Raw genomic sequence first — 56,029 nt, 5'->3', positions numbered from 1 at the left:
GGCGCCGTCCACTCCATCATTTATGGAACTGCTGAACAGTCTCAGGCAGGAGCCCTATGGGCAAGGCGCTGACTGATCCACTCCTGAGCCATGTCGAGGTTGGAGAAGAGCGGGTGGCTTCCTCCGTCCAGGCGGCCAAAGCCGGCTTCCAGGTACCACTGCCCCGGAGCCACCTCGTTCTGGTCCGCAAGGCGAACCAGAACGGCTACAAGCCGCTGCTCCTCGTCGAGGACCATCATGCCTTCTTCGTCAAAGCCCGTCGCAACGCGCATCGGCTGTAAGGTGAGGGTCATGCGGCGGCCTGATAATCCTCCAGGTGAAGGTAGGTCGGATCAAATTCACCTACCCGTTTCAACTTCTCCCAATCGGGAATGTTCAGCCGGTCGCCTTTTAGCTCGATCAGACCGTCGGCCCGCATCTGTTGGAGAACGCGGTTAACGTGAACCGTCGTGGCGCCGAGTGCATCGGCAAACTCGCTCTGGGTGATCGGCAGGTTACAGCTATGATCCTGTGTAAGGCCGACTGCTCCCAGGCGCGTCAGCAACTCGCACAGGACATGGGCCATCCTAGTGTAAGCTTCGCGCTGTCCGACATTCAAAACCCATTCGCGGAAGATCGATGCATCGATGAGGGTCTCGCGCCAGAAGGCTGATGCGATGCGGGGATAGCGGTCGCAGATATCGCGCAGAGCCTCATGGCGGATGAACCCCACTCTGCACGGGCTGATGGTGCTGATGCCGTTGTCCAGAACCCTGAGATGAAGGCTTTGCAGATCGGGAATATCGCCCGGCAGGTTGAAGGACACGATCTGGCGCTTGCCTTGCACAGTCATCTTGTAGGTGCAGGCGAAGCCGCTCAGGACCAGGCACGAGCGGGAGGGCCGGTCGCCCGCGCGCACGAGGTCCTGGTTCTCCTTGATGGCCACGACCTGCATCGGCAGGGTTTCGAGGGCCTGCCGCTCGTCATCCGTGAGGACGAAGATGCTCTCAAGCTTGCGGATCATCGGATTGTAATCAGGCTGAAAACTGTTGGCCAAGATGGCTTTTCCCTGTTTATTTAGGCGGGAGCGCGTATATCTCTCAGGTATCAGCGCCTAATGTTATTGGCTGACAATAAAGATGCTTATATCATCTTAATCAAGATCTGTTTTTTATTTATGTATGGCCCGTGAATGAACATGGGCTCTGATCCACGTTGCACCTCCGGTGTCTTTGCGTCTGCTGGCGAAGTCATAGGATTCCATTTCGCCGAAGCCGCAGTATGGAATGCTGAGCTCCGGCCATGACAGGGGGCTGTTGCCGTTCCGCCCTCGCATCTCATAAAAGGCTCCGCTTCATGAGAGGGATTGGGGACGATGAAAACCGCAGCCGAATATAGAAAGCACGCTGAAGAATGCCGGGCGCTCGCCAAGCAGGTGCCCGAGGGCGAGCATCGCGACCAGCTTCTGGAAATGGCCAAAACCTGGGACAACCTGGCCAGGGATCGGGAAAAGTTGGTCCATAACCATCCCGAACTCGATACCTCGAAAAAGCCGCCTAAGGCTTAGGCACGATGAAGAAGCTGCTCGATAGGACGAACCCTGAGCGGCTCTCAGGCGTGGCCCAGGACATGGTAGAGCAGCACAGCAAGAACCACGGCGCCTAGGACGGTCACCAAGAGCAGCGTGAGGCGGGCCGTTCTCCCGTACTGGGCCAGTTCGGCTTGTATCGCGTCCAGCTTCTGGCTCTTGGCAAGCTGGTCACGTTCTTGGGGCTTCACGGGTTTTCTTTCAGGTGAACCCAGCCTGTACCAGCCTGCCATCTAGGAATAAACTCGGCCAGATGGACTATCACCTCGTCAGCGTCATGCGTACACGTAAAAATCGACTGATCTTTTCGCAGAGGCGCCTTTACGGAACCTCGAGGCCGCTATGCGACGGCCTCGAGGGGGCAGCCAAGGAGGAGTGGGAGAGCGGGGGCACAATGGGTCTCGGCTGCGCTCGTCATTGTAAGAACGTGCCTGCCCCCATCAATCCGGAAGACCCCCCAGTTCGACCGGGACGATACCTGAGCAGGGGCTGGTAGATACCGGGCAACATGGCCATTAGGTCGGCAGCGTGCCCAAAGGCGAGCGGGCAGACCTTTCGCTGCCTCACCCTCTCAGGGTTTTCCCATAGGGATTTAGGGTCAAACCCGAATGGCGGGAGCCTTGCGGACGTCGGAAGATGGCGCGGGAACAAGCGCCGCGTCCTACCCATCGGACCGAGGGAAGTTGTATGGGGAATGCCTTTTCCATGCTCGACAACGACGACGGCATCATGAAGATATCCCTCGGGGCGGGAAGCACGGGAACGCCGGGAAAGAGGCTACGGCAATAGCCTTGCCTCAAGGGGGACAGTGAGCCTTGATTGAGGTGACGGAGGGCACGGGCATCGTCCTGGAGCGCCTGGACCGGATTGGCATCGCGCTGGAAGCCGGCCTGCGGAACAGGCTCCGGCACGTCGATGCCATCGGGGCAGAGGCGGATGCACTCCTTCAGGGTCTCGCGGCCGACGAGCACGCCTCGGGTTGGTACATCCTCATCATCATCGGAAGCGTTCTTGCTGCGGGCGTTGCCTTCCTTGGAGTCCGACGCCTCCTCGATCGAGGGGCCGTGCGGCCCGGCCGCTCCTCCCTCGTTCTCGATGCCGCAGCCGCGATCCTGGCCTTCGTGGTCGTTGCCGTGCTTATTAGGCTTTCCATCGGCGAGGGGACCGTTCGGCATGTCGCGAGGATCTGTGCCCTCGCCACCGTTCTCGGTCTTCTCGTCAGCCGCCTCATTGGCACCTTGCTGGCGCGTGACGGTGATCGGGCCCAGCCGCACCTCGCCTCATTCGCCAGGATCCTGTCCCTTGCCTTTGCATGGGGTATGGCCGGCTTGGCGACCCTGGCGACCCTGCGGGCCTGGAACGCCGGCCCCGGGCTTCGCGACATAACGGGCACGTTCATCGTGAGCGTCCCCATCACCGTGCTTCTCATCCTTGCGTACTGGCGCCACCGCAAGGCCGTGGCTATGGCGGTGGCCGGACCGGAGCCCGTATCCCGCGGGCGCAAGCGCTTCGCCTCCACGTGGCCGGGGCTGGCAATCATGGCCATCCTCGGTACCACAGCGGTTCTTCAGGTCGCCGCGACCATGGGGCATTCCATCCCCGGTGTGGCGATGCTTGGCACACTCCTGCTGGTCCTCGTCGCGCCCCATGTCGACAGTCGGATCGAGGCCAGGACCCAGCGCAAGGCCGCCGACCCGGCAACGTCCCTGCTGTCGGACACGCTCCGCCGGATGGCGCGTTTCTCCTTCGCGACCTTGGTGCTCGGTCTTCTCGGCTACCTCTGGGCCCTACCCGCCCTGACGGCTCTCGGATTCGACGTGACCTTGATCCGCGAGAGGACGGTCGAGATCACGGTCGTGGCGCTCGTCGGTGCTCTGCTGTGGAGTGCCACGGCGGCGGGCATCGAGCGCCTCGAGCGCAGGGACCATTCCTTGCCTGTATCATCGGACGAAGAGGACGGTCACGCCCCTCGCACGCGTCTCGAGACCCTCCTGCCGCTTCTCGGCGGCACCGCGAAGGTGACGATCCTCATCCTGTCGCTCCTAACCATTCTTGTCATCCTCAACGTGAACGTCTGGCCGCTGATCACGGGACTGGGCGTGTTCGGGCTTGCCATCGGCTTCGGCTCGCAGACGCTGGTGAAGGACATCGTGTCGGGCCTGTTCTTCCTGCTTGATGACGCCTTCCGTCTCGGCGAGTACATCGAGACATCCGGCGCCAAGGGAACGGTCGAGCGCATCTCGGTCCGCTCGGTCAGCCTGCGCCATCCACGCGGGGCGGTGGCGACCATCCCCTACGGCCAGATCGGCAAGATCCAGAACTACAGCCGGGACTGGGTCATCGAGAAGCTGGTGTTTCGGGTGGCGTTCGACACCGACGTCGAGAAGGTGCGCAAGCTGTTCAAGAGGATCGGTCAGGAGATCGCTGACAATCCGGAGCTGAACGCGGACCTGCTGGAGCCGTTCAAGAGCCAGGGCATCTTCTCCGTCGAGGACGGCACGCTCGTATTGAGGGGCAAATTCAAGGCTCGCGCCGGCCGCCAGTTCGCGATCCGCAAGGCGGTGCTGGCGGCGGTGCAACGGACGTTCCGTGACAACGGCATCGTGGCCGTTCCAAGGCCCTTACCCTTGCCGACAACGGACCAAGCCCGTACAGAACCATGATCTCCATGAATGGCAGCAGGAAGCGACGGACCATGACACTGCCATACCGCCGTCTCGCGATTGCCGTTGCCCTGCTCCTCGGCCTGAACGCATGTGCAGGTCTGCGGGGCACTCTCGTGCCCGTAGCGGAGAGCGTGCCGGGCGCCAGCAAGGTCGACATGCTGGTCGCCACCACCCGCATGCGGGCTGCCGATCCCGAGGAGTTCTTCTCCGGCGACCGCGGTCCCGAGCTGTCGTTTGCCGAGTTCACGGTTTCAATCCCGCCCGATGCCAGCCGCAAGCAAGGCGAGGTGCAGTGGCCGCGCAACGTGCCCGGCAACCCCGCCACCGACTTCGTGACGCTCAAGGCCGACGTGATCGACCGGACGCAGGCTGCGGCCTGGGTGCGGGGGAGCGTTCGACAGGTGCCCCAGAGGCGCGTGCTGCTGTTCGTCCATGGCTTCAACAACCGCTTCGACGACGCCGTCTTCCGCTTCGCCCAGATCGTGCACGACGCAGGGACACCCGTCGCCCCGGTGCTGTTCACCTGGCCGTCGCGCGGCAGCGTGCTGGCCTACGGCTACGATCGTGAGAGCAATACGTATTCCCGCACAGCTCTCGAGACCACGCTGCGCATGTTGGCCCGCGATCCCTCGGTCGGCGAGATCTCGATCCTCGCCCACTCGATGGGCAACTGGGTCACCCTTGAGGCCTTGCGCCAGATGGCAATCCGCGACGGCAGGGTCGCGCCGAAGATCCGGAACGTGCTGCTTGCCGCACCGGACGTGGACGTCGACCTGTTCCGCGAGGCCATCATGGACATGGGCAGGCAGCGTCCCGGCTTCACCCTGTTCGTATCGCAGGACGACCGGGCATTGGCCGTCTCGCGCCGCCTCTGGGGCGATGCGGTCAGGCTCGGAGCCATCGATCCGGAGCAGGAACCGTACCGCGGCGAGATGGAGCAGGCCGGGATTACCGTGCTCAATCTGTCGAAGCTCCGGTCCGGCGATCCCCTGAACCACAGCAAATACGCGGAGAGTCCTGAGGTTGTTCGGATTATCGGGCGGGAGCTGGCGGAAGGGCAGACGCTGACGGATTCCCGCGTCGGCGTGGGCGACCGAATCATCCAAGTCACGGCCGGCGCGGCGGCAGCGGTCGGCACGGCGGCAGGTATCGCCGTCTCGGCCTCCGTTGCCGTTGTCGATCCCCGTACGCGCGAGAACCTCAAGAGCCACGTAGAGAATTTCGGCCAGACGGTGTCCGGTGCCGTCGAACCTTAGGGTCCTCTACCAACGAACTCGAAGCGCGGCCGTTGCGTCGGTCCCGGTCATGAGGCGAGCCTCAGCATGCGTTCCGGACCGATGCTTGCGGCCATCCTTTTCCTCGTGACCGATGCGGTCACGGCGCAGCCGATCCCGCCCCTGCCGCCGCGGCCGAGCGCTGCGCCCTCGACTGCACCTCCGCCTGCGCGGCCAGCCGAGCCACTCGGGAGGCGAGGATCCCATTAGTCTCCGCGACCATCTTGAGCGCGTTCGGGTAATGCCGCCGCGTGTGTTCCGATGGCGCCACATCACGCATTTCGGCTTCTCACCTCCAATCGAGACGCACCCCCGCACGAGTCCGTCTAAGGTCATCCTCCAATTCCGCCACTAGCATTTCTCAGAGCGGGCATGTTGCCTCGAGCTGATGCAGGGGAACGGTGATGTGCTCCGGCATCAGCGCATTCAGGACGTTCAAGTAGAAGCTTTTCGGGGAGCCCGAGGATGAACAGAGGATTGAGAGCCATACACGAAGGAGTGCATTGAGCGCTGCCGTCTCTTCAGGCCGCGGCCGTCTGGAGCGTGCATACCACCCCCGTCGAGGCGAACTCGAGCATCACATCGCCGTCGAGGTCATGGGCCAGGGCACGCTCGAGCAGCCGTGATCCGAAGCCTCTGCGGCTCGGCGGTCGCACAGCCGGGCCGCCGGTCTCCTCCCAACGCACATGAAGCCTTGGGCGGCCGTCCTGCCCGTCTGCAAGGCCCCACCCGATCCTGACTGACCCCATTCTGTTGGACAGGGAGCCGTACTTCACCGCGTTCGTCGCCAACTCCTGGAACGCCATCGCCAGGGCGAGCGCGGTCCTCGGCGAGAGCCGTACCGGCGGCCCCTCGAACCGGAGACGCCCCCCACCCGGATCGCCGAACGGCTCGAGGGCACGGGCGACGATTTCGCCCATGTCCGCCCCGTCCCAGCTCTCGCGGGTGAGCACGTCATGGGCGCGCGACAGGGCCATCAGCCTGCTCTCCAGCGCCTCATTGGCCTCGCCGACCGAGGCAGAGGTGCGCAGGGTCCGCGAGGCGATCGACTGCACCGTGGCGAGCGTGTTCTTCACGCGGTGGTTCAACTCGTTGACGAGAAGCCGACGGTGCTCCTCGGCCGCGTCGCGCGCGGCCTGACGCCGGTCGAGCTCGTCCATCAATCCGTCGATCGCGGCGCCGACCGCCTCCAGCTCTCCCGCGCCGCCGGGCATCCCCGTGCGGGCCGTCCGCTCCCCGCCGCGCCACGCCTGGATGGTGTGCATCAGCCGCGCCACGGGCGCGCGGACGAACCTGCGGCCGAGGATCCAGGCGGACAGGAGCGCCAGCACGCTGCCGATCAGGGCCAGCACCGCCCCCCGCCGCATGGCCCGGTCGATCGGGGCGAAGGCCTCGTCCCGCGAGAGGCCGGCGCTGATGTAGAGGCCTGTCGGGTTCGCGGTGGCCGGGATGTAGCCAATGACGCGTCGCGTCCCGTCCTGGCTCGTGACCTCCCGCGTTCCGGGCGACGCGCCCGTGACGAGAGTCTGGAAGGGTTCCGGGATCCGCGTGCCGATGAACCGCTCCGGGAACGGCTCGCGCGCGATGATCATCCCATTGCGGTCGGCGATGGTCAGGGCGCTGTTTCCCGCGAGGTCACGCTCGCGCAGCCGCCCGCCGAGCCATTCGAGGTCGAGGCCAGCCGCCAGCACGCCGACGATGGAGCCGTCATCTGCCTTGATGGGTGTAGCCAGGGTCAGGCCGCGCTGGCCCGAGATCCGGCTATCGGTGTACTCGCCGATCACGAACCCTCCGGTCTCGAGCGCCTGCCGGAAATACGGACGGTCGTCGAGGCGCGCGGTGGCGCCCGGCGCGCTGCGGCACTGTACGCCGCCGACGCGATCGATCACGGTGATCGCAGCAAGCTGCGGGGACTGCCGTTGGATATCGGCCAGGTAGAGGCCGCAGGCCTCGGCGTCAAACGAGCGCACCGCCGGCACCCGCGCGACGGCGCGCAGCAGCCCCTCAGCGCCGCTGATGATTCCCTGCATCTCAAGCGAGGCAAGCTGTCCGAACCGGAGGGCGAGTGCATGGATCTCGGCCTCCCGGCTGCGGCGCAGCGAGACCTCGTTGTAGCCAAGGATCGCCAGCGCCGGGGCAAGCGCCACGGCAGTCAGGATGAAGATGCGCAGCCGCAATGACAGTCTCGGACGGGTGATCGTCACTGTCGGTCCTCTCCCCCTCGCCCCTACGGGGTTCCATGGCTCCTGTATTTTGCGGAAAGCCGTGAGTACAGGGGCGGAGGGGATTCGGCCGTGAGGATGCAGCTGAAGGTCAGCGGCAGTTCCACCGCATCGAAGGCCGCTTTAGGCATGCAAGGTTTCTTTGATCCCAAACCAAGGTGCCGGACGATGATGGTTTTCGCTGTTGGGGACAGCCGGACCCATATTACGAACCCCCACCGTGCCCTTGGGAGGCGCCGTTCTCCTCGACGATCCGGTCGATCTCGCGGGCGAGATCGGCCTCGGACTGGCTCAAGGCGCGGGATCGGGCGATCTGAGCCTGTGACCCCTCGATCGCCTGGTTGGCTTGGTCAATGATTTGATGGAGGGAGAGCTCGTCGCGTTTTGGCTCGCGGTCGCAGGGATGGTGCTGATCAGGCAGGCTCATGGCGGGAAGAATCAAGGCAGGAATGCGGCAGCCCAATCCGTAACTCGGGTCACGAGCCAGACGTCAACGAAAATTTGACGCAGGTCCGGCACTCCGTCCGCCCCCTGAGGTTACAGTCTCGGCCATAGGAACGAAGACCATTGCTTCCTGTTTCATCTGACATGTCAGAGCCTCACCCCAACCTGCGCCCTCTCATTCTTGTCGTCGAGGACGAAACCCTCGTTCGGATGACGCTGGTCGACGTCCTGGAGGATGCCGGCTTCAAGGTCATCGAGGCCGTTCACGCCGATGAGGCCCTGAGGGTGCTGAAGGCCGTCTCCGGCATCGACGCCGTCGTCACCGATGTCGAGATGCCGCAAGGCAGCATCAACGGCTTCGAACTGGCCCAAAGGGTCCGCACGGATCGGCAGGAGATCGGGGTGTTGATTGCCTCAGGACGAGCCGCGCCCAAGGCAGGCGATTTGCCGGAAGGGGCCCTGTTCATTGGCAAGCCGGTCCATCCGGAGACGCTCGTGCGGTTGATCAAGAACCTTCTCGGCCCGCCCCTGGGTTGATCGGCTCTGTCATCGAGGATCGGACCCTGCGCCGGCCTGAGCTTTCGTATCTGGTCGCCTGCATGACACGTCCGCCGGGTTTCAGGCTCCATCATTCCCGTGGCGCTACCTTCCGGAGCCGTCGTCCAGTGCGGACACTTCGAGCACGAACCGGGTGCCGGGTTGCGCATCCTGCCACTCCAGCCGACCGCCAATCTGCCGGGCCAGGCTGGCGACGAGCCTCATCCCGAGGCTCCTGGACCGCGCCGGGTTGAAGTCGGGCGGCAGCCCAACTCCGGTGTCGGACACCTCCAGCCGGAGGCGTTCCGGGCTGTCCGACGTCAGCTCGAGCCGGACCTCGCCGGACGCTTCGGGGTAGGCGTACTTGAAGGCATTGGTCACAAGCTCGTTGACCAGCAGCCCTAACGGGACGGCAAGGTCAGTAGGAACGATCACCGGATCGATGCTGCATCCCACGGTGAAGTAGGGAGCCGATCCCCGCAGCTTGGTGCACAGCTCGCCGAGGAACTCCGCGAGATTGACGGAGCGCACCTCGTTGTGACGCCACAGGCGGTCATGGACCTGCGCAATGGTGTGCACGCGGGCTTCGGCATCGGACAGGGCCTGACGCAGGTCGTCGTTGCCCGACGCGCGACCCTGCATGTTCAGCAGGCCAGCCACGAGCTGGAGGCTGTTCTTGACCCGGTGGCTGATCTCCCGGGTCAGCACGTCCTGGTCCTCCAGCGCCTGCTGGAGAAGGGCCTTGTTGGCCCGCAGCTCCTCCTCGGCGCGCTGCCGCTCGATGGCAACTCCCAGGAGGTTCGCGAACCCTTGCATGAACGCGATATCGTGTTCGGTGAAGCGACCCTCGGTTGGGCTGTCCACCTCGAGAACACCAAAGGGATCGCCGTCCCCGCGGATGATGACATTGATCGCCCGCTTGACACCATGATCCGCGAGGAGCTTGGGCGTGCGGAAGCGGGTCTCCTCGGCCAGGTGGTTGGAGATCACGGGCGTGCCGGTCCTGAGGGCGAAGCCCGCCGGACTGTCGAGATCAGCGCCGGTGCGGGCGGCGCCGACCACGCCCGGCTTCCAGCCGACGCCCGCGCGGACCACGAACTCCTTGTCGGCGGGTAGGAACTCCAACACCTTGCAGAACTCGCTGTAGAGGCCGTCGGCGCAGGTGCGGGTGGCCTCCTGGAGAAGGGCATCAATGTCACGGGTCCTGAGGGCGAACAGGCCGAACTGCGCCGTGAGCTGCTGCTGGCGCAGGCGATAGGCGAGCTCGTCGGCCGCATCGCCGCCCTGCTCAGGTGCGATCGGCTGTGCTCCATCCAGGTTCGAGTTCATGGCCCCGCTTCCATTGTCCTTGACCTTGGAAGGCTTAGAGCACCTTGGCAACGAAAAGGCCAGTTCGGGAAAGTCCCTAGCCTATGGCGAGCCTGCCGGCAGCGGGCCTGCGGGCGGAAGGGGAGCGTCAACGGTGCAGATGACCCCGCCGGGAACGAACCCGATGAGGACGTCACCGTCGAGGTCCAGCGCCAGGCTGCGCTCAATGAGGCGCGTTCCGAAGCCTCTTCGCTTCGGAACCTGCACCGGAGGGCCTCCGCTCTCCTCCCATCTCAGGTGCAGGCAGGCCGGAAGCGTCGTCCGATCGACCGTCCATTGGATGCGCACCTCACCGACCTCGTTCGAGAGGGCGCCGTATTTTACCGCGTTGGTGGCCAGCTCCTGCAAGGCCATGGCGATGGCCAAGGCCATCCGGGGCGGAAGCCGCACATCAGGTCCCTCGAGGTGCAGCCGATCCTCACGGGCATTGCCGTACGGTGCGATGGCCTCTGCCACGATCTTGCGCAGGTTGGCTCCCTCCCAGTTCTCTCGGGTGAGCACGTCATGGGCACGTGAGAGCGCGAACAGTCGCGCCTCGAACGCGCCCTGCGCCTCGTCCAGCGTTCCCGCGTTGCGCAGGGTCTGCCCGACGATGGATTGCACGGTCGCCAGCGTGTTCTTCACCCGATGGTTCAGCTCGTTGATGAGAAGCCGCTGGTGCTCCTCCATCTGCTTGGTCTCGGTGATGTCACGCGAGACCAACAGGAGCTTATCAACCGAGCCGTCCGGCCGGGTGATCGGGGTGACCACCACGTCCCACCACCGCGGGTTGCCCTTCATCGTCGGCGTGTGGCCCTGGAAGCGGGCGTTGCCCCCGGCCAGAGCGGTCTGGACGGCCTCGCGGGCCTTCGCGTGGTCCGGCCCGGACCAGAAGCCGCGCCAGTCGCAGCCCTCGACCGCTCCGAAGTCGTCCACCTCCATCACGTCCATGCCGCCCGGGCTCATGAAGCGGAGACGGGCATCCGGGTCGAGAACCTTGATGCAGTCGGTCGAGCTCTCGAGGATACGGCGCGTGAACTCCTCGCTGGCCCGCAACGCCTCCTCGGCCCGCTTGCGCTCGGTGAGGTCCAGCATGGCCCCGATCATCCGGACCGCCCTTCCCCCGCCGTCACGGATGACGAAGCCGCGGTCGAAGATGTCGGCCTCGGATCCGTCCGCCCGCAGGAAGCGGTACTCTGCGCTCCAGTGCTCCTGGCTCCCTGCGATCACCGCTTCAATGCCCGTGACCACGCGCTCACGGTCATCGGGATGGATGTGATCCTTCCACCAGGCGCCATCCGTCTCCCGCTCCGTGAAGCCGAAGAGCGTGGTGAGAGCCTCGTTCCAGACAATCCGGTCGGCTGCGAGATCCCAGTCCCAGATCGCGTCGTTCGTGGCCTTGGCCGCCAGCCGGTAGCGCTCCGCAGTCTCGTGCAGCGCCACCTCGCCCCGCTTCCATTCGGTGGCGTCCCGGAAGTACACGGCCAGCCCGCCTGCGGCGGTGGGATGGATGTCGAGATCCACCCAATTGTCCCGCAGCGGCGAGACGGTCTCGAGGTGCACGGTCCGCCGCTCACGCCGGGCAAGGTGGTGCGCCTCCGCTGCCTCGCTGCCCACGGCAGCCGGGAACTCGTCCCAGCAGACCTTGCCGATCAGGTCCTCGCGCTTGCGGCCCCACCACTCCTCCGCCCTGCGGTTGACGTAGGTGAAGCGCCAGTCCCGGTCGACGGCGTAGAAAGCATCGGCGATGCTCTCGAGGATCTCCTCGTTGCGCTCGTGCGCGAGGCGCAGCCTCTCCTCGCCGCGCTTGCGCTCCAGAGCGCTCCCGAGCAGGTTGGCGAAGCCCTGCATGAAGGCGAGGTCCGCCTCGGTGAACCGCCCTTCGGCAGGGCTGTCGGCTTCCAGAACCCCGTAGCCGCCTGACTCGGTGGCGATTGGCACGTTGATGGCGCGCCGGATCCCATGGTCCACCAGGATTCGGGGCGTGCGGAAGCGGCCCTCGCTCTCGAGGTGGCTTGAGATCACGGGCTCGCCTGTGTGGAAGGCGTATCCGGTCGGGCTTTTCAGGTCGGCCCCGGTCCTGGACCCGATCGTGCCCGGCTTCCAGCCCACCCCTGCCCGGACAATGAAGGCGTCCTCTTCAACCAGGTACTCCATGGCCTTGCAGTAGCGGATGTGCAGGCCCTGCGCACAAAGCCGGGTTGCCTCCTGGAGGAGGTCCATGAACTCGGGTGTCCTGAGCGCAAGGACACCGAAGCCTGCCAGCAGCTCCTGCTGGTGCACGCGGTAGGCCAGTTCATCGGCTGAGGTGCCCCCCTGCTCGGGGGAGCGTCCAGGCGGGAGCTCCCGCTGCTCGTAGTTCATTCCTGTCTGCCTTCGGCATGCAACGTGGTGTAACGCCCAAGGCCGCCGAGGTATCCATGACGGCAATCCGTCCCGTGACCCTGGTCACTTGTTCTGGATCATGGCCTGGATGCGAGTGGTCAGCACGTGGACCGCGAACGGCTTGGTGATCTTCTCCATGCCGGGATCGAAGAAGCTCGCTGGATCGCCTGTCCCAGCGCCTCCGTGTCAAACGGCTTTTGCAGGGTCGGCCAGCCGGAGTACGCTTCTTTGAGTCCGCCGCTGCCGTAGCCCGTAGCGAAGATGAACGGGATGCCGCGCTCCACGAGCACGTCGGCAGCCGGATAGGTCAGGACACCGCCCAGGTTCAGGTCCAGGATCGCGAGATCAACGGACTCGTTCCTGGCTGCGGCGATCGCCTCCTCGAGGTGGTTCGCCACCTTGACCAGCTCATGGCCGAGATCCTCAAGCATGTCCTCGACCAGCATCGCGATCATGCCCTCGTCCTCAACGAGGAGAATGCGGCGGCTGGGTGCGTCCTGTGTCATCGTCATCCTTCGTTGGTTCAGGCTTTGTCAGTCATGGCGCCGCGGAGCGCCACAAGGCCCCGCGTTGCGCGCCGCAGCACACGGGACACGTCCTCGACGGCATAGGGCTTGTGCAGCAGCTCAAACCCGTGCCGCCCCTCCTCGGCCAGCACATGGCTGTAGCCGGAGGTCAGCACCACCGGCAGCGAAGGGTAGCGTTGCCCGATCTCCCGTGCGAGCTCGACTCCGCTCATTCCGGGCATCACCACGTCCGAGAACACCACGTCGAACCGCGTGTGGTCCTCCTCCAGCAGCTTGAGCGCCTCGTGGGCGTTCGCCGCCCACGAGGTCTCGTAGCCGAGATCCTGCAAGAGCTGTGTCGAGAACTGCCCCACCTCGATGTTGTCCTCGACCAGCCGCACACGGCAGCCGCGCCCGTGCTCGTGCGGCCCGCCTCTTCGCGCCTCGCTCCCGACCTCTTTCGTGGCAATCCCCCGCTCGACCTTCGGCAGGTAGAGCGTGAAGCTTGTGCCCCGCCCGAGTTCGCTCTCCACTGCCACGTCACCGCCCGACTGCTTAGCAAAGCCATAGACCTGGCTCAGGCCCAGGCCCGTGCCCTTGCCAACCTCCTTCGTGGTGAAGAACGGCTCAAAGATCGGTCCGAGCTGGTCGGCCGGGATGCCCGATCCCGTATCGCTGACCGACACCGCCACGAAGGAGCCCGGTCCGCCTGCATGCCCGCGGACGGACGGCATGTCGGCAAGGGCATCGACATGCACCCTCAGGGTGCCTTCCCCGTTCATGGCATCCCGGGCGTTCACCGCCATGTTCACGAGCGCCGTCTCGAACTGGATCACATCGGCTTCCACGAAGCAGGGATCACAGGCGGTATCGGCTTCGATCCGGATGCGGCTTCCCACGATGGTGCTCAGCATATCGGTGATGGCCCCGATCCGCTCGGGCACGTCGAACACCTCCGGCTTGAGTGCCTGCCGTCGGGCAAAGGCCAGCAACTGCCCCGTGAGCTTGGCGGCGCGGTCGACTGTGTCGGTGATCGCGTCGACGTACCGGCGGCGGCGCTCCTCCGGCAGGTTGGGCCAGCGCAGGAACTCCACGGATGAGCGGATGATGGTGAGCAGATTGTTGAAGTCGTGCGCTACGCCTCCGGTGAGCTGGCCCACCGCCTCCAGCTTCTGAGACTGGCGCAGGGCGGCTTCAGTCCGCTCCCGTTCCGAGACGGCATCGATCACGCGGCTTTCCAGCTCCTCGTTGAGCTGACGCAGGGCAGCTTCAGCCTCTCTGCGGTCGGTGACGTCGAGGACGAACTCGACCACCTCATCGCCAACCTTGCGCGGCGCGAACAGACCCCACCAGCGCGAGCCGTCCTTGCGGAAGTACTGCTTCTCGTACGGAGTGGCCTCGCCCAGCGTAGTCACCTGCTCCACTGCCCGCCAGGACTCGGGGTGGAACTCCTCGGGCGTGAACTCCTGCCAGGTCTTGCCGAGCGCCTCCTCGCGAGTGAAGCCGGTCATGCACAGGAAGGCTTCGTTCGCCTCCGTCAACGCCAACCCCTCACCCCAGAACAGCACCCCGACCGTGCTGATGCCCAAGGCCGTTCTGAGGCGCTCCTCGCTGTGGCGCAGCGCCTCCTCGGCCCGCATCTGCTCGCTGACGTCGCGGTAGAAGGCGGCCACTCCGCCTGGAACCGGGTAGATGCGCAATGCAAGCCAGAGATTGTGCCCCGTAACCGCATCCACATAGTGATGGTTCAGCTCGACCGGCACGCGCTCGGTCATGGCCCGGCGATAGGCAGCCTCGACAGGGGTGCCGACCGAGCCGGGGAACGCCTCCCAGTGAGTCTTGCCAATCAGCTCGCTCTCGGGCCGGCCGTCGAGCCGGAGGCCCTCGGCATTGACCTCGGTGACGCGATACTCCTCATCGAGAACGACGAAGCCCTCGCACATGGCGGCCAGCACGCTGGTGTAGCGCGCGTTGCTCCCGCCGATGGCGGTCCGGGCCAAGTGCGCCTCGGTGACGTCATGGCCCTCGCAGAAGATGCCGGTTACGTGACCAGCCTCATCCCGCACGGGCTCGTAGATGAAGTCGAGAAAGCGCTCCTCCGCAACCGCATCGGGCGAGGCCTGAAGACGGATCGGCACGTGATGGGCCACAAAGCTCTCGCCGGTGGCGTAGACTTGGTCCAGCCACTCGAAGAAGCCCTGCCCTTCGAGTTCGGGGAAGGCCTCGCGCACCGTCTTGCCGACGAATTCACGTTCGCCGAACAGGCGCCGGAATGCCTGGTTGACGAACTCGAAGCGGTGTTCCGGCTGGGTCAGGACGGTGATGAAGCCAGGCGCCTGCTCGAACAAGCGCCGCTGCCGCTCGGTCTCGGCCGCCAGCCGCCGCTCGGCCATGATCTGGCCCGTGATCTCGGTGCAGGGGCAGAAGAAGCCTGCAACGGCTCCGCTCTCGTTGCGCACGGGCGTGTAGGAGAATGAGAAGTGCGTCTCCTCCGGGTAGCCTCGCCGCTGCATAATGAGGGTGATGTCGTCCATGTGAACGGACTCACCACCGTAGGCCTTCTCGACGATCGGCAGGAGGTCGGCGCGGATCTCGTGCCAGACCTCCAGGAAGTCGCGGCCCAGGGCGGCGGGGTGCTTGCTGACGAGGATCTCGGCATAGGCATCGTTGTAGAGCAGCGTGCGCTCCGGACCCCAGGCGATGAACATCGGTTGGTTTGATCCGAGCATCACCCCGACAAGGGTCTTGAGCCCGGACGACCAGCCGTCCGGCGAGCCGAGCGATGTCGCCGCCCAGTCGTGGGCGCGGATGAGGGCGCCCGTCTGCCCGCCACCCGAGAGGAAGTCCAGTCTGCTGTTCTGTCCAAGGCTGCCGTGCATCGGGTCCGGTCTCGTTGTAGCGCCACATGACATCAGTCATGGCTCTGCCTCTAGCGGGCTGGGCATGGCATTTGACATGACTTCGAAGGAAGGAAGCGTGAGATAGGTTCCCGGTGAGCAGCCGTAAAGGCGGCGAAACCCTGTAAAGGCGATTTTTGCTATACTTCTCACGCTAGGTTCCAAGTGGCTCCGGCCAGCCTGGGTGGCGCCATCGTCATCCCAAGACCAAGCGGTCCCAAGGTCTGCATCGATGCACTGTCGATCCCGGGGACTACAGGAATGTCCGCTGTTCCTTGCCAGACAAACCCTCGGCCTACTTCAGTGAAGTGCCAGGGGCGAACAACCGCTAAACTTTCGCAGACCCGCGCTGGAGCATCAACCGCGCTGCGCCGCCTCGATCGCCGCGACGTCGATCTTCGTCATGTCCATCATCGCATCGAACGCGCGCTTGGCTTCGGCGCCGCCGGCTGCCAATGCCTCCGTCAGCACGCGCGGCGTGATCTGCCAGGATACGCCCCACCTGTCCTTGCACCAGCCGCACGCGCTCTCCTGGCCGCCGTTGCCAACGATGGCATTCCAGTAGCGGTCGGTCTCCTCCTGATCGTCGGTGGCGATCTGGAACGAGAAGGCTTCGTTATGCTTGAACACAGGACCTCCGTTGAGGCCGAGACAGGCAACGCCCGCAACGGTGAACTCGACGGTGAGCACGTCGCCCTTCTTGCCGGACGGGAAGTCGCTGGGTGCACGGTGCACGGCATGCACTGCGCTGTCGGGAAAGGTCTCGGCATAGAACCGGGCCGCAGCCTCGGCGTCCTTGTCGTACCAGAGACAGATCGTATTCTTCGGCATCGCGTGTTCCTCTCACCTTGAGCCACTGCTTGGGCCTTGTTAGGACGTGCCGCGCACCGGGATGGTCGTGCTCAAGGCCGGCAGGTCCCTGCACATCGAACCGGATCGGCGGAGCCTGTCCGTCGCCGCCCCACGGTCCCTAGCCGCCGAACAGCCCTCGGAAGCGCTCGAGCACCGAGCGTCTGTCACCCCTTGCCGCTTCGGGCGTCGGCATAGGAGCTGTTGTTGCTGTCGGAGCGGCCTGCCAGATGGGTTCGCCAGCGGCGATCTGGCCATTCCGCGGTCCTTGCGAGCTATAGGCGAGCGTCGATGATGGTCCCTGCCTCGGCTTCCCGTTCGTAGCCAAGACGACTTCCTGCGGCCCGGCGGCCAGCGCCTCGGGCCTGCTCACGTCGCCGAGGCGGTTGCGGGCGCTGGCATCGACGGCAAACGAGCCATCCTCACTGGACAACGCCTGCCGGAAGCTCTGGTGCTGCCCGCCGTCGCCGTAGACGAGCTTGATCGGCTGCACGCCCCTGGCCGCCAACCCGGCAACCTGTTGGTCATCGCTCTGCCGCTTCTGCGCAACGGCCGCCATGACCGAGGCGTCGCCGCTGAACGCATACTGTTGGTTGGCCACGGACACCTGCGGCTCCTGCTTCGCGAGTTCGAAGTAGTCCGAGCCTTCCTTCATGTTCTTCCAGAAGGCGATGTTCGGATCCATGCGGTGCCTGGCCAGGTTCTCGGCCGTCATCCGGAACGGATACGACTGGAACTGGAAGCTGCGCTGCCCGCTGGCAAAGGACTCGCGGGCGAGCGCGTAGACCTCGGAGATGGCCTCGTCCGTCATGGCGAAGCAGCCGCTCGACGAGCAGGAGCCGTGCACCATCAGGTGCGCGCCCGTCCGGCCGTGGGCGCGGTCGTACGCGTTCGGGTAGCCGAGATCGAACGAGAGATGGAAGCTGGAGTTTGGGTTCATCTGCGAGGGCGTGACCGTGTAGAAGCCTTCCGGTGCCTGGCGGTCGCCCTCGCGGGTCTTGGGGCCGAGCTGGCCCGACCAGCGGCACATCGGGTAGGTCTTGAGGAGGGCGTACCTGCCGTCGGAGCCGCGCTTCCAGACCTCGATCTCGGATTCCTTCTTGTAGGCCCGCATCAGGATGGGATCGTTCTGCGACATCCCCTTTCCGGCCATGAGCGCCATGGTAGCGGGCGGGATCGGCGCCAGGTGGCGCGTGGATCGGGTGTCACCCTGGCAGGCGGCGAGCGCGAGCACGAGGCCCGCAGCCAATGCGATACGCTTCATCGTGGTGATCCCCGCTTCCGATCCGCCCGGGCGCGAGTGCCAGGCAGTTACCCGATTTCCCTTGATGCCGGCTTCAGGTCCGCTTGCCGCAGGCCCGGCCGATCCGAAGTAGAAGTTGCCGCCAAGTCAGGCAGGATTGAGGCACTGGTCTCGGTTCACCCGTGATCCACAGGGTGGCCTTCGCTGGCGGATGCCCTGCCCGATCCGTCGGGAAGTACGATCCAGCTTGGCACGGTCGCGCGGTAGCGGTCATAGGCCGTACCGTGCATGTGCTCCAGATGCTCCTCCTCCATCCGGATCTGGACCGAGAAGGCAACCCATGCGGCCGTGAGCACGATGCCCCTGACCGCGGTCGGAGCCGTGAGGAAGGCTCCACGGCTCAACTTCATCCGCCATGCCCGCGAGCTCGGCTTCGAGGTCGAGGCCATCCGCCCGCTCCTGGGGCTCGCAGGGGATCCGGACCGCTGCTGCGGCGAGGTGCACGACATCACCAACTCCCACCTCGAGGAGGTGAAGGACAAGATCGCCCGGCTCACGGCCTTGCGCGACGAGCTGGAGACCATGGTTACCTGCGACCACCGCCGGGTTTCCGAGTGCCGGATTATCGAGGTCCTCGCGGATCATGGGAAGTGCTAGCACCCCGAGCATTGAATCGCCGAGACACGCGCCTGAGCGGTGGCCGACGTGAACCGCGCTCCGCTTGACTGCGCTCGATCATTGCGTCCCGCGGAGCCTCGATCCTGAGGCGCGCTCCTGGCTGGCCCTTGGCGCGTTGCGTGTCGGTCGCGGATTGCCCATGCAGGCTTGCGCCAGGGTGTCGCGTTCCGTCATGGGCATGGCGACATCATATTCGTCCTCGTCGTCAACCATTGCCAGGTCCAGAGATGGCCGTTCGCATTCCCCAAAGCCTATCCACGGGCCTCAATCGGGAGACCGGATGGGACGTGCTCGACTACGAGTTGCGCGAGCAGAAGGCGCGGACGCTGGGAAACCTCGGTGGCGAGGTCGAAGGGGCCCTTGCGGCACTGCGTGCCTTTGACGTGGCGGCGCATGGAATGGACGGGGAGGAACGGCGTCGTGCAATGCTGGATGATGCCGCGGACCTGGCTGGGCCTTCATGATCCAGCGTGAGCTTTGCGGGTTCCGGAACTGGGAGGCCGTGGTGAAGGATTACGGAATCCCGCGCGAGGTGTTGAACCGGGTCGGGCAGGTCCGGCGCAAGGTGGGCTAGGCACCTGACCTGACCGGCGCCACAGTCGGTGTTCCACGCGGGGCGAATGGATCGGGTGATTTCCGGCGGATGTCAACGGCGGCAAGCCTGAGTCCAGGGGCGTATCCCAAGTCCGTCAAATCGAACTGACCCTGCCAGACACCCTTCCGGTGAAAGATCCGGACCCAACCGCTCTTGGCCTCCTGCGGCAGGGCGGTCGCGATGCCGAGCGTGCCGGGCAGCACGGATCCATGCTCGGCCATTTTGTCCCGGGGTCCGTCGCCTGGCAGGTTCCCTTCACCAAGGATTTGTAGCCGACAGCCCCCCGAGTCTCAAAACCTGTCGTTTTGTTTCAGGGGGGTTGTCGTCTTGCAAAGTACAAGCCCTTCATGGAGAGCGAACTCGGGTATGATGGCGTCGAAGACGCGACCAAAGGCCCAAGGACGATCCGAGACGGCAGGCCAGGTTCCGAGACCCCGAGAGCGGGAGTGAGGTGGGACGCTCCAGATAAGTGTTATAGACCAAGCGCCAAATGCGATAGCGTATGCTTTAGGAGCCGTCCATCTAGGGTGGCGCACGGTCGGGAAAATGCCCCTAACCCATTGATACATAAAGGACCGACGAGTCCTTTGTCGGGAAAAAAGATCAGTCTTTTCAATCAATTTACGTGGACTCTGACTCCGTTAGTCTCGGTTCGAATCCAGGTCCCCCAGCCAATCAGTTCAACCCGTTAGGACCTCGTCCTAACGGGTTTTTTCATGGCCCGACGCTATCGGGAATCCTGGTTGCAGTACGCCCGGCCTGCCAAGAGAAAATGTGGCCTGTTTGGTCCTTTAACGGGGCATAGCGAAGGCGGCGCAAAAGTGGATATCCTTTTGGGACACCCCCCAAAATGGGACGATAAAGGATCGGAGCTGTTATTGTTCATGAAGTGAGCAAGCACTCACACGATGAGCACCGACCATGCGTATTTTGTCTCTATCCGTCTTCGCTGCAACGGCCCTCCTATCCTTCAACGCGTCCGCACAGCCAGGCGGATGGGCCTCGACCCCCGAGGGCAAGGCCCGCTGGGATTCTTGCTATAAAGAGACCAGATTGATCCATCGAACCCGCAACCGGTCGACAACCGACTTCAGGGTCATGATCAAAGAGGCTCGCAAGAGCCACATGCGGATATGCATGGCGCGAGCGACACCTCCTTCTCCGGTCAAAGTGGCCGTGCCAACGGACAAGAACCCGGAAAGCGCACTGGTGAGCTGGGCGGGAAGCCCCTGAGGGCCATCGCAGCTGACGCCGAGGCTGCTCTCCGCAGGGTTCTTCGCCACCCCGGAGGCAGCCGTGCCACGGCCGGTCCATGGCAGCAGCGCTGCTTCTAGAGCTGTTTCCATTGCCATGGAAACAGCTCTATTCTTGGCTGTGCCGCATTTTCAACGGTGAACCGGATCCAGTTCACCTGAGAATGCTCTAGCCAGAATGGCTCACGTGTCGATGAAAGCCGCGGCCCCTTGGGCTCGCGCGGCTTTCATCGTTTGCAGGCTGCCTCCGCTACGGACCTGAGTTCCCCAAAGCCTCGCACTCCGGATCTCCATCGAGAAACATTCCTACGGACGAATCCTCATGAGACCGTGCGGCCGATCCCTCGGTCGTGCGTGGTTTCGTCATGAGCCGCTCTGGCCCATGACCATTTGACGCGCCGGGCGCGGTCCATGCCTCAGCCGTCCATGCATGGACGGCATCAGGCCTCCACTCTGACGGGGCGGCTCTCAGGCTTCAATCCCGAGAGATAGCCATCATTTCGGAACAAGGGATGATCAGAACGGGGCGAAGATCCTCCCCGACGATCTCGATAACGATCTCGCTGCTGTAGTCGGGCGACAAGCCGGCCCAACTGCTCAGAAGCTTCTCGGCAACCTTCAGTGCTTCCGTTTTGGCAGCCGATATGTCAGGCACGTCAACGCCACTTGGATCCTCGCTAATTCCGAAGTGGCTCCTTATATCGATGTAGTAGCGGGGCACGACTCATCCGACACGGTTGGAGGATGATGGAAGACCTCTCCCACCATTGTATTGATTTATGTTAGGCGACAACCGGCGGCAGGAAAATTCACCCTGAATCCCCGCTCACTATTTTGGACAGACCGGAACCTTCACGCCTATCGTGAATGTCCGCCTCGGCACCGGATCAAAAGGTTGGATCCCGATGTTACCCCTTTGTCGACAACCTGAAGGATCCTGCATGCTGCTCCCTTGGATGAAGCTCACGACAGACACCACAATGCTCGCCCTCGAGGCGCAGATGGTGATCTGGACACGGTTGTCCCAAGCCGCCATGGGTCGCGGAACAGCGGCTGAAAATCTGCTCATGGTCACGGAGAAAATGACGGCTTTTGCCGAGGCGGCAGCCACGATCGCGTCCGGTGGATCCGCCCATAAGGTCGTGAAGGGCTATCGCAAAAAGGTCCAGGCCAATGTGAAGCGGCTAGGACGCTAGCCGATGCGCATCCGTCGGGCCAAGCTCGCCCATGTGCCTGACAATTGTTCTGGAACGCCTTATCGTCCCGTTGATGCAGGCTCCGCCTGAATTTGCTATGATCCACCGGAGAAGGAAGCGCGTCGAAAGGTGACCTCCATGCGAGACCGTCGTCAGAGCGAGCGTCTGCCTTCGATTCTGGAAGGGCGCATCACGCTCGACCGGCAGCTTCAATGCACTCTGAGAGACATCTCTGGAACCGGAGCACGAATATGGCTCCCCGACGCTGTTGATCTTCCGCGGGAGTTCCAGCTGGAGATCCCGGCCCTGGATCAATCCATGCCTGTCCGGCTCATGTGGTCGAACGGGAGAACTCACGGGATTCTGTTCCTGGAAGAACTCCGCAGCCTCGCGGACAGCGACCCCGACGGCATGCCGGAGCCCCTTTCGTCGCCACAGCCTCAACCTGATCTGCAAGGAATCTCGAAAGGTCTCGCTCCGCTCACCGAAGATGTTCTCGAAGATGCTCGCCAGCAGCTTGCCGAGATTCTGGAGTTGCCCGCCGACAAGATCAAACTGAAGCTTGAGATCGATCCTTAAGACCGCGTCCGCGCAGGCATGCGCACCGAGCTTGGCCCAATCACCGGGGCACGACGGTATCCGGGTTCGATGGGATCTGCTTCACGGTTTCCTTGCTGGCCTCCCGCCCGGGCGCACTCTCCTGGTCGGAATGCGTTTCGCGCAGGGCGAAGAAAACGGCCACAACGGCCAGTGCAATCATTGCAAGCGCCGTCCATCTGCGAGGACCCATGATGCTCTCCTAAGCGGGCTGGTAAAAGGTCTGAACTCTGCGAGGATGTGCTGGTTCCTCGCGCATCCTTCCCTTCCGGCACCAAGGCCGGGTCATGGCCGAGGCTGCTTCATCGACAGAGCAGTTCACGACGGCACCGCAAACGGCGGGCGCGACACTTTGTACCGCCTCTCGCCGATCGTTCCATTCCTGTGAGACTCCGAGGGACACACCTCGGCGTAAAAACACTTGAGAATAAGGTTTTCACTAAGTCGAGCTCAGACCTTGAACCAAGCTTAACGATGAAGATCATCGTAGTACAGATCAAGCTTAGCTTTTATGATTACGTATTTTTCCGTATTTATTCTCATCAGCAAATCGGCTTATAGGCTCATCTCATTGATGCGGGGCAATTGCACAGACAGTCACCAAAGATATATTTCAATACACTGCCGTGTTTAGGGGGGGTAAGCACGGCTCCGAGCCGTGAACCAGTTCGATAGACCGGTTCACGGCTTTTTCTTTACAGCGCACCTTAAGCTTAGCGTGCGCTCCACGTCCGCTTGAATGCAGCCAGGGCTTCGCCAAGACGCAGCCAGGACCCCTCGCCAGACGGCAGCCCGAACCGGAGAAGGCTCGGACTGTGCTGGAAGCGGCGCACCCAGATGCCGCGTTCGCCCAAATGCGAGAACAGCGCCGGACCTCTCTGGCTTTCCATCAGCCGGTAAAGGCTCGTGCCCTGGATGGGCCGGTCCGAAACGGGCTCCAGAAGAGCGTCGAGGCGGCTGGCGTCCGTTGCCCGCGAAAGCCGAGCAGCCTCCCGCCACCCATGGTCCCGCAGAGCCTGCCGCCCCACCTCGATGGCAGGGCCGGAAACAGCCCAGGGGCCGAGGGCCGTCTTCAAGCGCATCCCGATGGGCTCCATAGCTATGGCGAAGCCGAGCCTCAGGCCGGCAAGCCCATAGGTCTTGCCGAAGGAGCGCAGAATGACGGTGTTGTGCGGCAGAACGGGAACAAGCGTCTCGTCGGCATCGAAATCGGCGAACGCCTCGTCCACCACGAGCCAGCCCCCGTTCCGCTGGAGACGGCCGGCAAGCTCAAGCAGCGCTTCGCGCTGGATGCATCTGCCATCCGGGTTGTTGGGATTGACGAGGACGACCACATCCGCGCGGTCCGCCCGATCGAGGGATGAAACCTCGGACACCGCGTGCCCGGCGCTGCGCCACGCATGCGCATGCTCGGCGTAGGTGGGTCCCAGGATGGCGACCTGCGAGCGGGGCCGGAGAACCGGCAGCAGGCTGATGAGCACCTGCGTTCCCGGCGCCGCCACCACCGTCGCAGCATCCCGCGCGCCGTAAGCCTCGGCCGCAGCCGCTTCCAGGTCCCGGTGGGCCGAAGGCGATGGAAGGCGCTCGAACGAGGAGGGTGGCAAGGGGGGCACCGGATAGGGTATGGGGTTGATCCCCGTCGACAGGTCGATCCACGGCTCGGGCGCTTCCGGAAAAAGCCGCCGGGCCTCGTCCAGGTCGCCTCCGTGCCAGATCCGCGTCTTATTCATCGATCCCATCCATGGCCCTCTCCGACAGCCTGCTGATCCTAAGCACCGCCCTCGCGGTAGAGGCAGCCCTCGGCTATCCCCGACGCCTTTATACGTGGATCGGGCATCCCGTCACGTGGATCGGCAGGCTTATCAAGGGGCTTGATCGACGCCTGAACCGTGACACCCGGCCCGCCGGACAGCGCCGGGCCGCGGGCATCCTGGCCCTTCTGGTTCTCCTTGGCACCACGGCCGTCGTGGCCTGGAGCCTGGAGGCTCTCCTCCTCCCGCTGGGCTGGCCCGGAGGCCTCCTGCTGGCCATTCTCGCCAGCAGCCTGATCGCCCAGCGCAGCCTCCATGAGCACGTGGCAGCAGTCTCCGAGGGGCTGCGCGACGGCGGGATCGAGGGTGGGCGGAAGGCCGTCTCGATGATCGTCGGGCGCAATCCCAACAGCCTGGACGAGGCCGGCGTCTCCCGCGCCGCCATCGAAAGCTTGGCGGAGAATTTCTCGGATGGAATCGTCGCGCCGGCGTTCTGGCTCGGCCTCGGCGGCCTCACGGGGGCGGCCCTCTACAAGGCGGCCAACACCGCCGACAGCATGATCGGCCACCGCACGCCCCGGCACGAGGCCTTCGGCTGGGCGGCGGCAAGGTTCGACGACCTCGTCAACCTTCCCGCCTCGCGCCTGTCAGCGTTGCTGATCGTCGGAGCGGCGGCCCTGAACCGGAACGCGTCCGCCCGCGAGGCCCTGCGCGCCGTCTGGCGCGACGCCTCGTATCACCGCTCGCCCAATGCCGGCTGGCCCGAAGCTGCCATGGCCGGCGCCCTGGGCCTGCGATTGGCGGGGCCGCGCGTCTATGGGGAGGTGCGGGTCGAGGACCGGTGGATGGGCAGCGGAAGGGCCGATGCGACGGCCCAGGACATCGACCGGGCGCTCCGCCTCTACCGGACGGCCTGCGGGCTGCTCTTCGGCCTGGCCTCCGCCCTCGCCTTCCTGGCCTGGATCATCGCGCGCTGATCGCGAAGAGCCGCTCGCAATCGAGATGCGCTTCGAGGTGATCCGCGAAACGGTCGAGGATGCTGTCGACGAGAGCCTCATAGGCCAGATCGCTTGTCTCGGCTCCAAGCAGCCCGAGCCACCGCGCCCGCTGACGATCATCCGAAAACAAGCCGTGCACATAGGTGCCCGCCACCCGGCCGTCGGCCGAGACAGCGCCATCGGGCCGCTCGCCCGAAAGCTGCGCGAAGGGCCGACCGGACGCCTCCGGGCCGGTGGTTTCGCCGATGTGCATCTCGTATCCGGACAGGGGCGTCCTGTCGGGAAGGGTGGATCCGGTCACCGCCTCCAGGCGCTTCCTGGGCGTCAGGGTAGTCGTGACGTCGAGCAGTCCCAATCCCTCCACGGAACGTCCGGCTTCGCCCTCGATGCCGAAGGGATCGTCGATGCGCCGGCCCAGCATCTGATAGCCGCCGCACAGACCCAGCACCCGCCCACCCCGGCGCACATGGGCCTTGAGGTCGATGTCCCAACCCTGCTGGCGGATGAACAGGAGGTCGTCGATGGTGGTCTTGGAGCCGGGCAGCAGCACGAGCGCAGCCTGAACGGGAAGCGGCTGTCCCGGCTCGACCAGCACGACCTCCACTCCGGGCTCCTCGCGCAAGGGATCGAGGTCGTCGAAATTCGAGATCCAGGGCGTCACCGGCACGGCGACGAGGACGGAGCCTTTTGCCCGTTCGGCTCCGGCCCGCCTGAGCCCGAGACCGTCCTCCGCCGGAAGACGTGCGGCATCGGCAAAATGCGGCACGAGGCCCAAGGCAGGCCAGCCGGTGCGTTCGGCCACGAAGCGCATGCCGCTGTCGAACAGGGCCGGATCGCCCCGGAAGCGGTTGACCACGAAGCCCTTGATCATCGCCGCGTCCGCCTCGTCGATCACCGCCTTGGTGCCCACGAGGCTGGCGATGACCCCGCCCCGGTCGATGTCGCCCACGAGCACCACGGGCACGTTGGCCGCGCGAGCAAAGCCCATATTGGCGATGTCGCCCGCCCTGAGATTCACCTCCGAGGCCGAGCCTGCGCCTTCCACGAGAACGAGATCGGCCTCAGCCGAAAGCCGCCCGAAGCTGTCGAGAACCGCTTCCATGAGGCGCGGCTTCCAGGATTGATACTCGCGCGCCTTGGCCGTGCCGACCACGCGGCCCTGCACCACCACCTGCGAGCCGATCTCGCTCTGGGGCTTGAGCAGCACCGGGTTCATGTGGACGCTAGGCTGAACGCCGGCGGCGCGAGCCTGGAGCGCCTGGGCGCGGCCGATCTCGCCGCCGTCCGCGGTGACGGCCGCATTGTTGGACATGTTCTGCGGCTTGAACGGCCGGACCCTCAGTCCCTTGCGCGCAAAGACCCGGCACAGGCCCGCCACCAGGAGCGACTTGCCCACATTGGAGCCGGTGCCCTGCACCATGAGCGCGCGCATCAGAACTCGACGCCTTCCTGCGCCTTCACGCCGGCTGAGAAGTGGTGCTTCACGAGGGTCATCTCGGTCACCAGATCGGCAGCCTCGATCAGCTCCGGCTTGGCGTTGCGGCCGGTGACGACGATGTGGAGATCCGGCCTGCGCCGCCGCAGGGTTTCGACCACCTCGGAAAGCGGCAGGTACTCGTAGCGCAGGGCGATGTTGAGCTCGTCGAGCACGAGGAGGCGGATGTCCTCCCGGGCCATCAGCTCCTTCACCTTGGCCCAGGCGCGCTCGGCCGCCGCCACGTCGCGGGAGCGGTCCTGCGTTTCCCAGGTGAAGCCCTCGCCCATGGTGTGCCACTCCACCTGATCGGCAAAGCGGTCGAGGGCCATGCGCTCGCCGGTTTCCCAGGCGCCCTTGATGAACTGCACCACGCCCACCTGGAACCCGCGCCCGAGCGCCCGCAGCATCAGCCCGAAGGCCGCGGTCGACTTGCCCTTGCCGGGGCCCGTGTGGACGATGAGGAGCCCCTTCTCCACCGTCTTCGAGGCGACCTCGCGGTCCTGCACCTCCTTGCGCTTGATCATCTTGGCGCGATGGCGCGCTTCTTCGTCCGGGGTCATGTCAGCCTTCTTCATCATCAGCGGGCTGCACCATGAACAGCCCGGGACGGGATTACAAGGCCGGCGGAATCCCAATGCCTAGGCTTGAAAGATGTCTTCCGCCCCGGTAAGCATGTTGCGGACGGTGCCCCGGCAACGGGGTGAAAAGGGAATGCGGTGAGACACCGCGGCTGCCCCCGCAACTGTAAGCGGCGAGCCTTCGCTCCAAATGCCACTGGGTGCTCATCCCGGGAAGGCGGTGGCGGGCGGCATCGACCCGCGAGCCAGGAGACCTGCCGTCAGCCTTTGCTTCTATCGGGTCTGTCGGACGGGGTGTGCCGACGGTGACCGTAGTCGAACGACCTGCCGTCGTTCGGTTCCGTCCGTGGAAGCCCAACAGACCTGAAGGTCTCCCGACGGAGAGAACGATGCCCGCACAGACCCTGCCGAAGACCCGCCTGCTTGCCGCGATCCTGGGCGGCCTTGTCGCCGCAACCCCTGCCTTGGCTCACCATCCCATGGGCGGCATGACGCCGGAGACCTTCACCCAGGGGCTTCTCTCGGGTCTCGGTCACCCGGTCATCGGCCTCGACCATCTCGCCGCGCTCGTCGGCGTCGGCCTCGTCTCCTCCCGCTTCGCGCGCGGCCTTGCCCTGCCGGCGTTCTGGGTTCTGGCCATGGCCGCAGGCGTCGGCCTTCACCTCGCAAGCGCGAACCTGCCTTATGCGGAAGCCCTCGTGGCGCTCAGCGTCGTTGCCATCGGCCTTGCGGCGACCGTGCGCACCACCCTGCCCTACGCGCTGATCGCAGCGCTCTTCGCTGCCGGCGGCGCGGTGCATGGCTATGCCCTGGGCGAGTCGATCGTGGGCGCGGAATCGGCCCCGCTTGCCGCCTATCTCGCGGGCCTCGTCGCCGTTCAGGTGGCGCTGACCACGGGCATCGCCTTCGCGGCCCGTTTCGTGACCGATGGCTCGCCGGCCATGCCGGCACCCGGCCTGCGCCTTGCCGGCCTTGCGGTCGCCGTCGCCGGCGCAGCAACCCTTGTCCTGCCCGCTTTCGCCTGAGCGGATCGGCCTTAACCCATGACATCATCTCCCGAGGAGATCTGCCTGCATGTCTGCGTCACCTGCCGTCAGGCGGGTGGCCCGGACGACAAGGCGCTCCGGCCCGGCGCGGTGCTGCACCAGGCGCTGACGGAGGCGCTGGCCCAACCCGACGCGCCGAAGGTGCGCGTCGAAGCGGTCGAGTGCCTTTCCGTCTGCAAGCGCCCCTGCACCATCGCGGTCTCCGGCCCCGGACGCTGGACCTACATCTATGGCGATCTGAGCGCCGACACGTCGGTCGAGACGATTCTCGACGGGGTTCGGCGCTACGCGGCAACCGTGGACGGCCTCGTGCCCTGGCGCGAGCGGCCGGAAGCCTTCCGCAAGGGCGTCGTTGCCCGCATTCCACCTTTCAAAGCGAACAGCGCGGCTTGAGCGACAGCCGCCCGAAAGGCCTCATTTCATGAGCGATCTGAACAAGATCCCCTGCACCATCGTCACCGGCTTCCTCGGCGCCGGCAAAACCACCATGGTGCGCCACCTCCTGGAGAACGCGGGCGGGCGGCGTCTGGCCGTTCTCGTCAACGAGTTCGGCGATCTCGGCTTCGACGGCTCCTTCATCGAAGGCTGCGGCATCGAGGGCTGCACGCAGGAAGACATCGTGGAGCTTCCGAACGGCTGCCTGTGCTGCACCGTGGCGGACGATTTCGTGCCCGCCCTGAACACGCTCCTGAACCGCCCGAACCCGCCCGAGCACATTCTCATCGAGACTTCGGGCCTCGCCCTGCCGAAGCCGCTCGTTCGCGCCTTCAACTGGCCGGATATCCGCTCCCGGGTCACGGTCGATGGCGTGATCGCGGTGGTCGACGGACCGGCCGTCGCAGCGGGTGCATTCGCGGAGGATCCGGAGGCGCTGGAGGCCCAGCGCGCCGCCGACACCTCCGTCGAGCACGAGAACCCGCTGGAAGAGGTGTTCGAGGACCAGCTCCTCTGCGCCGACCTCATCATCCTCAACAAGACCGACCAGATGGATGCGGGCGAATTGCCCCGCGTGCTCGCCGAGATCAACGAGCACCTCCCCCGCGCCGTGAAGGTCATCGAGACCGCCCACGGCAAGGTGGATCCCACGGTGCTGCTCGGCCTCGGCGCTGCGGCGGAAGCCGATCTGGAATCCCGCCCCTCCCATCACGAGACCGCCGAGGATCACGACCACGACGACTTCGACAGCGTGGCGATTCCGGTCGATGCCGTCGCCACGCCGGAAGCGCTCGTCGCCCGCGTGGAACGGGCCGCGGAAGCGGAGGGCGTGCTGCGCATCAAGGGTTTCGCCCCCGTGAACGGCAAGCCCATGCGCCTCGTGGTCCAGGGCGTGGGCCGGCGCGTCGCGCACCATTTCGACCGGCCGTGGAAGGCCGACGAGGCGCGGGACGGACGTCTGGTGGTGATCGGACTCAAGGGCTTCGACGTGAAAGCCGTGGAGGCCGCCCTGCGCGGGTGACATGCATCTCCTTCCGGTCACAGCGATATCCCTCGACGACGGCGGGGAGGCCGTAGACCTCCAGCAGCCGCCGGGGGACATCGTCGTCCTCTCCTTCGCGGACAGTGACCTCGGCGCGCTGGCGGCTGCCCATCGGCTGAGAGGGGGCGGACCCTCGCTCCGTCTCGCCTCCCTGCGCCGCCTGCGCCATCCTCTCTCGGTCGATCTCTACATCGACAAGACCGCCGCAAAGGCGCGCTTCATCGTGGTCCGCTGCCTCGGCGGCCTCGATTACTGGCGCTACGGGTTGGAGCGCCTTGCCGAGACCTGTCGATCCCAGGGCATCAAGCTTGCGGTGCTGCCCGGCGACGACCGCCCCGATCCGAGGCTTTCGGCCTACGCCACCGTTCCACAAACCGTCTGCGGCGCGCTCGAGGCCTATTTCCAGGCCGGCGGCATCGACAACATGGGGCGGCTTCTCGCGTGCATCGGCGCGGAGATCGGGGAGACGGGCGCGTCCGTCGAGCCCCCGCGCGCAGTTCCACGCGCCTTCGCGTTAATGCCGCAAGGATTTGCCTGCTCCGAGGTCGAGAGCCACAGCACCTCCCCCTCCCCCTCTTCCTTGTGGGGAGGAGGGTTCGGCGGCATCGCCGAGCCGGAAGCCGTCCTCGCCGGTTCTTCCACCGAACGGCCCCTCGCCTATCTTCTCGTCTATCGCTCCGCCGTTCTGGCCGGCGACACGCAGGCCGTCGAGGCCCTGTGGGCGTCCCTTCGCGAGCGCGGCATCGATCCGCTCATCCTCGCCGTGTCGAGCCTGAAGGACCCGGAGGCGGTGGCGGTCGTGCGGCGTACGATCCAGGCTCGGCGGCCGGACGTGATCGTCACCACGACGGCGTTCTCGGCGCGCGACGATGCGGATTTCGTCCTCGACGAAGCCGGCTGCCCGATCCTGCAGGCCATCCCGGTCGGCAGCGCCAGGGACGCCTGGGAGGCCTCCCCGCGCGGGCTCTCGGCGGCGGATCTTGCCATGCAGGTGGCGCTGCCCGAATTCGACGGCCGCATCGCCGCAGGTCCCATATCGTTCAAAGCCGAGGAGCCCGCCGAGCCGGCGCTCGCCTTCTCAAGCAGGGTGCAGGCGCCCGACCCCGTCAACATCGACGCCGTTGCCGACATGGCCGCCGCCTGGGTGCGCCTTGCCCGCACGCCGCGATCCGAGCGGCGGCTGGCGCTGGTTCTTTCCGACTATCCCGCACGCGGCGGCCGTGCCGGTTTCGCCGTCGGTCTCGATACGCCCGCCAGCGCCTGTGCGATTCTCGATCTTCTGCTCGACTCGGGCTACGGATCCGGGCGGGATTTCTCCGCCGACGAGCTCATGCCTCGCCTGACCGAAGGCGATCCCTCGTTCGAGGTGCCCGTGTCCGCATACCGCGCGTGGCTCGACACGCTCCCGGCGGAACAGCGCAACGCCATCGACAGGCGCTGGGGCGGCTTCGAGAACGATCCCTGCCTGCAGGGCGGCGCATTCCGCTTCCGTGCTGCGCGCGCCGGGAACGTTCTCGTGGCGCTTCAGCCCGACCGGGGCCACGGGCTCGACCGCAAGGGCTTCTATCACGATCCCGAGTGCCCCCCGAGCCACGGCTATCTCGCCTTCTATCTCGGCCTGCGTGCCCTCGAGGGCGTCCACGCCCTCCTGCATCTGGGCACCCACGGCACCACGGAGTGGCTGCCCGGCAAGGCGGTGGCGCTGTCATCCACCTGCTGGCCGCGCCTTGCCATCGGCTCGCTGCCGGTGGTCTATCCGTTTATCGTCGACGACCCTGGGGAGGCCGCTCCCGCCAAGCGCCGCATCGGCGCCGTGACTGTCGGCCATCTCACGCCGCAGACGGCCGAGGCCGGGCTGCACGGCGAGGCAGCGGCCTTGCGCGGGCTGGTGGAGGAGTTCTCCTCCGCCCAGGTGCTTCATCCAGGCCGGGCCGACCTCGTTGCCCGGGAGATCCTGGAGCGTGCGCGGGCGAACGGGCTGGCCGCTGCCTGCGGGGTCGATGACGGCATGGCGATGGACGAGGCCCTGACCCGCCTCGACGCGCATCTGTGCGATCTCGGCGAGGTGACGATCCGTGACGGGCTTCACATCTTCGGCCAGGCTCCCGAAGGGCTCGAGGCCTGCTCCACCGGGGAACGGGAGGGTTTGCTGAAAGCCCTCGACGGCGGCTTCGTCGTTCCCGGCCCTGCGGGCTCGCCCTCGCGTGGACAAACGGAAGTTCTGCCCACCGGCCGCAACCTCGCGACCCTCGATCCAAGAGCCATTCCCACCCGCGCGGCCACCGAACTCGGCCGGCGCGCCGCCGCCGAAGTGGTGCGCCGCCATCTGCAGGAGGAAGGCGACTGGCCACGCCGGATCGTGATGGACCTGTGGGCCTCGCCTACCCTTCGCTCCGGCGGCGAGGACATCGCCCATGCGCTCGCGCTCATGGGCGTGCGCCCCACCTGGGACCATGCCTCCACCCGCGTGACCGGGTTCGAGATCGTGCCGCACCCGCTCCTCGACCGGCCCCGCGCCGACGTGACCCTGCGCGTCTCGGGCGCCTTCCGCGACACGTTCCCGGACCAGATCGCCCTTCTCGACCAAGCCGCCCGGGCAGTCGCGGCCTTGGACGAGGAGGACGAATGGAACGAGCTCGCCGCCGCGCGCAGGCGCGGAGAGACCTTGTCCCGCGTCTTCGGGGCGGCGCCCGGCGTCTACGGAGCAGGCGTATCGGCTCAGGCGCTGGACGGCGAGTGGACCACGAAAGCCGATCTCGGCAGCACCTATCTCGACGGCACCTCCCACGTCTTCCTGTCCGGCGGCGAAGCACGCCCGGACAACAGCTTTCCGCAACGCGTCGAACAGGCCGAGGCCTTCGTTCACGTAAGCGATGTGGCCGAACGGGACATCCTGGAGGGAGATTCGGCGGCCGATGCCTTTGGCGGCTTTGCGGCGGCCGCCAAGGTGCTAGGCTCCGCCCCTGCCCTCTACAGCCTCGACACCAGCCGTCCGCAGGCGCCGAAGGCGCGCACCCTCGCGGAGGATGTGGACCGCCTTGTGCGCGGACGGCTGACGAACCCGCGCTGGATCGCCGGTCAGTTGCAGCACGGCTGGCGCGGCGCGGCGGAAATCGCCCAAGGCATCGACGCGCTCTTCGCCTTCGCGGCCACCACGGATGCCGTTTCCTCAACGTCTTTCGATCTCGTGTTCACGGCTCTTCTGGCCGATGAGCCCACGTGGGAGCGGATCGCGGCTGCCAATCCTGCCGCTGCCCGGGCCATCCGCGAGCGGCTCGCCGATGCACGCAGGCGGGGCCTGTGGGCGAGCCGCCTCAATTCCGTTGCAGCCCTCTTCGACGATGGCCGGCAGGAGGCTGCCGAATGAGCGCTCAGGACATCATCGCGAGGCGCCGGGGCTGGTGCCCGGGCGTTCGCCGCCCGATGGAGACCGGCGACGGCCTGCTCGTGCGCATCCATCCGCCCGGCGGCCGGATCGCGGCAGGCCAGGCGCGCCTGATCGCACAGGCCGCCCGCGAGCACGGCAACGGCCTCCTCGACATCACGGCCCGGGGCAACCTGCAGATCCGGGGCGTGAGCGATGGCACCTATCCGGCTTTGCTGATGCGCCTTACCGAGGAAGGGTTGGTCGAGGCGGAAGGCGAAGGCCCCAGCCGCCTCACGGTGGTCTCGCCGATCGCCGGCATCGATCCCCGCGAACGCTTCGATGCTCTTGCCCTGGCGCAAGCCATCGACAGCAAGGCAGGAGCCGTTGAAGGCCTGCCTCCGAAGTTCTTCGTGGCGGTAGACGGAGGCGGCTCCATGCCCCTCCATGAAGTCGGCGCAGATCTGCACATGGCCGCAACGGGTGAAGATGCGTCCGCAGCCGTTGCGCTTGCTCTCGCCGCCCCCGGCGGACTGGCCTGGATCGGCGCCACGTCCGTCCGCGATGCACCGCAAGCCTCCTGCTCCATCATCTCGTGCTTTGCGGCCATGAGACGCGCGGGACGAACCGAGGCGCGGCGGCTCCGCGATCTTGAAACAGATCTGGCTCAGGAGCTGGCTGGGCTGGCCGCTCTCGCGCCCGTCGCGTCGCCCCCGGTACGCCCTGCAGCTTCACGAGCGGGCGTGATCGGTCTCGGGGCCGAAGTTGCCGCCCTTCTGGCGCTTCCCTTCGGCCGCTGCAGCGCTGAGCAACTCGATCGAGCAGCCGGGTGGAGCGAGCGCTTCGGCACGGGCGAGATCCGCCTCTCCTTCACCCGTGGCATCCTGCTGCCGGGGCTCTCATCCGAAGGCATCGCATGCGTGCTCGACGAGGCGGCCCGTTGCGGCTTCATTGCGGACGCGAACGACCCGCGCCTGTCGGTCATCGCCTGCCCCGGCAGGCCCGCCTGCGCGGGTGCCCTGACCCCGGCTCCCGACGATGCGCTGCAATTCGCAGGCGCGGCTGCGGGCCTTACGGCCTCGGGCGCGACCCTTCACGTCTCGGGCTGCCCGAAAGGCTGCGCCCATCCGGGCCGAGCGGACCTTACGCTGGTGGGCCGAAGCGACGGCTCCTATGACGTGGTTCTCGGCGGCTTCGCCCGCGATGCTGCCTCCCTTTACCTCTCCGTCGAAGAGATCATGACCCGATTGATGCCCGTGAAAACCTTGAACGACCTGCGCAGCGCCTTTCGGAGGACGGCCCGATGAGCGGGCGTCTCGAGTACATCCGCGAAGGCGCCGAGATCTATCGCCGGTCGTTCTCGATCATCCGCGCCGAGGCGGATCTCACGCACTTTTCCGGCACGGCCGAGCGCGTGGTCGTGCGCATGATCCACGCCTGCGGCATGACGGATCTGCCGAAGGACGTCGATCTTTCAGGCAGTTTCGCCGAAGCCGCGGAAGCCGCGCTCAAGTGGGGCGCACCGATCCTGTGCGACGCCAAGATGGTGGCGAACGGCATTACCCGCGCAAGGCTTCCGGCAGCCAACGAGGTGGTCTGCACCCTCGACGATCCGCGCGTTCCCGCCCTTGCGGCGGAGATCGGCAACACGCGCTCTGCGGCCGCCATGGAGCTGTGGCGCGAGCGTCTGGACGGTGCGCTGGTGGTGGTTGGCAATGCGCCGACCGCCCTCTTCCGCCTTCTGGAAATGCTCGATGCGGGCGCACCGAAACCTGCGGCCGTGATCGGCATACCGGTGGGCTTCATCGGGGCTGCGGAGTCCAAGGAGGCGCTTGCTCGCGATGGGCGCGTGCCGTACCTCGTCGTCCACGGCCGGCGCGGCGGCAGCGCCATGGCGGCAGCGGCGGTCAATGCCCTGGCCAACCCGGTCGAATGAGACAGGCATGATGCAGGACTCCATCCGCTTCTTCGGCTTAGGGCTCGGGCCCGGCGACCCGGACTACATGACCGTGCGCGCCCGCAAGGTGCTGGAGACGGCCGACCGGCTCGTCCATTTCTGCAAGCGCGGACGGCGCGGCAATGCCCGTACCATCGCGGATGCGGTCGTGGGCGCGAGCCCCGAGCGGGAAATCGCCCTCGTCTATCCGGTGACCACCGAGATCCCCGCCGACCACCCGGATTATGCCGCCGCCCTCAACCCGTTCTACGAGGAAGCCGCCGCGCGGCTCCAGGCGGAAGTGGAGGCCGGGCACGTCGTCGCCGTTCTGTGCGAAGGCGATCCGTTCTTCTACGGCTCCTTCATGCATCTGTGGTGGCGTTTGAAGGACCGCGTTCCGACGGAAGTGGTGCCGGCCGTCACGGCCATGTCGGGCGCCTGGACCCATGCGGGCGCGCCGATCACCTGGGGCGACGACGTGCTCACCGTCGTGCCCGGAACGCTGCCCGAGGCGGAACTCACGCGCCGTCTCTCCGGCACCGACGCCGCCGTGGTGATGAAGCTCGGGCGCAACCTGCCGAAGGTTCGCGCGGCGCTTGGCAAGGCCGGGCTTCTGGAGCGCGCGATCTTTGTGGAACGCGCGACGATGGCGCAGGAGCGGATCGTTCCTCTTCCCGATCTGCCCGAGGATATCGACGCCCCCTATTTCTCCCTCATCATCGTGCCCGGCCACGGGAGGCGCGTATGAGGGCGGCGGGTATGACGGGCGTTCTCACGGTCGTCGGCCTTGGCCCCGGAGACGCGCGCTGGCTGACGCCTGCCGCCTCCGAGGCGCTCGCCTCGGCAACGGATCTCGTGGGCTACGGCCCCTATGTGGATCGCGTGCCCGGCACGCCCGGTCAGGGCCGGCATTCCTCTGACAACCGCGTCGAGGTCGACCGGGCCCGTTTCGCGCTCGATCTCGCCGCCAGGGGCGCCCGCGTCGCCGTGGTTTCCGGCGGGGATCCCGGCGTGTTCGCCATGGCGGCGGCCGTGTTCGAGGCCGTCGAGAATGGCGATCCTGCCTGGCGCAACCTGGATATCCGCGTGGAGCCCGGCATCACCGCCATGCTCGCGGCGGCAGCGCGCGTCGGCGCTCCTCTCGGGGGCGATTTCTGCGTCATGTCGCTCTCCGACAACCTGAAGCCCTGGGAAGTGGTGGAGGCGCGGCTGCGGGCAGCGGTCGCCGCCGATTTCGTGGTGGCGCTCTACAACCCGATCTCGTCGGCGCGTCCGTGGCAGCTGGGCGCGGCGTTCAAGATCGTCAGCGAGATACGCGCTCCCGACACCCCGGTCATCCTCGCGCGCGCCGTGGGACGGCCCGACGAGCGGATCAGGACGGAGCCTCTCTCGCAGGTGGAGGCCGCCTCCGCCGACATGTCCACCATCGTCATCATCGGCGCCAGCACCACGCGGCTGATCGGACGCGCCGAGGGCGAGGCGCCCTACGTGTATACGCCGCGCTTCTACGGGGTGCGCCCGTGAACGCGCTCCAGCCATTCGAAGGCGGCCTCGGCGGTTGCAACCTCCTCGACATCGCGGGGCTTCTCTGGCCGCACCACGACGATGACCGGCAGGCCGAGAGCCCTTGCGGCCGCGATCTTCGGATAGGTCGCGGCACCGCCCGAATTCTTGGTCACCACCACGTCCACGCGCTCGTGCTCCATGAGCCTGCGCTCCGCCGTCTCGTCGAACGGTGCGCGGTCCTGGATCGCAATGACGCTCGGCCCCGGAAGGGCATCGCCGATGGGTTCGATGGTGCGGACGAGATAGGTATGCTGCGGCGCCTCAGCGAAGGGCGGGAGTTCGAGACGGCCGACCGTGAGGAACACCCGGCGGGGCGTGTCTCCCAGGGCGCGAACGGCTGCTTCCATGGACGGCACCTCGCTCCAGCAATCGCCCTCCTGCGGCGTCCAAGGCGGGCGGCGCAGGGCGAGCAGCGGAACGCCGGCTGTCGCGCAGGCTTCAGCCGCGTTGCGGGACATCACGGCGGCAAACGGATGGGTCGCGTCGACCACGGCCTCGATCCGCTCATCCTCCAGAAAGCGGGCGAGACCCTTCACGCCGCCGAAGCCGCCGATGCGGACCGGGATCGGCAGGGGACGCGGGCTGCTGGTGCGGCCCGCCATGGACAGAAGAGGTGTGAAATCAGGGTTGCCGGCAAGCCTGGACGCGAGTGCGGAGGCTTCGGTCGTGCCGCCCAGAACGAGGATGCGCATGAGCACCTTTTCCCCCAAATCTGAGACGGTGTCGAGGGAGGCTCCCGCCCGCCCCTGGCTGACCGTCATCGGCATCGGCGAGGATGGGCGGGCGGGCTTGTCGCCCGCGGCTACTGCCGCGTTGGAGCGCGCGGAACTGGTCGTGGGCGGGGCCCGGCATCTGGCCCTCGCCGGGCCGCTCGACGCGCGGACGCTCCCGTGGCCGAGCCCCATCGCGGACGGCTACCGGTTCATTCTCGCCCGCCGGGGCGAACCCACCTGCGTGCTCGCGACGGGCGATCCCTTCCACTACGGCGTCGGGGCCGAACTCGCCCGCCTCGTTCCGGCCGAGGAAATGGTGTGCTTCCCGCAGGCTTCCGCCTTCAGCCTCGCGGCGGCTCGCCTAGGCTGGTCCCTGCCCGAGTGCGACTGCGTCAGCCTGCACGGACGGACGCTCGAGCGGATCATCCCGCACCTTCAACCCGGCGGACGCGTTCTGGCCCTGTCATGGGACGGCTCGACGCCGGGCAAGCTCGCCGATCTGCTTGAGGCCCGTGGCCTGGGCGCCTCGGCCCTCACCGTCCTGGAATCCATGGGCGGCCCGCGCGAGCGCATAAGGCACACGGTTGCGGCCGAGTTCAGCCTGCACGAGATCGACCCGCTCAACACCGTCGCCATCAGGGTGGCCGGTGCAAAAGATGCCCGCGTGGTTTCTCTTGCGCCGGGTCTTCCCGATACCTGGTTCGAGAACGACGGCCAGCTCACGAAGGCGGAGATCCGCGCCTTGACCCTGGCCGCGCTCGCGCCACGGGCCGGCGAGCTCCTGTGGGACATCGGGGCAGGCGCGGGCTCGGTCGGGATCGAGTGGTGCCTGCGCCATCCGCGCAATCGCTGCATCGGAATCGAGGAACGCTCCGAGCGGGCCGAGCGGGCGCGCCGCAACGCGCTCGAACTCGGCGCAACCGCACTCGACATCCGGCTCGGGCAGGCGCCGGACGCACTCGCCGGCTTGCCCGCACCGGACGCGGTGTTCATCGGCGGAGGCGCGTCGGAGGCCGGCGTGTTCGAGGCCGCCTGGGGGGCGCTCAAGCCGGGCGGACGCCTCGTGGTCAACGCGGTGACCCTCGAAACCGAGACGCTGCTGGGCACGCTGTACGCTCGCCATGGCGGCACGATGCGGCGCTTGGCGCTCTCGCGTCTGGAGCGGGTCGGCGGCATGCACGGCTGGCGGGCGGCGATGCCCGTCACGCAATGGGTGGTGACGAAGCCATGATCGTGGCAGGCTTGGGATTCAGGCGCAGCGCTGCTGCCGACGAGATCGTGGCGCTCGTGGAGCAGGCGCTGACGCGTGCTTCGCTTGCGCGCGCCGGGCTGAGCAGTCTTGCAACCATCGAGCCCCTCGCCGCCCTGCCCGCTTTCACGGAAGCGGCCCGGCAGCTCGATGTCACCGTCACACGGGTTGAGGAGCCTGCCCTCGCCGCGGCCGCTCCAGGCGTCCGCACCCGATCGGCACGCTCCCTCGCCGCCCATGGGGTCGGATCCGTCGCGGAAGCCGCAGCCCTCGCAGCGGCTGGACCCGGGAGCAGACTCATTCTGGAGCGCATCGCCTCGCCCTCGGCAACCTGCGCTCTCGCGGGACTGGAGAACAGCCCATGACGGTTCACTTCATCGGCGCCGGTCCCGGCGCCGCCGACCTGATCACCGTTCGCGGACGCTCGCTGGTGGAACGCTGCCCGGTCTGCCTTTATGCCGGCTCCATCGTGCCGCCGGAAATCCTCGCCTGGTGCCCGCCCGACGCACGCCTCGTCGACACCGCTCCCTTGGATCTCGATGCGATCACGGCCGAGTTCGTGCGGGCGCATGAGCTGGGGCAGGACGTGGCGCGCCTGCATTCCGGGGATCTCTCGATCTGGAGCGCGCTCGGCGAGCAGATCCGGCGCCTCGATGCTCTGGGCATCCCCTACACGATCACCCCGGGCGTTCCCGCCTTTGCCGCTGCGGCGGCAGCCCTCGGGCGCGAGTTGACGGTGCCGGAGGTTGGGCAATCCGTGGTGCTCACCCGCACCTCGGGCCGGGCCTCGGCCATGCCGGACACGGAGCGGCTTGCCGCCTTCGCCCAAACGAAGGCGACGCTTGCCATTCACCTGTCGATCCATGTGATCGAGCAGGTTGTCGAGGAGCTTCTGCCCTCTTACGGCGGCGACTGCCCTGCCGCCGTGGTCTGGCGCGCATCCTGGCCGGACGAGCGGGTGCTGAAGGGAACGCTTGCCACGATTGCCGCCATGGTTCGCGCCGAGAAGCTGGAACGCACCGCGTTGATCCTGGTCGGCCGCACGCTTGAGGCCAAGGACTTTCGCGACAGCGCGCTCTACTCGACCGACTATGATCGGCGCTTTCGTCCGAGCGCCCGCGAAGGAAGCCGATGATGCACGTGGCTTCAGGCAACCGGATGAAACGGCACGCGTCCCACGAGAGCACCGTTGCGGTCGAACACCACGATCTCCAGGGCAGTCTCGGCGCCGCGCAGCGCCTTGGCGGCCGTGCGCCAGGCATGCTGGGCCACCATGTCCCCGAGGGGGAGCCCCAGACGGCTTGCGGTTTCCAGCACTTCGAGCGCCGTGTTGGCCTGAACGGCAGAGTCGACAATGGAAGGCTCCGCTCCAACCTCGGCAAGGCGTTCGGACAGCCAGGCGAGGTCGACGGCGCCCGAGCGCGAATGCAGGTCGAGCAGGCCCTGGCCGAGCTTGGTCATCTTGGCGATGCCGCCCGCGATGGTGACCTTCGGCACCGGGTTGCGGCGCAGGTATTTCAGCATGCCGCCGGCAAAGTCCCCCATGTCGATGAGGGCATGGTCCGGCAGGTTGTGCAGGGCCTGCACGGCCTTCTCCGACGTGGAGCCCGTGGCTCCCGCCACATGAACGAGGCCGCCGGCCCGCGCCACGTCGATGCCCCGGTAGATGCTGTGGATCCAGGCCGAGCACGAATAGGGCACCACGACACCCGTGGTGCCGAGGATCGACAGCCCGCCCACAATGCCGAGCCTCGGATTGAGGGTCTTGAGCGCGATGGCCTCGCCGCCCGGAATGGAGATTTCGACGTCGATGTCCAGAGGGCCGCCCACGCTGCGGGCCGCCTCCTCCAGGTTGTCCCGGATCATCTGGCGCGGCACCGGATTGATGGCGGGCTCCCCGGGCGGCAGGGGCAGGCCCGCACGGGTGACGGTGCCGACGCCCTTGCCGGCCCGGAACGTCACCCCCGCTCCCGGCGTTCCGGCGCGAACGCTTGCAACCACCATCGCCCCATGGGTCACGTCCGGATCGTCGCCCGCATCCTTGACGACGGCGGCCCGCGCGCCGCCCTCGCAGATCTCGTTGACGGCAAGGGAGAAGGCGGGTCGCGCTCCTCCGGGAAGCGCGATCTCGACGGGATCGGGAAAATCGCCGGTGCGCCATCCCAGATACGCCGCCTTGGCAGCCGCCGTAGCGCAGGCGCCCGTGGTCCAGCCGCGGCGCAGGGTTCCGGCGGGTTTACTGTCGTCCATGCAGCCTCATACATCGTCCCTATGATTTCATATAGCTATCTCTTGGCCGCCGGTCATGGGCGGAGGCTCGCATGACGTCGCTGTCACGCCTCACGCCCCCCTTCGCACCGGGCACGGTCTGGCTCGTCGGAGCCGGGCCCGGGGATCCCGGCCTGCTCACCATCCATGCCCTCAATGCCCTCGCGATAGCGGACGTCATCGTCTATGACGCCCTCGTCGAGCCGAATGTGCTGTCCTATGCGCGCGAGGGTGCCGCGCTCGAATTTGCCGGCAAGCGCGGCGGAAAGCCTTCGGCGGTTCAGCGCGACATCTGCGAGAGGCTCATTCTGCTCGCCCGCGAGGGCAAGCGGGTGCTGCGGCTCAAGGGCGGCGACCCGTTCATCTTCGGGCGCGGCGGCGAGGAAGCCCTGGCGCTGGCCGAGGCCGGCATCCCGTTTCGCATCATCCCGGGCGTGTCGAGCGGGCTCGCCTCGCTGGCGATCCATGGCGTTCCCGCAACCATGCGCAAGACCAACCACGCGGTGATCCTCGCCACCGGCCATCCGGCGCCCGACTCCGAGATCGAATGGGCGTCGCTTGCCCGCACGGGCGCGCCGATCGTGCTCTACATGGCCGTGTCGAGTCTTCCCGGCATCGTGAGCGCGCTGCTGGCCGGCGGCCTTGCGGGCAACACGCCCGCGCTCGCCGTGCATGGGGCAACCACCGCGAAGGAGAGCGTGGTGGAGGCAACCCTCGAAACCCTGCCGAAGCTTGCCGAGGAAGGGCTCATCCGCTCCCCTGCCATCGTGGCGATCGGGGCGATTGCGGCCTTTCGCTCAACCATCGCCAACCATCTCCTGGAGTTTGGAAGCGAGGCCGCCCAGTGACCCCGAGCCCCGGCCTTCTCGTCGCGGCACCACGCTCGGGATCGGGCAAGACGACCATCGTGCTCGGTCTCCAGAGAGCATTGGCGCGCCGCGGGCTCCGTGTGCGGGGCATAAAGTGCGGGCCTGACTATATCGACCCGGCCTTTCATGCCGCAGCGACCGGTGCGCCGAGCTTCAACCTCGACAGCTTTGCGATGAGCAGGCCCCTTCTGGGCGCAATCGCGTCCGAGGCGGCAGGCGGCGCGGACCTTGTCATTGCGGAAGGGTCCATGGGCCTCTTCGACGGCATCCGCCAGGACGTCGGTCGCACGGGCGCCAGCGCCGACATCGCCGCCCTGTTCGGCTGGCCGGTGATCCTCGTCCTCGACGTGTCGGGGCATGCTCAATCGGCCGCCGCCGTCGCGCTCGGCTGCGCCCGCTTCGACCCGAGGATCGAAGTGGCCGGCGTCGTGCTGAACAAGGTCGCGAGCGAACGCCACCGCAGGCTGGTGGAGGACGGCATGGCCCGCATCGGCCTGCCGGTGCTCGGAGCGCTCATGCGCAACACCGCGCTCGCCCTGCCCGAGCGCCATCTCGGCCTCGTGCAGGCGGGGGAGACCGAGGAACTCGACGCGCGGCTGGAGCGGCTCGCCGATGCGGTCGAAGGCGCGGTCGACATCGACCGGCTCGTGGCCCTCGCCGGTCCGACGCGGCTCGAGGCGGCAGGCCCAGCAATCCCCCTGCCGCCGCCGGGACAGCGCATTGCCCTGGCGTCAGACCGGGCCTTCTCGTTCGTTTACCCGCATGTGCTTGCAGGCTGGCGGGCGGCGGGCGCCGAGATCACGGCATTCTCCCCCCTGGCGGACGAGCCGCCTCCGGCGCATTGCGACGCCTGCTGGCTGCCGGGAGGCTATCCCGAGCTCCATGCCGGCAGGATCGCCGCCGCCCAGCGCTTTCTCGAAGGGGTGCGCGGCTTTGCGGAGACCCGCCCGGTCCATGGGGAGTGCGGAGGCTACATGGTGCTGGGTGACACCCTCGAGGATGCAGAGGGCCACGGGCATCGGATGGCGGGCCTCCTGCCGGTCGAGACGAGCTACGCCAAGCGCAAGATGCACCTCGGCTACCGGGTGGCCCATCTGCTCCACGCCGGAGTGCTCGGGGCGGCGGGCCGGCGCATCGTCGGGCACGAATTCCACTATGCCTCGGTCACCCGAAGCGACACGGCCCGTGAGGCAGCTTTCGCGGCCATCACGGACGCGGAAGGAAACGATCTCGGAACGGCCGGCCACCGCAGGGGGCACGTGACGGGAAGCTTCTTCCACGCCATCGCTCAAGGGTAGCGGCAGAAAGCCGTTATGCCGTGCCCACCGTGCGGCGCGCCCGCTGGATCTCTCCGACGATCCGACCCGGCTGCACGGGCTTCTGGAGCACGACCACATCCGGGTGGCGCTCGCCCACCCCAGACGGCAGGCCGCTGCTTCCCGTATAGACCACGACGCCCACATTGCGGGCGCGCAGGCTCTCCAGCACGGGCGTGATGTCCCCGTCGCCCAAGTTGACGTCGAGCACCGCCGCGTCGATGGACTGGTCGGTCCGGACCGTCTGCTTGGCCTCGCGCAGCGATCCGACGGGACCGACCACTTCGCCTTCCGCCCGCTCGATCAGGTCGCTGATGTCCGTTGCGATTGCAGGATCGTCCTCGACGACGAGGACACGCAAGCCATTCAACATCGTGGGCTCCACCGGTTGCAGGTCAAGGCTATCAGACCAAGTCAATTCGCCATGCCGGTGGCTGTTCCAGCGGTCGAGCCCAAGGCAGCCATGCATCGGGGCAGGTTGCGTCCGTGGGAACAGAGGGCCAAGGGCATTCGTTTGGATTGGCCGGTCTGTCCCTTTCCCATTGCGACAAGTTTTGCCCGTGAGCACCAGCACATCGCCTTCCAGAGGAGCCGCAATCCTCACCGTGCCCCAGAAATCCGAAGAGCTGGCCTATAGGCTGCGCCAGCAGGAAATCCTGGCGGGTTTCGGCCTCTTCGCCCTTCAGGCCATGGACCTCGACGTCCTCTTGCAGGAGGCAAGCCGCATCAGCGCCAACGGGCTTGGGAGCGAGCTGTCCAAGGTGCTGGAATTTCGGCCGGAGCAGGACAAGCTCTTCGTGCGCGCCGGCATCGGCTGGAGGCCGGGGGTCGTCGGACAGGCTCTTGTGGGAGCCGACCTCGGCTCCGCTGCGGGCTATGCCTTCCGAACGGGCGAATCGGTCCTTTCAAGTCATCTCGGGGCGGCAGCGGCCGAGGGCGAGGACCGGTTTCGCGCTTCTCAGATCATGGTCGAGCACGGTGTGCGCCGGGCCATCAACGTGCCGATACGGGGCCGGGAGTGGCCCTTCGGCGTTCTGGAGGTCGACAGCCCGCAGGAGAGCAAGTTCACCCAAGCCGATGTGGCCTTCATGGAAGGCGCCGCCAACATCCTGGGCGTGGCCATCGAGCGCATCAGGATCGAGGCGGCCGTGCAGGAGAGCGAGGCGAGCTTCCGCACCCTGGCCAACTCCATTCCGCAGCTCGCCTGGATGGCGGACGCGTCCGGCTCGATCTACTGGTATAACCAGCGCCTGTTCGACTACACCGGCGCCACCTTCGAGGAGATCAAAGGCTGGGGCTGGCGCTCGCTGCATCATCCCGATCACGTTGAGCGCGTGGTCGAGCGCATCCGGCGCTCGTTCGAGTCGGGCGAGCCCTGGGAGGACACTTTCCCGATCCTGGGCAAGGACGGTTCCTATCGCTGGTTCCTCTCCCGAGCCCTGCCCATCCGCGACGCTGACGGCAAGATCCTGCGCTGGTTCGGCACCAACACGGACATCACCGAGCAGCGCGAGGCGGAGGAGCGGCAACACCTGATTACCCAGGAGGTGAGCCATCGGGTGAAGAACAGCTTGGCGCTGGTTGCAAGCCTCCTGGGACTGCAATCCCGCTCGACCGCCAGTGCGGAGGCGAAGCAGGCCCTGGAGGACGCCTATGCGCGCGTCCAGACCATCGCGCAGATCCATGACCGGCTCTGGCGGCAATATGACGCCCAGAGCGTCGACTTGTGCAGCTTCCTGAACGACCTTTGCCGCAAGCTTCAGGAGACCGCCCTCGAGCATCGCCTGGATTTCCATGGCCAGTCGGTCATGGTCTCTACGGATCGGGCCATCTCTCTTGGGCTCTTGCTGAACGAGATCGTAACGAACGCCTTCAAATATGCCTATCCGGAAGGCGGCGGCGGAACGGTCCTGGTTCGGCTTTCCGACGGCAGCGGGCAGCTCCGGCTCGAGATCGCCGACAAGGGCATCGGGCTTCCCGCGGGCTTCGATCTTTCCAAGCAGCGTCAAAGCCTGGGCTCACGCCTGATCGTGAACACGGCGCGCCAGCTTCAGGCTCAGGTGGAAGCCGGCGCCAACCAGCCCACGGGCGCTCGCTTCGTGGTGACGATGCCGATCAAACCGGTCTGACCTGAAGCGCCACGGTGAATATCGGCCCTGCATCGGCGGCATGACTGGCAGTGAACCTCGCTGCCGCCTGCGAGTTGAACCCCACCAAGAGAGGAGACAAGCATGCGACTTCGAATGATCCTGCCCCTGGCAGCTCTGCTCGCCCTGACCGCCTGCGGAGACGATGGACCGGACCAGACCGGAAGCACGGACAACAACAATCCGCCCGCCAACAACACCGCCCCCGCCACGCCGGGCCGTCCTGCAGGCCCGCCGGCGCAGTAAGGCGGCGCCTGTTTTCTCCCCAGACATGGCCCTGGGCCGAATGCGCCAGCAGTCGCCCAGGGCCATGCGCCTGCCCAGCTTAGATAGGTTGATGCATCGGCAGCCCGTTTAGCTTTTTTTATCCGCCAGGTTCCTGTTCGTGGACGAACATGTGACCAGGAATGGCGCCATTGCCATCGTTTTGCCTCAGGCCTCATTCTTGATCCGGACGACCACGGACAGATGCAGGATACGTGATCCCAAGACCGAGCATGGTCGGGCTCACCGTATTCCAGGGGTTCTGGAGGCGCTGATGCAAAGCAAATTCCACATCGGGCAGCTTGTCCGGATCACTCGCCCTTCCTCAGGCTATGCGGATCACCGCACCTATTGCATCGTCTGCCTCGTCCCGCAGGCGAACGGCTTTCCCGTCTACCGCGTCAAGAACACGGTTGGGGCGGAGCGCTTGGTGCGGGCCGACGAGATCGAGCCTGCAGCGCTGACGGCCGTGCCTTAAGACCGCCCGGAGAATCGTTCGAGAAGAGTTCCGTTGCCCCCGCTGAAGCGGCCGGCGGCGTATTAGCCCATGGTAGTGGGGGCGAGCGCCTTGCCGTTGCAGGACGGGCACGACAGAATACCTCCCGACGAAGTTCTTGAAAGAGAGCCGGCGCAGACCGGCAGGTTGCATGGGCCAACCATGCGCCAGAGGAAACGAAGCCATGCCGCGCCTTTCGAAGCGCGGTCTCAGGGAGGTTGACGTCGTTGACGACGGCTGCGGACGCGCGCGCGGATACATTCCCCAAACTGTTGGCGCGCAATGCGCGCATACGCCCGAACCGCACCGCGTTTCGGCACAAGGATCTTGGGATCTGGCAGTCCTGGACCTGGGGCGAGGTGCATGAGATCGTCCGGGCCTATGCCAGCGGCCTCCAGTCCCTGGGCTTGAAGCGCGGCGGCAAGATCGCCGTCATCGGGTACAACCGCCCCTATCTCTACTGGAGCATCGCCGCCGCCCAATGGCTCGGCGCGATCCCGATCCCGGTCTATGCGGACTCGGTCGCCGAGGAGATGGCCTATGTGCTGGCCCATGCGGAGGTCACCCATGCGGCCGTGCAGGATCAGGAGCAGGTGGACAAGCTTCTCTCCGTTTCCGACCAGCTGCCGCTGCTGCAGCAGGTGCTCTACGACGAGCAGAAGGGCCTGAGGGACTACGACCACACCCGCCTCCACTCCATCCAATCCGTCGTGGAGGAAGGCCGGGCGCGCTTGGCGAGGCCGCAGGAGGCCGAGGAGGCGGAGCGGGCGCTCCAGGACGGAAAAGGCTCGGACCTCGCCATCATCCTCTACACGTCCGGCACCACGGGGCGGCCCAAGGGCGTGATGCTCACCTCGGACGCGGTGATCGCCGCCGCCGAGATCGGCTGCGACTTCGACAAGCTCGACGAGACCGACGAGATCATCGCCTACCTGCCCATCGCCTGGGTCGGCGACCATATCTTCTCCTATGCGCAGGCCATCCTGTCAGGCTTGTGCGTCAACTGCCCCGAGAACCCGGAGACCATCGCGGAGGACCGCCGCGAGGTCGGCGCCACCTACGTCTTTGCTCCGCCGCGGGTCTTCGAAAGCATGCTGACCCTCACCATGGTGCGCATCGAGGATGCGAGCGCCCTGAAACGCCGCATGTTCCATTACTTCATCGGCCACGCCAACAAGGTCGGCGAGAAGATCCTCAACCGGGAGCCGGGCGTCGGCGCGTGGGATCGCTTCCTCTGGAAGGTCGGCAACGTGCTCGTCTATGCTCCCTTGCGCAACCGCTTCGGCATGACGCGGGTGAAGGTGGGCTACACGGCGGGCGAGGCTATCGGGCCTGAGATATTCCGCTTCTACCGCTCCATCGGCGTGAACCTGAAGCAGCTCTACGGCCAGACGGAAGCGTCCGTGTACATCACCATGCAGCCCAACGGCGAGATCCGCGCCGACACGGTGGGCCGCCCTGCCCCGCAGGTCGAGATCCGCATCGCCGACAACGGCGAGGTGCTCTACCGCTCGCCGGGCGTCTTCGTGGGCTACTACAAGGACGACGAGAAGACGGCGGAGACGAAGACGCCGGACGGCTTCGTGCATTCGGGCGACGCCGGCTTCTTCGACCAGAACGGCCACCTCAAGATCATCGACCGGGCCAAGGACGTGGGCAAGATGCGGGACGGCTCGCTTTTCCCGCCGAAATACCTGGAGAACAAGCTCAAGTTCTACCCCAACATCAAGGAAGCCGTCTGCTTCGGCGACGGGCGCGACCACGTGGCTGCCTTCATCAACATCGACCTTGTGGCGGTGAGCAACTGGGCGGAGCGCAACGGCGTGACCTACGCCTCCTACCAGGAGCTTGCCGGCCACCCGCGCATCTACGAGATGATCGAGAAGCATGTGGACGAGGTGAACCGCTCACTCGCCTCCGAGCCCCGCATGGGCGGCGCGCAGATCAAGCGTTTCCTCATCCTGCACAAGGAGCTCGATGCCGACGACGGCGAGCTGACGCGCACCCAGAAGGTGCGCCGCGGCTTCATCGCGGAGCGCTACGCCCCGCTCATCCAGGCCCTCTACGACGGCTCGACCGAGGCCGACATCTCCACCGAGGTCACCTTCGAGGACGGCCGCAAGGGCGTGATTTCCGCGCGCGTCAAGATCAAGGACATGAAGCCTTATCCGGTTGAGCATGCCACATCCCTCCCGGAGGCCGCAGAATGAGAGCGCCCGATCATCCAGTCATGACCAAGGGCGACGTGCTGCTTGCGGTCGAGAACGTGTCGCTCGGCTTCGGCGGCGTGAAGGCGCTGACCGACGTGTCCTTCGATATCCGCAAGAGCGAGATCCGCGCGATCATCGGCCCGAACGGGGCCGGCAAGACCTCGATGCTCAACTGCATCAACGGCTTCTACTATCCGACGGACGGGCGCATCACGTTCAAGGGCGTGAGGCGCCCGAAGATGCGCCCCTACGAGGCCGCGCGCGGCGGCATCGCCCGCACGTTCCAGAACGTCGCTCTCTTCAAGAGCATGTCGACGCTGGACAACATCATGGCCGGACGCTCGATCAAGATGCGGTCGAACTTCTTCTGGCAGCTCTTCCGCCATGGCCCGGCCATCAAGGAGGAGATCGAGCATCGCCGTTTCGTGGAGGAGATCATCGACTTCCTCGAGATCCAGCACATCCGCAAGACCCCCGTGGGGCGGCTGCCCTATGGGCTGCAGAAGCGGGTCGAGCTCGGGCGCGCGCTCGCCATGGAGCCGGAGCTTCTTCTCCTCGACGAGCCCATGGCCGGCATGAACCTCGAAGAGAAGGAAGACATGTCCCGCTTCATCATCGAGGTGAACCAGCAATACGGCACCACCATCGCGCTCATCGAGCACGATATGGGCGTGGTGATGGACCTTTCCGACCGGGTGGTGGTGCTGGAATACGGCCGCAAGATCGCGGACGGCACCCCCGACGAGGTGAAGCGCGACCAGCGCGTCATCGATGCCTATCTCGGCGTGGCGCATTGAGGGCGGGCGATGGACATTCTCTATAAGGTCTTCATCGAACCGTTCGTCTTCATGGGCGAAGCGCCGGACCTGTTGATCCAGACGCTCTGGGAAGGCCTGGTCTCGGGCGTGCTCTATGCGCTCATCGCTTTAGGGTTCGTCCTGATCTTCAAGGCCTCCGGCGTGTTCAACTTTGCGCAGGGCATCATGGTCGTGTTCTCGGCCTTGACCCTGGTGGGCCTCTACGAGAAGGGCGTACCCGCATTCCTGGCGCTCATCCTCGCGGTGCTCGTCATGCTGGTTCTGGCCATCGTGGTGGAGCGGGTTGTCTTGCGCCCCCTGGTCAACCAGCCCGACATCATCCTGTTCATGGCGACCTTCGGGCTCACCTATTTCCTCATCGGTTTCGGCGAGCTCATTTTCGGCGGCAACCCGAAGGAGATGATCACGGACGCGCTCTTCCTGCCGCAGGGCACGACGGAACTGGACATGCTGGGCGGCATGGTGCGCTTCCAGCATCTCGACATCGCCGCCGCCGTCATCGCCTCGATCATGATCGCCCTGCTCGCCGTGTTCTTCTCGAAGACCCGCGTCGGGCGGGCCCTGCGCGCGGTGGCGGACAGCCACAAGGCGGCGCTGTCGGTGGGCATTTCGCTCAACCAGATCTGGGTGATCGTGTGGTTTGCCGCCGGTATCGTGGCACTGGTCGCCGGCATCATGTGGGGCGCGCGCTCGGGCGTGTCGTTCTCGCTCCAGGTTATCGCCCTCAAGGCGCTGCCGGTTCTCATCCTCGGCGGCTTCACGTCCATTCCGGGCGCCATCATCGGCGGGCTCATCATCGGGATCGGCGAAAAGCTCGGCGAGTTCTATTGGGGGCCGCTCGTCGGCGGTGGCGTCGAGACCTGGCTTGCCTACGTGATCGCCCTCCTCTTCCTGCTCTACAGGCCGCAGGGGCTGTTCGGCGAGAAGATCATCGAACGGATCTAAGGGAGAATCCTTCAAGTGCTCTACCGCGAGGCCGGCCAGTTCAAGACCAACTACGTCGCGGACAGCGCGATCTTCCCCTTGCGCGAGGACCGCATCGGCATCGGCCTCATCATCCTGGCCGCCTATGCCCTCGCGTTCCTGGGCAACAGCTTCCTGCTCCAGGCGGTGATGATCCCGTTCCTGGTGTTCTCGCTCGCCTCCATCGGGCTGAACATCCTCACCGGCTATACGGGCCTTCTCTCGCTCGGAACGGGCGCCTTCATGGGCGTGGGAGCCTATGCCTGCTACAAGCTGATGACGGCTTTTCCCGGCGTGAACGTGATCGTGTGGATCTTCGTGTCGGGCTTCTTCTCCGCCGGCATCGGCGCTCTCTTCGGGCTGCCGTCCTTGCGCATCAAGGGCTTCTACCTGGCGGTGGCGACGCTTGCCGCCCAGTTCTTCCTGCAGTGGTGCTTCATCCGCATTCCGTGGCTCGTGAACTACAACGTCTCGGGCGCGCTCGACGCCCCCTTGCGCACCCTGTTCGGCGTTCCGATCATGGGCCCGAACGCCACGCCGCAGGTGCGCTACCTGGTGGTGCTCACCATCGTGATCCTGCTCACATGGCTTGCCTCGAACCTCGTCCACGGCCGCATCGGGCGCATGTGGATCGCGATCCGCGACATGGATTTGGCGGCCGAACTCATGGGCATCCGCCCGCTCCAGACGAAGCTCCTGGCGTTTGCCGTCTCGTCTTATTACTGCGGCGTCGCCGGCGCCCTGCTCGTCTTCCTCTGGTATGGCGGCGCGGAATACGACGTGTTCAACATCAACCAGTCCTTCTTCATCCTCTTCATGGTGATCATCGGCGGGTTGGGCAGCCTCATCGGCTCGTTCTTCGGCGCCGCGCTTATCTTCATCCTGCCGATCGTCCTCGGGATCGTGCTGCCTGCGGTCATGTCGCCCTTCGGCATCACGGTGGGCTCCGACGTCATCGAGCATCTGCGCTTCATGATCGTGGGCGCGCTCATCATCTTCTTCCTGATCGTCGAACCGCACGGACTCGCGCGGCTTTGGCAGATCGGCAAACAGAAGCTCCTGGCCTGGCCGTTCCCCTACTGACGGCCGGACCATGGAGACGGGAACTGAACAAGATTTCGGCCTTAGGCCGAATATAATGGGAGGAAACGCAAAAATGTCGTTCCACAAACTAAGCCTGAAGCTCGTCGCCGCGACCCTGCTCGCCGGCACTGCCCTGCCGGCCTTCGCGCAGGACTCGGTCTATGTTCCCCTCTTCACCTACCGCACCGGTCCCTTCGCCGGATCCGGCACGCCCATCGCCGACGGCATGCACGATTATCTGCGCATGCTGAACGAGCGCGACGGCGGCATCGGCGGCGTGAAGCTCGTTCTCGAGGAGTGCGAGACCGGCTACGACACCAAGAAGGGGGTCGAGTGCTACGAATCCGTGAAGGGCAAGAACCCGGTCGTGGTCAACCCATGGTCCACCGGCATCACCCTGCCGCTCATCCCGCGCGCTTCCGTGGACAAGATCCCGATCCTGTCCATGGCCTACGGCCTCTCGGCCTCGGCCAGAGGCGACATCTTCCCCTGGGTGTTCAACCCGCCGGCCACCTACTGGGACGGCCTGTCCATGATCGTCAAATATATCGGCGAGAAGGAAGGCGGCCTCGACAAGCTGAAGGGCAAGAAGATCGGCTTCCTGCATCTCGACGCCAGCTTCGGCAAGGAGCCGCTCCCGCTGCTCCAGGAACTGGCGAAGCAGTATGGTTTCGAGGTGGCGCTCTATCCGGTTGCCGCCCAGGACATGCAGAACCAGTCGTCGCAGTGGCTCAGCGCCCGCCGCGACCGGCCGGACTACATGATCATGTGGGGCTGGGGCTCCATGAACGGCGCGGCGATCAAGGAAGCCGTGCGCTCAGGCTATCCGATGGACAAGTTCTACTCCGTCTGGTGGCCGGGCGAGGATGACGCCAGGAGCGGCGGCGCAGGCGCCAAGGGCTTCAAGATGCTGAACTGGCACGCGGTGGGCGCGAACTTCCCGGCGATCCAGGACATCCAGAAGCACGTGGTCGACAAGGGCCTCTCGAAGGCTCCCAAGGACAAGGTGGGCGAGCTTCTCTACAACCGCGGCGTCTACAACTCGCTGCTGATCGCGGAGGGCATCGCCACGGCCCAGAAGCTCACGGGCAAGAAGGCCGTGACCGGCGAGGACGTGCGGCGCGGCATGGAGAACATCAAGCTCGATCCGGCCCGCTTGAAGGAGCTCGGGCTTGAGGGCTTCACCGACCAGCTCGTTCTGTCCTGCGCGGACCATAACGGCCACCGCGCCGCGTTCATGCAGGAATGGGACGGCACGAAATGGGTGAAGATCTCCAACCCCATCGAGCCGATGACCGAACAGGTTCGCGGCCAGCTCGAAGCCGCCGCCAAGGACTATTCCGAGAAGAACGCCGGATGGCCCAAGCGCACGGAAGCCTGCGACAAGGCGAGCTAAGGACTTACCCCTCTCCCCTTCGCGGGAGAGGGTGGCGAATGGAATGAGCCGGGAGAGGGGCGTCTGATGACGAGCACAGCCCCTCTCCCACCCTGCTTCGCAGGGCACCCTCTCCCGCCAAGGGGAGAGGGAAAGATGGAGAGAGCCGCCGATGACGAGCGCCGTTCAAACGCACCCTCAGGATCATCCGCAACCCGCGGAGATCGTCCTGAACGTCAACAACATCGAAGTCGTCTACGACCACGTGATCCTCGTGCTGAAAGGCGTCTCGCTCAATGTGCCCAAGGGCGGCATCGTGGCTGTGCTCGGCGCGAACGGCGCCGGCAAGACGACGACGCTGAAAGCCATTTCCAACCTGCTGCGGGCAGAGCGCGGCGAGGTGACCAAGGGCACCATCGAGTTCAAGGGCGAGCGGGTCGACCGCCTGTCGCCCAACGAACTGGTGCGGCGCGGCTGCATCCAGGTTCTCGAAGGCCGGCATTGCTTCGGCCATCTCACCATCGAGGAGAATCTCCTGACCGGCGCCTTCACGCGCCGTGACGGCAATGCCGCCATCCGCCGCGACCTCGAGGCCATCTACGACTACTTCCCGCGCCTCAAGCAGCGGCGCACTTCCATGGCGGGCTACACCTCCGGCGGCGAGCAGCAGATGTGCGCCATCGGCCGGGCCATGATGTCGAATCCGTCCATGATCCTGCTGGACGAGCCCTCCATGGGCCTTGCACCGCAGATCGTGGAAGAGATCTTCGAGATCGTCCACAAGCTCAACGACACGCAGGGCGTGTCCTTCCTGCTCGCCGAGCAGAACACCAACATGGCCCTGAAATACGCCACCTACGGCTACATTCTCGAGACCGGCCGCGTGGTCATGGACGGTCCCGCGCAGATGCTGCGCGAGAACGAGGATGTGAAGGAATTCTACCTCGGCGTTTCCGAAGGAGACCGGAAGTCGTTTCGCGCCGTGAAGAGCTACAAGCGCCGCAAGCGCTGGCTGGCGTAAGATCTCATGAACATGGAAACCAGCCGGTGACCCATCACCTCGACGCTTTGGAAACCCGCGATCCCGCCGAGCGGGAAGCCTCGCTCTTTGCGCGCCTGCCGGAAATCCTGAAGCGGGCTGCCGCAGCGCCGGCTTATGCGGAGCGCCTTCGCGGGATCGATCCCGACACCGTCACGAGCCGCGAGGCCCTTGCCCGCCTGCCCATCCTGCGGAAGGCCGAGCTGCCCGGCCTGCAGAGGACCGCCCTGCCCTTTGGCGGTTTCGTGCACGATGCGCCAGGCTCGTTCGGCCGCCTCTTCACTTCCCCGGGCCCAATCTTCGAGCCGGAAGGGGCCCAGGCGGATCCGTGGCGCTCGGCGCGGGGGCTCTTCGCTGCCGGCTTCCGCCGGGGCGACGTGGTTCTCAACACCTTCAGCTATCACCTGACGCCGGGCGGCTTCATCATGGACTCCGGAGCGCGGGCGCTGGGCTGCGCGGTCATTCCCGCCGGCCCCGGCAACGCCGAGCAGCAGTTCGAGCTGATCGAGGCCTATCGCCCCGTCTCCTATTGCGGAACGCCGGATTTTCTCAAGATCCTCCTCGACGGGGCTGAGGCGGGCGGACGCGACATGTCCTCCATCAAGAGAGCGCTCGTCTCAGGCGCGGCCTTCCCGAAATCCCTGCAGGAGGAGTTCTCGGCAAAGGGCATCGAGGCCCATCAGGCTTATGCCACGGCGGATCTCGGCTTCATCGCCTATGAGACCTCCGCCCGCGAAGGGCTTGTCGTGAACGAGGACATCATCGTCGAGATCGTCCGCCCCGGAACCGGCGACCCTGTGCCGGAGGGCGACGTGGGCGAGATCGTCGTGACCACCCTCGATCCGCACCGTCCTTTTCTCCGTCTTGCCCTGGGGGATCTGACGGCCGCGATGCCGGGGCTCAGCGGCTGCGGGCGCACCAACATGCGCATCAGGGGCTGGCTGGGCCGAGCCGATCAGGCAACCAAGGTCAAGGGCATGTTCGTCCGCCCCGAACAGGTGGCGGAAGTGGCCCGGCGCCATCCGGAGCTCGGCCGCCTGCGCCTCGTGGTCACCCGGGAGGGAGAGACGGACATCATGACGCTCATGGCCGAAACGGCAGCGCCGAGTGCAGAACTTGCCGCAGCCGTGGGCGCGACGCTCCAGAACATCGCCAAGCTGAAAGGTCAGGTGAACCTCACCGGCCCCGGGAGCCTTCCCAACGACGGCAAGGCGATCGCGGACGAGCGAAAATACGATTGAGGCAGCATGCGCCTGCTGCCGGACGGGCATTCATGAAAATTCGGAAGTTCTTGGAATCCAACGGGTTGAACACCGGACTCAGCCTTCATAAGCTCAAGCTTGACGATGATTCGCAGCCCTGAAACCGGAAGGCACAAAAAGAAAGAGCACCCATAAGGGTGCTCTAAGGTGTCCGGCCGTAGGGGCAAAAAAGACCGGAGATGCATACCAACGCCGGCGCTGAGAGTTGGTTCCAAAAAAGTTTGAAAAAATTTCATGGCCTAGCTGGCGCCTCATTGAGGTCACGTTTTCGAGGTCTAGGCATAAACTTCCCGTGGGGGCAACTACGGGCCGGGGCCGCGACCATAGATCCATTTAAGGACGGTCGCGGCCATTTATTCTTACCCATACGGCGCAGGTCGCTTGGGTAAACGGCAAACTGCAAAAAGGCCTGGGGCTCGGCCCCAGGCCTTTCTCGTTTCTGGTACGCGGAACCCTAATAGGTGCCGAACTTGAAATTCAGCTTGGCGCGGGCGACGAAGAAGTCCTGATCGTCATCATCGGCAGGCAACGAGACCGCAACAGGTGCGCCTCCCCCGGCCGGGGTGAACGTTCCGATGGTTCTGTCGCCGTTGTCGTCATCCTCGAAGCTGAGCCACAGGCCCTCCACCCCGAAGGTCACCGCCGAGGAGCCGAACAGGGTCACGGGCAGAGCCCATTCCACGCCGCCGCCCACGACCCAGCCGGTATTCTCGTCCGTATAGGCGAAACCGCCGGTGCCGTAGATCAGGAAGCGATCGAGCGCGATACCCACCCGGGCCCGCACAGTACCGAACCAATCGGTGTCGTTGTTCTCGAACGTGCCCGGGACGAAGACGCCGCTGGACCCTGGACCGGGGGTGAAGAGAACCTCTTCGTCATCGCCCGTGTCGGCCCATTGGATATCCGTCTCGAGACCGACCACGAAGGAGCCGATCTGGTAGTTGTAGCCGATCTGGGCGCCGCCGGTGAAGCCGCCATCCTCGTTGTCCGGGAAGACCAGCGTGCCGGCAAGGCCCGGCGTGCCGGGGCCGGGGGTCAGTACGACGGATTCCTCATCGTCGCTGCGCCAGCCCCAGCCGGCATTCACGCCGCCGTAAAAGCCGGTCCATGTGAAAACGGGAGCCGCCGCCACGAACGGCGCCGGAGGGGGAGCTTCGCGGGCCGGGAGGTCCGCAGCAGAGACAGCGGATGCAGCAAGCGTAAGGCCCGCAACCCCTGTGAGGAGGCTTAGAACGCACTTTCTCATGACCGTAACCCCGTGTGTGAGGATTCACGCGGGAAACTTACGCCCCTTCCTTTAGAGAATCATATTGCAAATGAGCAACACCTACCCATTACAGCAGGATTTCAGAAGAGGGAAAGAAGTACTCATTTGGGATAGAAGAATATTGTCAAAGCAAATGGAAAATAGTCGACCAGAAATGACCCTTAACTAAGGCGTGTGGACATTCATTTCAGGGCCATGAAGCTGGCAGCGAGATAGATCATGGCCTCAAAGCTCTGATCAG

General features: G+C 65.9%; 56 protein-coding genes and 1 riboswitch. Of the genes, 33 read left to right on the top strand and 23 right to left on the bottom strand.

All coding sequences use genetic code 11. From position 1 onward, the window contains the following. Positions 1-41: 41 nt before the first annotated feature. Positions 42-293 carry a hypothetical protein gene (locus tag JKG68_RS17630; RefSeq protein WP_202062158.1) on the bottom strand — a complete coding sequence of 84 codons (252 nt, stop codon included), beginning with the start codon at positions 291-293 and terminating at the stop codon, positions 42-44. After that, positions 290-1,036 carry a Crp/Fnr family transcriptional regulator gene (locus tag JKG68_RS17625; protein ID WP_246515546.1) on the bottom strand — a complete coding sequence of 249 codons (747 nt, stop codon included), beginning with the start codon at positions 1,034-1,036 and terminating at the stop codon, positions 290-292. Before JKG68_RS17625 ends, JKG68_RS17630 begins: the two co-directional genes overlap by 4 nt. Before the next feature lie 318 nt (positions 1,037-1,354). Here JKG68_RS17625 and JKG68_RS17620 point away from each other — a divergent pair, with 318 nt between their 5' ends. Then, positions 1,355-1,546, top strand: coding sequence for a hypothetical protein (locus JKG68_RS17620; protein WP_202062156.1), 192 nt, complete (start codon positions 1,355-1,357; stop codon positions 1,544-1,546). Positions 1,547-1,590: 44 nt separating this feature from the next. On the opposite strand, the gene JKG68_RS17615 is transcribed toward JKG68_RS17620, so the two are convergent. Next, positions 1,591-1,758, bottom strand: coding sequence for a hypothetical protein (locus tag JKG68_RS17615; protein ID WP_202062154.1), 168 nt, complete (start codon positions 1,756-1,758; stop codon positions 1,591-1,593). 633 nt (positions 1,759-2,391) lie between these two features. Here JKG68_RS17615 and JKG68_RS17610 point away from each other — a divergent pair. Both JKG68_RS17610 and JKG68_RS17605 read left to right on the top strand, forming a co-directional pair. Then, positions 2,392-4,230: a mechanosensitive ion channel family protein gene (locus JKG68_RS17610; protein WP_312890844.1), complete on the top strand. Its 1,839-nt coding sequence runs from the start codon at positions 2,392-2,394 to the stop codon at positions 4,228-4,230. A gap of 32 nt (positions 4,231-4,262) precedes the next feature. Continuing rightward, positions 4,263-5,489 (top strand): alpha/beta hydrolase, encoded by a 1,227-nt coding sequence (locus JKG68_RS17605; RefSeq protein ID WP_246515544.1) that lies wholly within the window; start codon positions 4,263-4,265, stop codon positions 5,487-5,489. Between the two features lie 118 nt (positions 5,490-5,607). Here JKG68_RS17605 and JKG68_RS17600 read toward each other — a convergent pair whose 3' ends face one another. The 3 genes from JKG68_RS17600 to JKG68_RS17590 form a co-directional block, all read right to left on the bottom strand. Then, positions 5,608-5,787, bottom strand: coding sequence for a hypothetical protein (locus tag JKG68_RS17600; RefSeq protein WP_202062148.1), 180 nt, complete (start codon positions 5,785-5,787; stop codon positions 5,608-5,610). A 241-nt stretch (positions 5,788-6,028) separates the two neighbouring features. Then, on the bottom strand, positions 6,029-7,711 hold the full coding sequence (locus JKG68_RS17595) for a sensor histidine kinase (protein ID WP_202062146.1): 1,683 nt from the start codon (positions 7,709-7,711) through the stop codon (positions 6,029-6,031). A gap of 223 nt (positions 7,712-7,934) precedes the next feature. After that, positions 7,935-8,156: a hypothetical protein gene (locus JKG68_RS17590; protein WP_202062144.1), complete on the bottom strand. Its 222-nt coding sequence runs from the start codon at positions 8,154-8,156 to the stop codon at positions 7,935-7,937. Positions 8,157-8,317: 161 nt separating this feature from the next. Here JKG68_RS17590 and JKG68_RS17585 point away from each other — a divergent pair, with 161 nt between their 5' ends. Continuing rightward, positions 8,318-8,710: a response regulator gene (locus JKG68_RS17585; RefSeq protein ID WP_246515542.1), complete on the top strand. Its 393-nt coding sequence runs from the start codon at positions 8,318-8,320 to the stop codon at positions 8,708-8,710. Positions 8,711-8,815: 105 nt separating this feature from the next. Here the strand turns inward: JKG68_RS17585 and JKG68_RS17580 are convergent, their stop codons facing one another. The 7 genes from JKG68_RS17580 to JKG68_RS17550 all read right to left on the bottom strand — a co-directional run bounded on the left by JKG68_RS17580 (position 8,816) and on the right by JKG68_RS17550 (position 18,293). Next, entirely contained in the window at positions 8,816-10,039 is a 1,224-nt protein-coding gene (locus tag JKG68_RS17580) for a sensor histidine kinase (RefSeq protein ID WP_202062142.1), read from the bottom strand. A gap of 81 nt (positions 10,040-10,120) precedes the next feature. Further along, entirely contained in the window at positions 10,121-12,421 is a 2,301-nt protein-coding gene (locus JKG68_RS17575; protein ID WP_202062140.1) for a PAS domain S-box protein, read from the bottom strand. Between the two features lie 119 nt (positions 12,422-12,540). Further along, positions 12,541-12,948, bottom strand: coding sequence for a response regulator (locus tag JKG68_RS17570; RefSeq protein ID WP_202062138.1), 408 nt, complete (start codon positions 12,946-12,948; stop codon positions 12,541-12,543). A gap of 17 nt (positions 12,949-12,965) precedes the next feature. Next, positions 12,966-15,827, bottom strand: coding sequence for a PAS domain-containing hybrid sensor histidine kinase/response regulator family protein (locus JKG68_RS17565; protein WP_202062137.1), 2,862 nt, complete (start codon positions 15,825-15,827; stop codon positions 12,966-12,968). A 375-nt stretch (positions 15,828-16,202) separates the two neighbouring features. Next, positions 16,203-16,676: a VOC family protein gene (locus tag JKG68_RS17560; protein ID WP_202062135.1), complete on the bottom strand. Its 474-nt coding sequence runs from the start codon at positions 16,674-16,676 to the stop codon at positions 16,203-16,205. 139 nt (positions 16,677-16,815) lie between these two features. Further along, on the bottom strand, positions 16,816-17,958 hold the full coding sequence (locus JKG68_RS17555) for a L,D-transpeptidase family protein (protein WP_202062133.1): 1,143 nt from the start codon (positions 17,956-17,958) through the stop codon (positions 16,816-16,818). Between the two features lie 155 nt (positions 17,959-18,113). After that, the gene (locus JKG68_RS17550; protein ID WP_202062172.1) at positions 18,114-18,293 is read right to left on the bottom strand and encodes a hypothetical protein; all 180 of its coding nucleotides are present in this window, start codon (positions 18,291-18,293) and stop codon (positions 18,114-18,116) included. A 1-nt stretch (position 18,294) separates the two neighbouring features. On the opposite strand from JKG68_RS17550, the gene JKG68_RS17545 reads away from it, so the two are divergent. The 3 genes from JKG68_RS17545 to JKG68_RS34550 all read left to right on the top strand — a co-directional run bounded on the left by JKG68_RS17545 (position 18,295) and on the right by JKG68_RS34550 (position 19,189). Further along, the gene (locus JKG68_RS17545) at positions 18,295-18,594 is read left to right on the top strand and encodes a MerR family DNA-binding protein (protein ID WP_312890843.1); all 300 of its coding nucleotides are present in this window, start codon (positions 18,295-18,297) and stop codon (positions 18,592-18,594) included. 248 nt (positions 18,595-18,842) lie between these two features. Continuing rightward, on the top strand, positions 18,843-19,079 hold the full coding sequence (locus JKG68_RS17540) for a hypothetical protein (RefSeq protein WP_246515540.1): 237 nt from the start codon (positions 18,843-18,845) through the stop codon (positions 19,077-19,079). Then, complete coding sequence (locus JKG68_RS34550) at positions 19,076-19,189, top strand: DUF6665 family protein (RefSeq protein WP_312890842.1); 114 nt, start codon at positions 19,076-19,078, stop codon at positions 19,187-19,189. The genes JKG68_RS17540 and JKG68_RS34550 overlap by 4 nt, the downstream gene beginning before the upstream one ends. On the opposite strand, the gene JKG68_RS17535 is transcribed toward JKG68_RS34550, so the two are convergent. Together JKG68_RS17535 and JKG68_RS17530 are read right to left on the bottom strand one after the other, a co-directional pair. Next, positions 19,186-19,431, bottom strand: a complete 246-nt coding sequence (locus JKG68_RS17535) for a hypothetical protein (protein ID WP_202062129.1) — start codon at positions 19,429-19,431, stop codon at positions 19,186-19,188. The two genes, JKG68_RS34550 and JKG68_RS17535, sit on opposite strands and share 4 nt — an antisense overlap. 1,507 nt (positions 19,432-20,938) lie before the next feature. Further along, positions 20,939-21,184, bottom strand: a complete 246-nt coding sequence (locus JKG68_RS17530; protein ID WP_202062127.1) for a DUF6894 family protein — start codon at positions 21,182-21,184, stop codon at positions 20,939-20,941. A gap of 220 nt (positions 21,185-21,404) precedes the next feature. Between JKG68_RS17530 and JKG68_RS17525 the strand changes: the two genes are divergently transcribed. Together JKG68_RS17525 and JKG68_RS17520 are read left to right on the top strand one after the other, a co-directional pair. Continuing rightward, on the top strand, positions 21,405-21,659 hold the full coding sequence (locus JKG68_RS17525; RefSeq protein WP_202062125.1) for a hypothetical protein: 255 nt from the start codon (positions 21,405-21,407) through the stop codon (positions 21,657-21,659). Positions 21,660-21,797: 138 nt separating this feature from the next. Then, positions 21,798-22,238: a PilZ domain-containing protein gene (locus tag JKG68_RS17520; RefSeq protein ID WP_202062123.1), complete on the top strand. Its 441-nt coding sequence runs from the start codon at positions 21,798-21,800 to the stop codon at positions 22,236-22,238. A 40-nt stretch (positions 22,239-22,278) separates the two neighbouring features. Here JKG68_RS17520 and JKG68_RS17515 read toward each other — a convergent pair whose 3' ends face one another. Together JKG68_RS17515 and cobD are read right to left on the bottom strand one after the other, a co-directional pair. Continuing rightward, positions 22,279-22,449: a hypothetical protein gene (locus JKG68_RS17515; protein ID WP_202062121.1), complete on the bottom strand. Its 171-nt coding sequence runs from the start codon at positions 22,447-22,449 to the stop codon at positions 22,279-22,281. 520 nt (positions 22,450-22,969) lie between these two features. Next, positions 22,970-23,986: a threonine-phosphate decarboxylase CobD gene (cobD, locus tag JKG68_RS17510; protein WP_202062119.1), complete on the bottom strand. Its 1,017-nt coding sequence runs from the start codon at positions 23,984-23,986 to the stop codon at positions 22,970-22,972. Between the two features lie 11 nt (positions 23,987-23,997). On the opposite strand from cobD, the gene cbiB reads away from it, so the two are divergent. Further along, entirely contained in the window at positions 23,998-24,984 is a 987-nt protein-coding gene (gene cbiB / locus JKG68_RS17505; RefSeq protein WP_202062117.1) for an adenosylcobinamide-phosphate synthase CbiB, read from the top strand. On the opposite strand, the gene JKG68_RS17500 is transcribed toward cbiB, so the two are convergent. Both JKG68_RS17500 and cobO read right to left on the bottom strand, forming a co-directional pair. Then, on the bottom strand, positions 24,971-26,425 hold the full coding sequence (locus JKG68_RS17500) for a cobyric acid synthase (protein ID WP_202062164.1): 1,455 nt from the start codon (positions 26,423-26,425) through the stop codon (positions 24,971-24,973). The two genes, cbiB and JKG68_RS17500, sit on opposite strands and share 14 nt — an antisense overlap. 11 nt (positions 26,426-26,436) lie before the next feature. Further along, complete coding sequence (gene cobO, locus JKG68_RS17495) at positions 26,437-27,042, bottom strand: cob(I)yrinic acid a,c-diamide adenosyltransferase (protein WP_202062166.1); 606 nt, start codon at positions 27,040-27,042, stop codon at positions 26,437-26,439. A 105-nt stretch (positions 27,043-27,147) separates the two neighbouring features. Further along, a riboswitch (cobalamin riboswitch) is annotated at positions 27,148-27,336 on the top strand. A 113-nt stretch (positions 27,337-27,449) separates the two neighbouring features. Between cobO and JKG68_RS17490 the strand changes: the two genes are divergently transcribed. The 8 genes from JKG68_RS17490 to cobJ are packed head-to-tail and all read left to right on the top strand — an operon-like array spanning position 27,450 to position 36,407. Further along, on the top strand, positions 27,450-28,085 hold the full coding sequence (locus JKG68_RS17490) for a HupE/UreJ family protein (RefSeq protein WP_202062115.1): 636 nt from the start codon (positions 27,450-27,452) through the stop codon (positions 28,083-28,085). 18 nt (positions 28,086-28,103) lie between these two features. Further along, on the top strand, positions 28,104-28,499 hold the full coding sequence (locus tag JKG68_RS17485) for a DUF1636 family protein (RefSeq protein ID WP_202062113.1): 396 nt from the start codon (positions 28,104-28,106) through the stop codon (positions 28,497-28,499). Positions 28,500-28,527: 28 nt separating this feature from the next. Next, a complete protein-coding gene (gene cobW, locus JKG68_RS17480) occupies positions 28,528-29,562 on the top strand; it encodes a cobalamin biosynthesis protein CobW (protein ID WP_202062111.1) in 1,035 nt (344 codons plus the stop codon). A 1-nt stretch (position 29,563) separates the two neighbouring features. After that, a complete protein-coding gene (gene cobN, locus JKG68_RS17475) occupies positions 29,564-32,950 on the top strand; it encodes a cobaltochelatase subunit CobN (RefSeq protein WP_202062109.1) in 3,387 nt (1,128 codons plus the stop codon). Beyond that, a complete protein-coding gene (gene cobG, locus JKG68_RS17470; protein ID WP_202062107.1) occupies positions 32,947-34,254 on the top strand; it encodes a precorrin-3B synthase in 1,308 nt (435 codons plus the stop codon). The genes cobN and cobG overlap by 4 nt, the downstream gene beginning before the upstream one ends. Next, complete coding sequence (locus tag JKG68_RS17465; RefSeq protein ID WP_202062105.1) at positions 34,251-34,883, top strand: precorrin-8X methylmutase; 633 nt, start codon at positions 34,251-34,253, stop codon at positions 34,881-34,883. Before cobG ends, JKG68_RS17465 begins: the two co-directional genes overlap by 4 nt. Before the next feature lie 7 nt (positions 34,884-34,890). Next, on the top strand, positions 34,891-35,631 hold the full coding sequence (locus JKG68_RS17460; RefSeq protein WP_246515538.1) for a precorrin-2 C(20)-methyltransferase: 741 nt from the start codon (positions 34,891-34,893) through the stop codon (positions 35,629-35,631). Between the two features lie 11 nt (positions 35,632-35,642). Beyond that, a complete protein-coding gene (cobJ, locus tag JKG68_RS17455) occupies positions 35,643-36,407 on the top strand; it encodes a precorrin-3B C(17)-methyltransferase (protein WP_202062162.1) in 765 nt (254 codons plus the stop codon). On the opposite strand, the gene JKG68_RS17450 is transcribed toward cobJ, so the two are convergent. Further along, the gene (locus JKG68_RS17450; protein ID WP_202062101.1) at positions 36,389-37,141 is read right to left on the bottom strand and encodes a cobalt-precorrin-6A reductase; all 753 of its coding nucleotides are present in this window, start codon (positions 37,139-37,141) and stop codon (positions 36,389-36,391) included. The genes cobJ and JKG68_RS17450 overlap by 19 nt on opposite strands. Here JKG68_RS17450 and cbiE point away from each other — a divergent pair. From cbiE to cobM, 3 genes are read left to right on the top strand one after another with little or no spacing between them, the layout of a single operon-like run. After that, positions 37,140-38,393, top strand: coding sequence for a precorrin-6y C5,15-methyltransferase (decarboxylating) subunit CbiE (cbiE, locus tag JKG68_RS17445; protein WP_202062099.1), 1,254 nt, complete (start codon positions 37,140-37,142; stop codon positions 38,391-38,393). The two genes, JKG68_RS17450 and cbiE, sit on opposite strands and share 2 nt — an antisense overlap. Continuing rightward, entirely contained in the window at positions 38,372-38,776 is a 405-nt protein-coding gene (locus JKG68_RS17440; protein WP_202062097.1) for a cobalamin biosynthesis protein, read from the top strand. The genes cbiE and JKG68_RS17440 overlap by 22 nt, the downstream gene beginning before the upstream one ends. After that, positions 38,773-39,546 carry a precorrin-4 C(11)-methyltransferase gene (cobM, locus tag JKG68_RS17435; protein ID WP_202062095.1) on the top strand — a complete coding sequence of 258 codons (774 nt, stop codon included), beginning with the start codon at positions 38,773-38,775 and terminating at the stop codon, positions 39,544-39,546. The genes JKG68_RS17440 and cobM overlap by 4 nt, the downstream gene beginning before the upstream one ends. Before the next feature lie 11 nt (positions 39,547-39,557). On the opposite strand, the gene JKG68_RS17430 is transcribed toward cobM, so the two are convergent. Next, positions 39,558-40,661, bottom strand: a complete 1,104-nt coding sequence (locus JKG68_RS17430; protein WP_202062092.1) for a cobalt-precorrin-5B (C(1))-methyltransferase — start codon at positions 40,659-40,661, stop codon at positions 39,558-39,560. Between the two features lie 71 nt (positions 40,662-40,732). On the opposite strand from JKG68_RS17430, the gene cobA reads away from it, so the two are divergent. Both cobA and JKG68_RS17420 read left to right on the top strand, forming a co-directional pair. Next, positions 40,733-41,527: a uroporphyrinogen-III C-methyltransferase gene (gene cobA / locus JKG68_RS17425; RefSeq protein WP_202062090.1), complete on the top strand. Its 795-nt coding sequence runs from the start codon at positions 40,733-40,735 to the stop codon at positions 41,525-41,527. Next, positions 41,524-42,846: a cobyrinic acid a,c-diamide synthase CobB gene (locus tag JKG68_RS17420; protein ID WP_202062088.1), complete on the top strand. Its 1,323-nt coding sequence runs from the start codon at positions 41,524-41,526 to the stop codon at positions 42,844-42,846. Before cobA ends, JKG68_RS17420 begins: the two co-directional genes overlap by 4 nt. A 13-nt stretch (positions 42,847-42,859) precedes the next feature. Here JKG68_RS17420 and JKG68_RS17415 read toward each other — a convergent pair whose 3' ends face one another. Beyond that, entirely contained in the window at positions 42,860-43,237 is a 378-nt protein-coding gene (locus tag JKG68_RS17415; RefSeq protein ID WP_202062085.1) for a response regulator, read from the bottom strand. 232 nt (positions 43,238-43,469) lie between these two features. On the opposite strand from JKG68_RS17415, the gene JKG68_RS17410 reads away from it, so the two are divergent. The 10 genes from JKG68_RS17410 to JKG68_RS17365 all read left to right on the top strand — a co-directional run bounded on the left by JKG68_RS17410 (position 43,470) and on the right by JKG68_RS17365 (position 54,500). Further along, entirely contained in the window at positions 43,470-44,993 is a 1,524-nt protein-coding gene (locus JKG68_RS17410; protein WP_202062082.1) for a sensor histidine kinase, read from the top strand. A 102-nt stretch (positions 44,994-45,095) separates the two neighbouring features. Further along, a complete protein-coding gene (locus tag JKG68_RS17405; RefSeq protein ID WP_202062080.1) occupies positions 45,096-45,257 on the top strand; it encodes a hypothetical protein in 162 nt (53 codons plus the stop codon). A 292-nt stretch (positions 45,258-45,549) separates the two neighbouring features. Further along, entirely contained in the window at positions 45,550-45,753 is a 204-nt protein-coding gene (locus JKG68_RS17400; RefSeq protein WP_202062078.1) for a hypothetical protein, read from the top strand. A 245-nt stretch (positions 45,754-45,998) separates the two neighbouring features. Beyond that, the gene (locus tag JKG68_RS17395; protein ID WP_202062076.1) at positions 45,999-47,981 is read left to right on the top strand and encodes an AMP-dependent synthetase/ligase; all 1,983 of its coding nucleotides are present in this window, start codon (positions 45,999-46,001) and stop codon (positions 47,979-47,981) included. After that, the gene (locus JKG68_RS17390) at positions 47,978-48,778 is read left to right on the top strand and encodes an ABC transporter ATP-binding protein (RefSeq protein WP_202062074.1); all 801 of its coding nucleotides are present in this window, start codon (positions 47,978-47,980) and stop codon (positions 48,776-48,778) included. Before JKG68_RS17395 ends, JKG68_RS17390 begins: the two co-directional genes overlap by 4 nt. Positions 48,779-48,787: 9 nt before the next feature. Beyond that, positions 48,788-49,744 carry a branched-chain amino acid ABC transporter permease gene (locus JKG68_RS17385; RefSeq protein ID WP_202062072.1) on the top strand — a complete coding sequence of 319 codons (957 nt, stop codon included), beginning with the start codon at positions 48,788-48,790 and terminating at the stop codon, positions 49,742-49,744. A 15-nt stretch (positions 49,745-49,759) separates the two neighbouring features. Next, a complete protein-coding gene (locus tag JKG68_RS17380; RefSeq protein ID WP_202062070.1) occupies positions 49,760-50,845 on the top strand; it encodes a branched-chain amino acid ABC transporter permease in 1,086 nt (361 codons plus the stop codon). A gap of 73 nt (positions 50,846-50,918) precedes the next feature. After that, a complete protein-coding gene (locus JKG68_RS17375; protein ID WP_202062068.1) occupies positions 50,919-52,241 on the top strand; it encodes an ABC transporter substrate-binding protein in 1,323 nt (440 codons plus the stop codon). Positions 52,242-52,392: 151 nt separating this feature from the next. Next, positions 52,393-53,241 carry an ABC transporter ATP-binding protein gene (locus JKG68_RS17370; RefSeq protein ID WP_202062065.1) on the top strand — a complete coding sequence of 283 codons (849 nt, stop codon included), beginning with the start codon at positions 52,393-52,395 and terminating at the stop codon, positions 53,239-53,241. A 26-nt stretch (positions 53,242-53,267) separates the two neighbouring features. After that, a complete protein-coding gene (locus JKG68_RS17365) occupies positions 53,268-54,500 on the top strand; it encodes a phenylacetate--CoA ligase family protein (RefSeq protein WP_202062059.1) in 1,233 nt (410 codons plus the stop codon). A 475-nt stretch (positions 54,501-54,975) separates the two neighbouring features. On the opposite strand, the gene JKG68_RS17360 is transcribed toward JKG68_RS17365, so the two are convergent. After that, a complete protein-coding gene (locus JKG68_RS17360) occupies positions 54,976-55,767 on the bottom strand; it encodes an outer membrane protein (protein WP_202062053.1) in 792 nt (263 codons plus the stop codon). Positions 55,768-56,029 lie beyond the last annotated feature (262 nt).

Origin of the sequence: Microvirga aerilata, from assembly GCF_016743775.1 — a bacterium.
Taxonomy (GTDB): Bacteria; Pseudomonadota; Alphaproteobacteria; order Rhizobiales; family Beijerinckiaceae; genus Microvirga; species Microvirga aerilata.
This window is presented reverse-complemented; position numbering and strand designations above follow the sequence as displayed.

Coding starts and splice junctions, on each gene's coding strand:
- JKG68_RS17415 (WP_202062085.1), bottom strand. CDS start 43,237: ATGTTGAATGGCTTGCGTGTCCTCGTCGTCGAGGACGATCCTGCAATC.
- JKG68_RS17515 (WP_202062121.1), bottom strand. CDS start 22,449: ATGGGTCCTCGCAGATGGACGGCGCTTGCAATGATTGCACTGGCCGTT.
- JKG68_RS17525 (WP_202062125.1), top strand. CDS start 21,405: ATGCTGCTCCCTTGGATGAAGCTCACGACAGACACCACAATGCTCGCC.
- JKG68_RS17545 (WP_312890843.1), top strand. CDS start 18,295: ATGCCCCTGACCGCGGTCGGAGCCGTGAGGAAGGCTCCACGGCTCAAC.
- JKG68_RS17375 (WP_202062068.1), top strand. CDS start 50,919: ATGTCGTTCCACAAACTAAGCCTGAAGCTCGTCGCCGCGACCCTGCTC.
- JKG68_RS17520 (WP_202062123.1), top strand. CDS start 21,798: ATGCGAGACCGTCGTCAGAGCGAGCGTCTGCCTTCGATTCTGGAAGGG.
- JKG68_RS17465 (WP_202062105.1), top strand. CDS start 34,251: ATGAGCGGGCGTCTCGAGTACATCCGCGAAGGCGCCGAGATCTATCGC.
- JKG68_RS17370 (WP_202062065.1), top strand. CDS start 52,393: ATGACGAGCGCCGTTCAAACGCACCCTCAGGATCATCCGCAACCCGCG.
- cbiB (WP_202062117.1), top strand. CDS start 23,998: ATGGCCCTCTCCGACAGCCTGCTGATCCTAAGCACCGCCCTCGCGGTA.
- JKG68_RS17405 (WP_202062080.1), top strand. CDS start 45,096: ATGCGACTTCGAATGATCCTGCCCCTGGCAGCTCTGCTCGCCCTGACC.
- JKG68_RS17390 (WP_202062074.1), top strand. CDS start 47,978: ATGAGAGCGCCCGATCATCCAGTCATGACCAAGGGCGACGTGCTGCTT.
- JKG68_RS17460 (WP_246515538.1), top strand. CDS start 34,891: ATGATGCAGGACTCCATCCGCTTCTTCGGCTTAGGGCTCGGGCCCGGC.
- JKG68_RS17360 (WP_202062053.1), bottom strand. CDS start 55,767: ATGAGAAAGTGCGTTCTAAGCCTCCTCACAGGGGTTGCGGGCCTTACG.
- JKG68_RS17535 (WP_202062129.1), bottom strand. CDS start 19,431: ATGGCCGAGCATGGATCCGTGCTGCCCGGCACGCTCGGCATCGCGACC.
- JKG68_RS17555 (WP_202062133.1), bottom strand. CDS start 17,958: ATGAAGCGTATCGCATTGGCTGCGGGCCTCGTGCTCGCGCTCGCCGCC.
- JKG68_RS17560 (WP_202062135.1), bottom strand. CDS start 16,676: ATGCCGAAGAATACGATCTGTCTCTGGTACGACAAGGACGCCGAGGCT.
- cobW (WP_202062111.1), top strand. CDS start 28,528: ATGAGCGATCTGAACAAGATCCCCTGCACCATCGTCACCGGCTTCCTC.
- cobD (WP_202062119.1), bottom strand. CDS start 23,986: ATGAATAAGACGCGGATCTGGCACGGAGGCGACCTGGACGAGGCCCGG.
- JKG68_RS17430 (WP_202062092.1), bottom strand. CDS start 40,661: ATGGACGACAGTAAACCCGCCGGAACCCTGCGCCGCGGCTGGACCACG.
- cbiE (WP_202062099.1), top strand. CDS start 37,140: ATGAGCACCTTTTCCCCCAAATCTGAGACGGTGTCGAGGGAGGCTCCC.
- JKG68_RS17485 (WP_202062113.1), top strand. CDS start 28,104: ATGACATCATCTCCCGAGGAGATCTGCCTGCATGTCTGCGTCACCTGC.
- JKG68_RS17500 (WP_202062164.1), bottom strand. CDS start 26,425: ATGGTGCAGGGCACCGGCTCCAATGTGGGCAAGTCGCTCCTGGTGGCG.
- JKG68_RS17440 (WP_202062097.1), top strand. CDS start 38,372: ATGGGTGGTGACGAAGCCATGATCGTGGCAGGCTTGGGATTCAGGCGC.
- JKG68_RS17385 (WP_202062072.1), top strand. CDS start 48,788: ATGGACATTCTCTATAAGGTCTTCATCGAACCGTTCGTCTTCATGGGC.
- JKG68_RS17600 (WP_202062148.1), bottom strand. CDS start 5,787: ATGCGTGATGTGGCGCCATCGGAACACACGCGGCGGCATTACCCGAAC.
- JKG68_RS17450 (WP_202062101.1), bottom strand. CDS start 37,141: ATGCGCATCCTCGTTCTGGGCGGCACGACCGAAGCCTCCGCACTCGCG.
- cobM (WP_202062095.1), top strand. CDS start 38,773: ATGACGGTTCACTTCATCGGCGCCGGTCCCGGCGCCGCCGACCTGATC.
- JKG68_RS17620 (WP_202062156.1), top strand. CDS start 1,355: ATGAAAACCGCAGCCGAATATAGAAAGCACGCTGAAGAATGCCGGGCG.
- JKG68_RS17540 (WP_246515540.1), top strand. CDS start 18,843: ATGGCCGTTCGCATTCCCCAAAGCCTATCCACGGGCCTCAATCGGGAG.
- JKG68_RS17585 (WP_246515542.1), top strand. CDS start 8,318: ATGTCAGAGCCTCACCCCAACCTGCGCCCTCTCATTCTTGTCGTCGAG.
- cobO (WP_202062166.1), bottom strand. CDS start 27,042: ATGACCCCGGACGAAGAAGCGCGCCATCGCGCCAAGATGATCAAGCGC.
- JKG68_RS17575 (WP_202062140.1), bottom strand. CDS start 12,421: ATGAACTACGAGCAGCGGGAGCTCCCGCCTGGACGCTCCCCCGAGCAG.
- JKG68_RS17490 (WP_202062115.1), top strand. CDS start 27,450: ATGCCCGCACAGACCCTGCCGAAGACCCGCCTGCTTGCCGCGATCCTG.
- JKG68_RS17580 (WP_202062142.1), bottom strand. CDS start 10,039: ATGAACTCGAACCTGGATGGAGCACAGCCGATCGCACCTGAGCAGGGC.
- cobJ (WP_202062162.1), top strand. CDS start 35,643: ATGACGGGCGTTCTCACGGTCGTCGGCCTTGGCCCCGGAGACGCGCGC.
- JKG68_RS17400 (WP_202062078.1), top strand. CDS start 45,550: ATGCAAAGCAAATTCCACATCGGGCAGCTTGTCCGGATCACTCGCCCT.
- cobN (WP_202062109.1), top strand. CDS start 29,564: ATGCATCTCCTTCCGGTCACAGCGATATCCCTCGACGACGGCGGGGAG.
- JKG68_RS17605 (WP_246515544.1), top strand. CDS start 4,263: ATGACACTGCCATACCGCCGTCTCGCGATTGCCGTTGCCCTGCTCCTC.
- JKG68_RS17630 (WP_202062158.1), bottom strand. CDS start 293: ATGACCCTCACCTTACAGCCGATGCGCGTTGCGACGGGCTTTGACGAA.
- JKG68_RS17570 (WP_202062138.1), bottom strand. CDS start 12,948: ATGACACAGGACGCACCCAGCCGCCGCATTCTCCTCGTTGAGGACGAG.
- JKG68_RS17565 (WP_202062137.1), bottom strand. CDS start 15,827: ATGCACGGCAGCCTTGGACAGAACAGCAGACTGGACTTCCTCTCGGGT.
- JKG68_RS17590 (WP_202062144.1), bottom strand. CDS start 8,156: ATGAGCCTGCCTGATCAGCACCATCCCTGCGACCGCGAGCCAAAACGC.
- cobA (WP_202062090.1), top strand. CDS start 40,733: ATGACGTCGCTGTCACGCCTCACGCCCCCCTTCGCACCGGGCACGGTC.
- cobG (WP_202062107.1), top strand. CDS start 32,947: ATGAGCGCTCAGGACATCATCGCGAGGCGCCGGGGCTGGTGCCCGGGC.
- JKG68_RS34550 (WP_312890842.1), top strand. CDS start 19,076: ATGATCCAGCGTGAGCTTTGCGGGTTCCGGAACTGGGAGGCCGTGGTG.